Annotated in this window: 48 protein-coding genes; 30 read left to right on the plus strand and 18 right to left on the minus strand. The window is 65.0% G+C overall.

From position 1 onward, the window contains the following. The first annotated feature begins 128 nt into the window (after positions 1 to 128). The 3 genes from QM712_RS02000 to QM712_RS02010 all read left to right on the plus strand — a co-directional run bounded on the left by QM712_RS02000 (position 129) and on the right by QM712_RS02010 (position 2,626). Entirely contained in the window at positions 129 to 494 is a 366-nt protein-coding gene (locus QM712_RS02000) for a response regulator (RefSeq protein ID WP_007600538.1), read from the plus strand. A 75-nt stretch (positions 495 to 569) separates the two neighbouring features. Further along, positions 570 to 1,757 carry a protein-glutamate methylesterase/protein-glutamine glutaminase gene (locus tag QM712_RS02005; RefSeq protein ID WP_415021356.1) on the plus strand — a complete coding sequence of 396 codons (1,188 nt, stop codon included), beginning with the start codon at positions 570 to 572 and terminating at the stop codon, positions 1,755 to 1,757. Next, positions 1,754 to 2,626 carry a CheR family methyltransferase gene (locus tag QM712_RS02010; RefSeq protein WP_415021357.1) on the plus strand — a complete coding sequence of 291 codons (873 nt, stop codon included), beginning with the start codon at positions 1,754 to 1,756 and terminating at the stop codon, positions 2,624 to 2,626. The genes QM712_RS02005 and QM712_RS02010 overlap by 4 nt, the downstream gene beginning before the upstream one ends. A gap of 45 nt (positions 2,627 to 2,671) precedes the next feature. Here QM712_RS02010 and QM712_RS02015 read toward each other — a convergent pair whose 3' ends face one another. The 4 genes from QM712_RS02015 to QM712_RS02030 all read right to left on the minus strand — a co-directional run bounded on the left by QM712_RS02015 (position 2,672) and on the right by QM712_RS02030 (position 4,912). Beyond that, positions 2,672 to 3,832, minus strand: a complete 1,161-nt coding sequence (locus tag QM712_RS02015) for a glutathionylspermidine synthase family protein (protein WP_415021358.1) — start codon at positions 3,830 to 3,832, stop codon at positions 2,672 to 2,674. 3 nt (positions 3,833 to 3,835) lie between these two features. Further along, on the minus strand, positions 3,836 to 4,051 hold the full coding sequence (locus QM712_RS02020) for a hypothetical protein (protein ID WP_415021359.1): 216 nt from the start codon (positions 4,049 to 4,051) through the stop codon (positions 3,836 to 3,838). Between the two features lie 65 nt (positions 4,052 to 4,116). Beyond that, positions 4,117 to 4,506, minus strand: coding sequence for a hypothetical protein (locus QM712_RS02025; RefSeq protein WP_415021360.1), 390 nt, complete (start codon positions 4,504 to 4,506; stop codon positions 4,117 to 4,119). A gap of 1 nt (position 4,507) precedes the next feature. Continuing rightward, complete coding sequence (locus QM712_RS02030) at positions 4,508 to 4,912, minus strand: DUF350 domain-containing protein (protein ID WP_415021361.1); 405 nt, start codon at positions 4,910 to 4,912, stop codon at positions 4,508 to 4,510. Positions 4,913 to 5,197: 285 nt separating this feature from the next. Here QM712_RS02030 and QM712_RS02035 point away from each other — a divergent pair, with 285 nt between their 5' ends. Together QM712_RS02035 and QM712_RS02040 are read left to right on the plus strand one after the other, a co-directional pair. Further along, positions 5,198 to 7,015 carry a CHAT domain-containing tetratricopeptide repeat protein gene (locus QM712_RS02035; protein ID WP_415021362.1) on the plus strand — a complete coding sequence of 606 codons (1,818 nt, stop codon included), beginning with the start codon at positions 5,198 to 5,200 and terminating at the stop codon, positions 7,013 to 7,015. 75 nt (positions 7,016 to 7,090) lie between these two features. Then, positions 7,091 to 8,674 carry a hypothetical protein gene (locus tag QM712_RS02040; RefSeq protein WP_415021363.1) on the plus strand — a complete coding sequence of 528 codons (1,584 nt, stop codon included), beginning with the start codon at positions 7,091 to 7,093 and terminating at the stop codon, positions 8,672 to 8,674. Between the two features lie 106 nt (positions 8,675 to 8,780). Here the strand turns inward: QM712_RS02040 and ctrA are convergent, their stop codons facing one another. Beyond that, positions 8,781 to 9,482 carry a response regulator transcription factor CtrA gene (ctrA, locus tag QM712_RS02045; RefSeq protein WP_016848562.1) on the minus strand — a complete coding sequence of 234 codons (702 nt, stop codon included), beginning with the start codon at positions 9,480 to 9,482 and terminating at the stop codon, positions 8,781 to 8,783. 401 nt (positions 9,483 to 9,883) lie between these two features. Here ctrA and fliI point away from each other — a divergent pair, with 401 nt between their 5' ends. The 5 genes from fliI to QM712_RS02070 all read left to right on the plus strand — a co-directional run bounded on the left by fliI (position 9,884) and on the right by QM712_RS02070 (position 14,846). Then, entirely contained in the window at positions 9,884 to 11,209 is a 1,326-nt protein-coding gene (gene fliI, locus QM712_RS02050) for a flagellar protein export ATPase FliI (protein ID WP_415021364.1), read from the plus strand. A 120-nt stretch (positions 11,210 to 11,329) separates the two neighbouring features. Then, positions 11,330 to 11,749, plus strand: coding sequence for a flagellar export protein FliJ (gene fliJ, locus QM712_RS02055; protein WP_415021365.1), 420 nt, complete (start codon positions 11,330 to 11,332; stop codon positions 11,747 to 11,749). Between the two features lie 220 nt (positions 11,750 to 11,969). Further along, positions 11,970 to 12,515 (plus strand): sigma-70 family RNA polymerase sigma factor, encoded by a 546-nt coding sequence (locus QM712_RS02060; RefSeq protein ID WP_415021366.1) that lies wholly within the window; start codon positions 11,970 to 11,972, stop codon positions 12,513 to 12,515. A 36-nt stretch (positions 12,516 to 12,551) separates the two neighbouring features. Beyond that, a complete protein-coding gene (locus QM712_RS02065; RefSeq protein WP_415021367.1) occupies positions 12,552 to 13,694 on the plus strand; it encodes an anti-sigma factor domain-containing protein in 1,143 nt (380 codons plus the stop codon). A 192-nt stretch (positions 13,695 to 13,886) separates the two neighbouring features. Then, positions 13,887 to 14,846: an AraC family transcriptional regulator gene (locus QM712_RS02070; RefSeq protein ID WP_415021368.1), complete on the plus strand. Its 960-nt coding sequence runs from the start codon at positions 13,887 to 13,889 to the stop codon at positions 14,844 to 14,846. Positions 14,847 to 15,117: 271 nt separating this feature from the next. Here QM712_RS02070 and QM712_RS02075 read toward each other — a convergent pair whose 3' ends face one another. Both QM712_RS02075 and flhA read right to left on the minus strand, forming a co-directional pair. Further along, the gene (locus QM712_RS02075) at positions 15,118 to 15,318 is read right to left on the minus strand and encodes a hypothetical protein (RefSeq protein WP_415021369.1); all 201 of its coding nucleotides are present in this window, start codon (positions 15,316 to 15,318) and stop codon (positions 15,118 to 15,120) included. Positions 15,319 to 15,612: 294 nt separating this feature from the next. After that, positions 15,613 to 17,754: a flagellar biosynthesis protein FlhA gene (gene flhA, locus QM712_RS02080; protein ID WP_415021370.1), complete on the minus strand. Its 2,142-nt coding sequence runs from the start codon at positions 17,752 to 17,754 to the stop codon at positions 15,613 to 15,615. Between the two features lie 408 nt (positions 17,755 to 18,162). On the opposite strand from flhA, the gene QM712_RS02085 reads away from it, so the two are divergent. From QM712_RS02085 to QM712_RS02125, 9 genes are read left to right on the plus strand one after another with little or no spacing between them, the layout of a single operon-like run. Then, positions 18,163 to 18,987, plus strand: coding sequence for a GntR family transcriptional regulator (locus QM712_RS02085; RefSeq protein WP_415021371.1), 825 nt, complete (start codon positions 18,163 to 18,165; stop codon positions 18,985 to 18,987). 51 nt (positions 18,988 to 19,038) lie between these two features. Further along, a complete protein-coding gene (locus QM712_RS02090; RefSeq protein WP_415021372.1) occupies positions 19,039 to 20,208 on the plus strand; it encodes an ABC transporter substrate-binding protein in 1,170 nt (389 codons plus the stop codon). Between the two features lie 23 nt (positions 20,209 to 20,231). Then, positions 20,232 to 21,185 (plus strand): hypothetical protein, encoded by a 954-nt coding sequence (locus QM712_RS02095; RefSeq protein WP_415021373.1) that lies wholly within the window; start codon positions 20,232 to 20,234, stop codon positions 21,183 to 21,185. A 1-nt stretch (position 21,186) separates the two neighbouring features. After that, positions 21,187 to 22,122, plus strand: coding sequence for a hypothetical protein (locus QM712_RS02100; protein WP_415021374.1), 936 nt, complete (start codon positions 21,187 to 21,189; stop codon positions 22,120 to 22,122). Between the two features lie 5 nt (positions 22,123 to 22,127). Next, on the plus strand, positions 22,128 to 23,003 hold the full coding sequence (locus QM712_RS02105) for a branched-chain amino acid ABC transporter permease (protein ID WP_415021375.1): 876 nt from the start codon (positions 22,128 to 22,130) through the stop codon (positions 23,001 to 23,003). A gap of 10 nt (positions 23,004 to 23,013) precedes the next feature. Then, positions 23,014 to 24,048 (plus strand): branched-chain amino acid ABC transporter permease, encoded by a 1,035-nt coding sequence (locus QM712_RS02110; RefSeq protein WP_415021376.1) that lies wholly within the window; start codon positions 23,014 to 23,016, stop codon positions 24,046 to 24,048. Further along, a complete protein-coding gene (locus QM712_RS02115) occupies positions 24,045 to 24,818 on the plus strand; it encodes an ABC transporter ATP-binding protein (RefSeq protein ID WP_415021377.1) in 774 nt (257 codons plus the stop codon). Before QM712_RS02110 ends, QM712_RS02115 begins: the two co-directional genes overlap by 4 nt. Continuing rightward, positions 24,811 to 25,524 carry an ABC transporter ATP-binding protein gene (locus QM712_RS02120; protein WP_415021378.1) on the plus strand — a complete coding sequence of 238 codons (714 nt, stop codon included), beginning with the start codon at positions 24,811 to 24,813 and terminating at the stop codon, positions 25,522 to 25,524. Before QM712_RS02115 ends, QM712_RS02120 begins: the two co-directional genes overlap by 8 nt. Positions 25,525 to 25,526: 2 nt before the next feature. Then, on the plus strand, positions 25,527 to 26,381 hold the full coding sequence (locus QM712_RS02125; protein ID WP_415021379.1) for an alpha/beta hydrolase: 855 nt from the start codon (positions 25,527 to 25,529) through the stop codon (positions 26,379 to 26,381). Between the two features lie 29 nt (positions 26,382 to 26,410). Here QM712_RS02125 and QM712_RS02130 read toward each other — a convergent pair whose 3' ends face one another. Further along, entirely contained in the window at positions 26,411 to 27,046 is a 636-nt protein-coding gene (locus QM712_RS02130) for a TetR/AcrR family transcriptional regulator (RefSeq protein ID WP_415021687.1), read from the minus strand. A 237-nt stretch (positions 27,047 to 27,283) separates the two neighbouring features. On the opposite strand from QM712_RS02130, the gene QM712_RS02135 reads away from it, so the two are divergent. Genes QM712_RS02135 through QM712_RS02145 form a run of 3 tightly spaced genes read left to right on the plus strand, consistent with a single transcriptional unit; the run spans position 27,284 to position 31,087 of the window. Continuing rightward, complete coding sequence (locus QM712_RS02135; RefSeq protein WP_415021380.1) at positions 27,284 to 27,781, plus strand: (2Fe-2S)-binding protein; 498 nt, start codon at positions 27,284 to 27,286, stop codon at positions 27,779 to 27,781. Further along, on the plus strand, positions 27,778 to 28,833 hold the full coding sequence (locus QM712_RS02140; protein ID WP_415021381.1) for an FAD binding domain-containing protein: 1,056 nt from the start codon (positions 27,778 to 27,780) through the stop codon (positions 28,831 to 28,833). The genes QM712_RS02135 and QM712_RS02140 overlap by 4 nt, the downstream gene beginning before the upstream one ends. Further along, positions 28,826 to 31,087, plus strand: a complete 2,262-nt coding sequence (locus QM712_RS02145) for a xanthine dehydrogenase family protein molybdopterin-binding subunit (RefSeq protein WP_415021382.1) — start codon at positions 28,826 to 28,828, stop codon at positions 31,085 to 31,087. The genes QM712_RS02140 and QM712_RS02145 overlap by 8 nt, the downstream gene beginning before the upstream one ends. A 62-nt stretch (positions 31,088 to 31,149) precedes the next feature. On the opposite strand, the gene QM712_RS02150 is transcribed toward QM712_RS02145, so the two are convergent. Then, on the minus strand, positions 31,150 to 31,698 hold the full coding sequence (locus QM712_RS02150) for a cupin domain-containing protein (RefSeq protein ID WP_415021383.1): 549 nt from the start codon (positions 31,696 to 31,698) through the stop codon (positions 31,150 to 31,152). 147 nt (positions 31,699 to 31,845) lie between these two features. Here QM712_RS02150 and QM712_RS02155 point away from each other — a divergent pair, with 147 nt between their 5' ends. Further along, positions 31,846 to 33,174 carry an aspartate aminotransferase family protein gene (locus QM712_RS02155; protein ID WP_415021384.1) on the plus strand — a complete coding sequence of 443 codons (1,329 nt, stop codon included), beginning with the start codon at positions 31,846 to 31,848 and terminating at the stop codon, positions 33,172 to 33,174. Between the two features lie 166 nt (positions 33,175 to 33,340). Here QM712_RS02155 and QM712_RS02160 read toward each other — a convergent pair whose 3' ends face one another. Next, on the minus strand, positions 33,341 to 34,936 hold the full coding sequence (locus tag QM712_RS02160) for a gamma-glutamyltransferase family protein (RefSeq protein ID WP_415021688.1): 1,596 nt from the start codon (positions 34,934 to 34,936) through the stop codon (positions 33,341 to 33,343). A 101-nt stretch (positions 34,937 to 35,037) separates the two neighbouring features. Between QM712_RS02160 and QM712_RS02165 the strand changes: the two genes are divergently transcribed. Further along, a complete protein-coding gene (locus tag QM712_RS02165) occupies positions 35,038 to 35,811 on the plus strand; it encodes an enoyl-CoA hydratase-related protein (RefSeq protein ID WP_415021385.1) in 774 nt (257 codons plus the stop codon). A gap of 81 nt (positions 35,812 to 35,892) precedes the next feature. Here the strand turns inward: QM712_RS02165 and QM712_RS02170 are convergent, their stop codons facing one another. Beyond that, on the minus strand, positions 35,893 to 36,069 hold the full coding sequence (locus QM712_RS02170; RefSeq protein WP_415021386.1) for a hypothetical protein: 177 nt from the start codon (positions 36,067 to 36,069) through the stop codon (positions 35,893 to 35,895). Between the two features lie 7 nt (positions 36,070 to 36,076). After that, positions 36,077 to 36,310 (minus strand): DUF6894 family protein, encoded by a 234-nt coding sequence (locus QM712_RS02175; protein WP_415021387.1) that lies wholly within the window; start codon positions 36,308 to 36,310, stop codon positions 36,077 to 36,079. Positions 36,311 to 36,451: 141 nt separating this feature from the next. Here QM712_RS02175 and QM712_RS02180 point away from each other — a divergent pair, with 141 nt between their 5' ends. The 3 genes from QM712_RS02180 (at position 36,452) to QM712_RS02190 (ending at position 40,651) form a co-directional block, all read left to right on the plus strand. Next, complete coding sequence (locus QM712_RS02180; RefSeq protein ID WP_415021388.1) at positions 36,452 to 38,593, plus strand: PQQ-dependent sugar dehydrogenase; 2,142 nt, start codon at positions 36,452 to 36,454, stop codon at positions 38,591 to 38,593. Then, positions 38,550 to 39,491: an SMP-30/gluconolactonase/LRE family protein gene (locus tag QM712_RS02185; RefSeq protein WP_415021389.1), complete on the plus strand. Its 942-nt coding sequence runs from the start codon at positions 38,550 to 38,552 to the stop codon at positions 39,489 to 39,491. The genes QM712_RS02180 and QM712_RS02185 overlap by 44 nt, the downstream gene beginning before the upstream one ends. A gap of 134 nt (positions 39,492 to 39,625) precedes the next feature. Next, entirely contained in the window at positions 39,626 to 40,651 is a 1,026-nt protein-coding gene (locus tag QM712_RS02190) for a histone deacetylase family protein (RefSeq protein WP_415021390.1), read from the plus strand. Between the two features lie 22 nt (positions 40,652 to 40,673). On the opposite strand, the gene QM712_RS02195 is transcribed toward QM712_RS02190, so the two are convergent. The 4 genes from QM712_RS02195 to QM712_RS02210 all read right to left on the minus strand — a co-directional run bounded on the left by QM712_RS02195 (position 40,674) and on the right by QM712_RS02210 (position 49,307). After that, the gene (locus QM712_RS02195; protein ID WP_415021391.1) at positions 40,674 to 41,654 is read right to left on the minus strand and encodes an LLM class flavin-dependent oxidoreductase; all 981 of its coding nucleotides are present in this window, start codon (positions 41,652 to 41,654) and stop codon (positions 40,674 to 40,676) included. Continuing rightward, complete coding sequence (locus QM712_RS02200; RefSeq protein ID WP_415021392.1) at positions 41,651 to 42,382, minus strand: 4'-phosphopantetheinyl transferase family protein; 732 nt, start codon at positions 42,380 to 42,382, stop codon at positions 41,651 to 41,653. Before QM712_RS02200 ends, QM712_RS02195 begins: the two co-directional genes overlap by 4 nt. 217 nt (positions 42,383 to 42,599) lie before the next feature. After that, positions 42,600 to 42,767: a hypothetical protein gene (locus tag QM712_RS02205; RefSeq protein ID WP_415021393.1), complete on the minus strand. Its 168-nt coding sequence runs from the start codon at positions 42,765 to 42,767 to the stop codon at positions 42,600 to 42,602. A gap of 144 nt (positions 42,768 to 42,911) precedes the next feature. Then, on the minus strand, positions 42,912 to 49,307 hold the full coding sequence (locus QM712_RS02210; RefSeq protein WP_415021394.1) for an amino acid adenylation domain-containing protein: 6,396 nt from the start codon (positions 49,305 to 49,307) through the stop codon (positions 42,912 to 42,914). A gap of 184 nt (positions 49,308 to 49,491) precedes the next feature. Here QM712_RS02210 and QM712_RS02215 point away from each other — a divergent pair, with 184 nt between their 5' ends. From QM712_RS02215 to QM712_RS02225, 3 genes are all read left to right on the plus strand, one after another. Further along, positions 49,492 to 52,956: an ATP-binding protein gene (locus QM712_RS02215; RefSeq protein WP_415021395.1), complete on the plus strand. Its 3,465-nt coding sequence runs from the start codon at positions 49,492 to 49,494 to the stop codon at positions 52,954 to 52,956. Continuing rightward, positions 52,953 to 53,747: a protein-L-isoaspartate O-methyltransferase family protein gene (locus tag QM712_RS02220; protein ID WP_415021396.1), complete on the plus strand. Its 795-nt coding sequence runs from the start codon at positions 52,953 to 52,955 to the stop codon at positions 53,745 to 53,747. Before QM712_RS02215 ends, QM712_RS02220 begins: the two co-directional genes overlap by 4 nt. 94 nt (positions 53,748 to 53,841) lie before the next feature. Further along, positions 53,842 to 54,789 (plus strand): DUF6492 family protein, encoded by a 948-nt coding sequence (locus tag QM712_RS02225; RefSeq protein ID WP_415021397.1) that lies wholly within the window; start codon positions 53,842 to 53,844, stop codon positions 54,787 to 54,789. A gap of 6 nt (positions 54,790 to 54,795) precedes the next feature. Here the strand turns inward: QM712_RS02225 and QM712_RS02230 are convergent, their stop codons facing one another. Together QM712_RS02230 and QM712_RS02235 are read right to left on the minus strand one after the other, a co-directional pair. Continuing rightward, complete coding sequence (locus tag QM712_RS02230; protein ID WP_415021398.1) at positions 54,796 to 55,863, minus strand: endo-1,4-beta-xylanase; 1,068 nt, start codon at positions 55,861 to 55,863, stop codon at positions 54,796 to 54,798. Positions 55,864 to 55,959: 96 nt separating this feature from the next. Continuing rightward, positions 55,960 to 57,060 carry a glycosyltransferase family 1 protein gene (locus QM712_RS02235; RefSeq protein WP_415021399.1) on the minus strand — a complete coding sequence of 367 codons (1,101 nt, stop codon included), beginning with the start codon at positions 57,058 to 57,060 and terminating at the stop codon, positions 55,960 to 55,962. Positions 57,061 to 57,180: the final 120 nt, after the last annotated feature.

The raw sequence follows: 57,180 nt of genomic DNA on the forward strand, positions 1-57,180 counted from the left end.
TGGTCGTCCTCGACGTCGATCGCGTCCTCGAACTCGCACCCGAGATGATGGCGGCTTGATACGGCGTGTCGCCGACGGACTTGCAATTGGAAGTGTCCCAGTAAAGGGGACAGGAAGCAGAGGTTCACATGCGAACTTGTCTCGTCGTTGATGATTCCAGCGTCATCCGCAAGGTTGCGCGCCGGATCCTGGAGGGCCTCGACTTCCAGATCCTCGAAGCCGAGGACGGGGAGAAGGCGCTGGAAGCCTGCAAGCGCGGGTTGCCCGACGCAGTGCTGCTCGACTGGAACATGCCGGTCATGGATGGCTACGAGTTTCTCGGCCATCTGCGCCGCATGCCCGGCGGCGACCAGCCCAAGGTCGTGTTCTGCACCACCGAGAACGACGTCGCGCACATTGCGCGCGCGCTGCATGCCGGCGCTAACGAGTACATCATGAAGCCCTTCGACAAGGACATCGTGACGGCGAAATTCCAGGAAGTCGGCTTGATCTGAGCGGGCGACCGGAGGCTGAACGGATCCTTCGGCGTTTGTATTCTACTGAACCGTTCCAGTCTGAGTTGGTGAGTAATGAGTGTTGCGTTCGCAGGTAATTCGACCACGGGCCCGTCGCGGGAAGCGGGACCTCTGCGCGTCATGGTCGTCGATGACTCCGTCGTCATTCGCGGCCTGATCTCGCGCTGGATCGGTGCCGAGCACGACATGGAGGTCGCCGCCTCGCTGCGCACCGGGCTCGAAGCGGTCAACCAGCTCGAACGCATCAATCCCGACGTCGCCGTGCTCGACATCGAAATGCCCGAGCTGGACGGCATCTCGGCGCTGCCGCAACTGCTGGCGAAGAAGCGCGATCTCGTCGTCATCATGGCCTCGACGCTGACCCGGCGCAACGCGGAGATCAGCTTCAAGGCGCTGTCGCTCGGCGCCGCCGACTACATCCCGAAGCCGGAATCGACGCGCGAAGCCTCGGCCGCCGACATCTTCCACCACGACCTGATCCAGAAGATCCGTCATCTCGGCGCGCGGCTCCGCCGCAGAGCCGCCGTCGCAAGCCCGCCGCTTGTGCCGGCGTCTCCGGCGCCGCTCGTGCGCGAAGCCGCGCGGGCTGCTGCGCCGGCGCCGGCCGTGCATGCCGCACCGTCGCTGTCCCTGACCACCCGTCCGTTCTCGCTGCAGGTCCCCAAGGTTCTGCTGATCGGCTCCTCGACCGGCGGTCCGCAGGCACTGATGACGCTGGTGGCGGATCTCGGGCCGGTGATCGATCGCTTCCCGGTGCTGATCACCCAGCACATGCCGCCGACCTTCACCACCATTCTCGCCGAGCATCTGGCGCGTGCGAGCCGGCGGCCGTCAAGTGAAGCGACCGACGGCGAGCCGGTGAAGCCGGGCCGCATCTATCTGGCGCCGGGTGGCAAGCACATGCGCGTCGCGCGCAATGGCATGGACACTGTGATCGCGCTCGACGACGGCCCCGCCGTCAATTTCTGCAAGCCGGCGGTCGATCCGCTCTTCACCTCCGCCATCGACATCTGGCATGGCAACATCCTCTCCGTGATCCTGACGGGCATGGGCTCGGACGGCATGCGCGGCGGCAAGGACATCGTCGCCGCCGGCGGCAGCGTAATCGCGCAGGACGAAGCCACGAGCGTGGTCTGGGGCATGCCTGGCGCCGCCGCGAATGCCGGCATCTGCGCGGCGATCCTGCCGCTCAACCAGATCGCTGCGAAGGTCAACCGCCTGTTCGCGGGAGATCGCGCGTGACGCCCACGGACTACGAATATCTGCGCAAATTCCTGAAGGAGCGCTCGGGTCTCGATCTCTCCGCCGACAAGCAATATCTGGTCGAAAGCCGGCTGCTGCCGCTCGCCCGCAGGACGAGCCTGTCCGGCATTCCGGATCTCGTGCAGAAGATCCGGAACGGGAATGGCCGCCTCGCGACCGACGTTGTCGAGGCGATGACCACTAACGAGACCTTCTTCTACCGCGACAAGATCCCGTTCGATCATCTGCGTGATACGATCCTGCCGGGCCTGATCCAGGCACGCGCGGCACGCAAGTCGCTGCGCATCTGGTCCGCGGCGTCCTCGACCGGGCAGGAGCCCTATTCGATCGCGATGTGCATCAAGGAGATGGGTGCGGCCTTCGCCGGCTGGCGCATCGAGATCGTCGCCACGGACCTGTCGCAGGAGGTGCTGGAGAAATCGAAGGCGGGTGTCTACAGCCAGTTCGAGGTGCAGCGCGGCCTGCCGATCCAGCATCTGGTCCGATACTTCACGCAATCAGGCGAGATCTGGCAGCTCAATGCCGACATCCGCTCCATGGTGCAGTTCCGCCAGCTCAACCTGCTGCAGGATTTCTCGCATCTCGGCACGTTCGACGTGATCTTCTGCCGCAACGTGCTGATCTATTTCGACCAGGACACCAAGGCCGTGATCTTCGAGCGGATGGCGAGAAGCCTGGAGGCCGACGGCACGCTGCTGCTCGGTGCGGCAGAATCCGTGGTCGGCATCACCGACGCCTTCCGTCCCATGACCGACCGCCGCGGTCTCTACCAGCTCAATACCGCGCGGTCCGGCCGGCCGATGGGCGGGCTGATGCCGCAGCCGCTGAAGATCGTCGCCGCGCGGTGAGCGCGCTTCTTCTCGCACCAGAGAGATGAAGCAAAGCAGACTTTCTCACACGATCGCATGCGGCAGAAACCGCGAGCCGTTGCCGGTGATCGGGCTCTCGTCTTCGCGGATCGACAGTCCGCAGGGCTCGTGGTTCACCAGCCAGCTTCCCACCACGGGATAGAATCCTGAAAAGTTCGGCAATGGCGACAGCGCCTGCCGCACGAATCCCTCGGCACCGTAAGGACCTTCCTGCGTGTCGAGCGGCACGCCGCCCGAGACCAGGGTGACGTTGGCGCCCTCACGCGACAGCAGCGGCTTGCGCACATAGGAGCTGCCGAGTTCGGCCGAACGGGGATCATCCTCGAAGAAGGCCGGCAGCAGATTGGGGTGATTGGGAAACATCTCCCACAGCAGCGGCAGGATGCCCTTGTTGGAGAGAACGGCCTTCCAGGGCGGCTCGATCCAGCGGGTCGGCGCCTCGGCCAGCTTGGCGCCGAAGGCGTCGTGGAACATCCATTCCCAGGGGTACAGTTTGAACGCAAGCGCGATGTCGCGGTCGTCGAGGTCGACGAACCCGCCGGCCTCGTCGCGCCAGCCGATCTCTTCGATATCGAGCAGCGAGGTCGCAAGTCCGGCCTGCCGCGCCGTGTCTTCGAGATAGGCGAGCGTGCCGGCATCTTCCTCGTTGCCGGTGGTGCCGGTCAGATGCAGATGGCTGCCCGCAGCGATCATCTTCCAGGCTTCGATCAGCCGTTCGTGGATCGAGTTGAACTGATCGGCGCGCGCGGGGATGATGCGCCTTTCGATCGCCTGTTCGAGCCACGTCCATTGAAACACCGCGGCCTCGAAGATCGAGGTCGGCGTATCCGCATTGTATTCGAGCAGCTTGGCCGGCGTCCTGCCGTCGAACGTGAGGTCGAGCCGGCCGTACAGGCTGCGATCGTCGCGCTCCCAACTCGCGGCGATCAGATCCCAGAACGCGTCCGGAATCCTCAGCCGCCGCAACTGGCGTTCGTCGCCGATCACGCGGCCGGCAAGCTCGAGGCACATCGCGTCGATCTCGCCGGTCGGTGCCTCGATCCCGCGCTCGATCTCGTCGAGCGTGAAGGCATAATAGGCCCGTTCGTCCCAATAGCGTTCGCCGTCGATCGTGTGGAAATCGAAGCCGCACTGTTCGGCGGTCTGCCGCCAGTCCTCGCGTTCGGGGCAGGAGATGCGCTGCATTGCTCAGCCGCCGCCGTGACCATGGCCGCTGCGGCCGTGCATGTCATGCAGCGTGCCGCCGAAGCCGCCATAGGCCGGGCGGCAACCGGGCCTGCCGTCGATGCCGGGAGCGGCCTCGAGGCCGCCGCAGGGCCGTTCGCGCTTCACGAACCCCAGCGAGACCGCGCTGACCGCGGCGCTTCCCATCAGGGTGAGCACTACCCGTCGCGAGCGTTTCATGTCGTTTCCTCCTGTGGCCTACCTAAGCAGACCGATGCGCGGCATTGAATTCAAAATGTCGCGTTTCAGCCGCCGCTCGAGAAGGCATGGGCAAAGGCGCCAAAGCCGCCGCGCATGATGCCGCCCGAGCCGGACTCTGATGAGGAGCCGGACGAGGAATGGCTGCCGGAGTCGCTGCTGAAGAAGCTCGATCGCGACGACCAGTGCGAGCCTCCGCCCGACGAACTGCGGCCGCTGCTGCAGGCGGTGTTCGCCTGTGCCGGCGTCGTTGCGCCGGCCGGAGGCGGATCGCAATTCTGTCGCGGCATGAGCGCGTAGGCAGTGGTTCCGACCGCGATGGTGCCCATCACCAGGAGCGCGACATGGCCGGAACGCTTCACCGGCTCTTGCGGCGGTGGCGGCATCGGGAGCGGCCGGCGCTTGCCGAAGTCCTTGGTGGGAGGCTTCTCCGCCATGTCAGTAGATCATGCAGGCGGCATTCAGCAGCCCGGCGGCGAGCGAGGACAGGCCGAGCCAGATCGCCGGCGCAAGTTCGCCGGCGGCGATCCGCGCCGACAAATTGGGCACCGGGACCTTGACGAGATAGAACACGACGACCTGGACGATCAGCGCGATCGCGGCCCAGATCAGGCAGTCCAGCACGCTGGCGGCATGCGCGATCGCGCTGACCAGCGGCGCCACGAAGCCGAGCAGGCTGAGCCCGAGGGCAATCGCCGCCGCAGGATCGTTGTCGCGGATGAGCTGGAACTCGTTGTGCGGGGTGATGCGGGTGTAGACGAACAGATACGCCACGATGGCGATCAGCCCGGTGCAGAAATAGACCAGGAAAGCGGGAAGGCCGGCGAGGGATTGCAGAATCATGAGGGGGTCCGACGGTTGCCACGACAATTCTGGCACGATCGCTTGGTCGCCGCACCGGCCGGATCAGTTCGATCCCCAACCACGAAAGCGCCGGCGGGCCGCGGGCATAGAGGACAAATAATCGGGCAATGTGAGACATGCCTCACAAATGCGCCTAGAGGTTGCGTGTGATAGTCGCGGTGCGCCCCTACCCGTTGTCAAGGCGCGCGTGGCCCGTCGCAGCGGACCCGTCGAATTTGAGGGAATTTTCGTTCAAATCAGATTTCCGGTTGAGTGAGGCTCAAAATGCCTGTTGCCGAATACGAAGATTTCGAGCTCGAGATCGGCTCAGATCTGCCGGTAGGCGGCGGTCCGCAGCAATATTACGGCCGTGTCGTCAGGTCGCCGGCCGGCGAGGCGCCGAAGAGTCAGGTGAAGTTCTGGTTCTCCGCGCCCGGCGAACTGGCCAAACTGCGGGGCGAGTTGGAAAGCGCCGTTCTCGAGATCGACGAGAAGAACCGCCAGGGGCCGACCACGCGGGGCGAGCAGGTGTTGCGGGATTTCGGGCGCGGCGTGTTCCGCAGCGTCTTCACCGAGGTCCCATCGATCCAGCGGATCTACGAGCGCAGCAAGGGCGCGGCACAGGACCTCAGGATCAAGCTGCGTATCGAGGCGGCCGAGCTTGCCGGGCTGCCCTGGGAATATCTCTACGACGAAGACGACATGCCCGGCTTCGTCAGTCTGACGCGCCCCATCGTGCGGTATCTCGAGACGGCCGGCAGCGTCGGCCGGATGGGCGTCAAGGGGCCGCTGCGGATCCTCGGCATGATTGCAGATCCCTCCACCAGCGAGTGGCCGAAGCTGAACGTCGTCAAGGAGCGTGACCGCATCAACAGGGGCATCGATGCGCTCCAGCACGAAGGCAAGGTCGATTTCCAGTGGGTCCCCGGCGGCACCGGCAAGGACCTGATGAAGAAGCTTCTCGAAGGAGAATGGCACATCTTCCATTTCATCGGCCATGGCGGGGTCGAGGAAGCCTCGCCCGGCGCCGGTGCCAGCGGCTTCGTCGTCATGGTCGACGAGGACGGCAAGCCGGTGAAGAAGTTCGCCTCCGATCTCGCGATGATGCTGACGGGCGCGCGCCGGAGCCTTCGTCTGATCGTGCTCAATTGCTGCGAGAGCGCCAGGATCAATGTCGGCGACCGGTTCGGCAATCCGGCGATCGGGCTGATGAAGACGGGGTGGCTGCCCGCCGTGGTGGCGATGCAGTTCCCCATCACCGACAATGCCGCGATCTCGATGTCGGAAGGATTCTATGCCGCGCTGGCCGGCAACCGTCCCATCGACGATGCCGTGACGCTGGCGCGAAAATTCATCCAGGAGAAATCGCGGGTGGAATGGGGCATTCCCGTTCTCTACATGCGGTCGACCGACGGACGGATATTCGACGTCGAAACGCCGCAGTTGCCGGCGAATCCGCCGGACGACACGCGCCCCTCGAAGGAGGCGCTGCGGCAGCGGCGCGACGAATTCCTGCGGATGCTTGACTTCCCGCCCGCCACGATCGAGGCGCTGGAGGAACTGACCCGAAAGGGACAGGAACTGCATGGCCTGCTTGCAGACGACAACGAGCTCTCGGTCCGTCTCGCGAAGGTCTATTTCGACCTCGGGACGCTCCAGCACAAGCAGAAGCAGATTCCGAAGGCCGCGGCCAGCTTCGCCTACATGCTGAAGCTCGACCCGACGAGGCCGGAATATTCGGTGCGCCGCGCCAATTTCAACGTGACCATCGGACTCTACGAGAATGCGCTGACCGATATCGCAGAGGCGATCAGGCTCAAGCCGGACAACCCCGAATTCTACTGGATCAAGGGCATCGTCAGCATGACGGCGGCCGGCACCGACGACAAGCGCGGCTATCTGGAGGAGGCCATCAAGGCTTTCAGCACGGCCGTCGCGACGAAGCCGGACGAACTGAAATATCTGGTGTCGCGCGCCAACGCCTATGCGCAGATCAAGGACATGGCGAAGGCGCAGAACGACATGGACAGCGCGATCGCGATCGCGCCCGACAACATCGACCTGCTGATCCAGAAGGCCAAGCTGGTCGCCCAGGCCGCGTAAGTCTCACAAGGACGACCGGATGCCGTGGCGTCGGGTGCGTCTCCCATCAGCGAACCCTAGCGATAGGAGTTCACCGTGTCGCTCGCCAATGTCGTCGACCCCCTGAATGCGATCTTCGAGTCCTTCGGCGGGCCGCTTCTCGTGGTTCTGTTCTACTGGTTCAGGTTTCACACGCTCAAGGGCACGCGTTCGTTCACGACGAGGCCGTTGTTCGCGTTCGGCGTCGCCGTCTTCATCGCGCCGTTCCTGGTCGTGTACGCCGTCCTTCCCGAACGACTGTCGCCGATTGCCGCGATCTGGCTGTTGATGTTCGCGTGGCTCATTCCGGTCCTCCCGGCGGCGTGGCGAAGGTTTTGCCAGGAGCTGGCGGGTATCCCCGTCAGCGCATATGCGCTGCGCGACGCGCTCGCCGCATCGCCCTTCCAGGTCCATCCGGACGACATGCCGAGCCTTCAACGCAAGCTCTCCCGGATCGGCTACCAGATCGACGATTTCCGTGCCGTGCAATCGACCGCCATACAGTCGCGCTTCCTGAAGATTTCCGCCCTCATGCTCCATCTCGAACGCTGGACCGCCGACGGCGAGGCCTTCATGGAGCGCAATGCCGATCTCTGCGCGGAGCTTCTCGCAAGTTACGACGCCATGTGTTTCCGGACCGTCCGCGTGCTCAGGAGCAGTGCCGAGATCTACGGCGCGATCATGGAGGACAGCCAGGTCGAGCCCAACGACTGGCAGGCGCTCGATTCGCTGTCGACCCGCCACAGCGCGGTCAGCCAGTTGCAACTGGCGGCCCAGACCGCAGCCGGATGCATGCTGGAGGATCTGCGCAAGGACATGGATTCCCTGCTCAACAACCTTCTCCTCGTCGCCGTGCGCGCCGCCCTTGCCGGCGAATGGACTCTCGCCCGCAGCAAGCGAAGGCTGGGAGCGATCGGCTTCGCTCTCGATCCGACGTCGCCGGGCATCCTGAAGTTCGTGGGAATCGTGGCGGCCTTCACGTTCGGCTGGTCCCTGCTGTGGTTGCTCGGATCGGGGAAGATCGTTCACATTCCCGGCGATCAATCCGTCGGTGTGCTGCGGACGTTGCTGGTGACGCCGCTCTATTTCATCGTGAACTTCTGGCTGGTCTATTATTTCAAGCGGCACTACGCGTTCGCGAACGAGACCATCTTCGGCCGGCTCCCGGTGGGATTCATCCTCTCGGTCGGCCTCTGCAGCGCGCTCATCTTCCTTCCGATCCAGGCGGCATTCGACTTCTATCAGTTTCCGCGAAGGCCCTATGTCGACGTGGTCTTGCACGGGCTGCCGCTGCTGATCTTTCCCTGGGGCATCGGCGCGATGACGGCCCTGCTGGTGCAGGATTCGACCTGGGGCAGGCGGTCGAGGCAGACGCGGCAGATGAGGGACGGACTAGCCTTCGGTGGCGGCATGACGGTGATGTTGTGGGTGCTGCTTGCCATCCAGCAGGTGATCCACATGCCGGTGATGGAGATCGTCGACCTCGTTTCCGGATGGGCGTTCTTCGCGTCCTTCGTGCTACCGACCTTCGCGCTCGGGTTCATCATCGGCTACGCGATGATCGGACGGTTGCGCGAGGCGGCCGCGCGGTGCGCGGTCAGAAGCCCGGTCCTGGTCAGCCCGTCGCTCGCCAGCGCCTGAGCGGGCAGGGCATGAGCGGCCTGACGTAGCCCCAAAAACAAAACCCCGCCGTTGACGGCGGGGTTTGGTCGAGGGCGAGCCCTCGGGCTCGCCAAACGGAAGCTGATCAGGCGGGGATGCGCTCGTCGGCCTCGTGCGGCTCGCGCAGCACGTAGCCACGGCCCCACACGGTCTCGATGAAGTTGCGGCCCTCGGAGGCGTTGGCGAGCTTCTTGCGGAGCTTGCAGATGAAGACGTCGATGATCTTCAACTCCGGCTCGTCCATGCCGCCGTAGAGATGGTTGAGGAACATTTCCTTGGTGAGCGTCGTGCCCTTGCGCAGGCTCAGCAGCTCCAGCATCTGATATTCCTTGCCGGTCAGATGCACGCGCTGGCCGCCGACTTCCACCGTCTTGGTGTCGAGGTTGACGACGAGGTCACCGGTCTGGATGACCGATTGGGCATGGCCCTTGGAGCGGCGCACGATCGCGTGGATGCGGGCCACCAGCTCATCTTTGTGGAAGGGCTTGGTCATGTAGTCGTCGGCGCCGACGCCGAGACCCTTGACCTTGTCCTCGATGCCGGCGAGGCCGGAGAGGATCAGGATCGGTGTCTTGATCTTGGAGACCCGGAGCTGCTTGAGCACGTCGTAGCCGGACATGTCGGGCAGATTGAGGTCGAGGAGAATAATGTCGTAATCGTATAACTTACCGAGATCGACGCCCTCTTCCCCCAGGTCGGTCGTGTAGACGTTGAAGCTCTCAGACTTCAGCATCAGCTCGATCGACTGCGCGACGGCGCTGTCATCTTCAATCAGCAAAACGCGCATGCCAGTTCCCCATAGTCGCCGCTCCTGGGCGTCAGGTCGGCCGCATTCGCGGCACTCAACAAAACGCCTTTGAACAACTGATTCGGATCCTGACGACAGATGGTTAACAAAATCTGATTCTGGAACGCAAGTCCCACCGGTGCAATTTTTGTCGAATCGCCCTAAGGTCTTGCGCGTGAAGCAGCTTTCGTTATCCGGCTCCGTTCAAGTTCCACTTTAAGAGGCGGCGCTAACCGACTCCCGCGACTCAGCCTTCTTCTGAAGGGGAGTCACGCTCAGTCACAAAGACAGTGACGCAATGATTAATGATGCGGGTAAACACGAAGTTAAGCGCCGTTCAGAAATATGGCGAAACTTAAGGTTTTCGCCATGAAGGCTGGGATCGTGAGGGTGCGCCAGTCATGAAGGCTCTTGCCGAACAGATCGGCGACATCGACGGCGTCAACATATATGGCCGCGTGGTCGGTGTCCGCGGGCTCATGGTCGAAGTGGCCGGACCGATTCATGCGATGTCGGTGGGCGCTCGGCTCGTGATCGAGACCGGTGCGAACCGTTCGATTCCCTGCGAGGTGATCGGCTTCTCCGGCAACAATGCGGTCGTCATGCCGTTCGCGGGACTCGATGGCGTGCGCCGCGGCTGCAAGGCCGTGATCGCCAATGCCGCCAACCAGGTGCGGCCGTCGCAGGCCTGGCTCGGCCGCGTCGTCAATGCCCTGGGCGAGCCGATCGACGGCAAGGGTCCGTTGGCGCAGGGCGCCTCGCCGATGCCGTTCCGCAATGCGCCGCCGCCGGCACATTCGCGCAAGCGCGTCGGCGAGCCGCTCGATCTCGGCGTGCGCGCGATGAACACCTTCCTCACCTGCTGCCGCGGCCAGCGCATGGGCATTTTCGCAGGCTCCGGCGTCGGCAAATCGGTGCTGCTGTCGATGCTCGCGCGCAACGTCGATGCCGATGTCAGCGTCATCGGGTTGATCGGCGAACGCGGCCGCGAGGTGCAGGAATTCCTGCAGGACGATCTCGGCGAGGAGGGATTGGCGCGCTCCGTGGTGGTAGTCGCAACCTCCGACGAGCCCGCCCTGATGCGGCGCCAGGCCGCGTATCTGACGCTCGCTGTCGCCGAATATTTTCGCGACGAAGACAAGGGCGTCCTCTGTTTGATGGACTCGGTGACGCGCTTCGCCATGGCGCAGCGCGAGATCGGCCTGTCCGCCGGCGAGCCGCCGACCGCCAAGGGCTACACGCCGACCGTCTTCACCGAGCTGCCGAAACTCTTGGAGCGGGCCGGCCCGGGCCTTGGTGAGGGCGCCATCACCGCGATCTTCACCGTGCTGGTCGACGGCGACGATCACAACGAGCCGATCGCCGATGCCGTCCGCGGCATCCTCGACGGCCACATCGTGATGCAGCGATCGATCGCCGAGCGTGGCCGCTATCCTGCCATCAACATCCTGAAATCGGTCTCCCGCACCATGCCGAAATCGGCCGATCCGCAGTTCTGGCCAACCATCCAGCGGGCGCGTCAGGTGATGGCGACCTATGCCGACATGGAGGAGTTGATCCGTCTCGGCGCCTACCGGGCCGGTTCCAGCCCCGAGGTCGACGAGGCGATCCGGCTCCACGAGCCCCTGGAAGCCTTCCTACGGCAGCGCAAGGACGAAAGTGCATCGCTTGCGGACGGCTACCGCCAGTTGGCGCATATCCTCGGCAATTTGGAAACGGAACGCTAACTTTGTCAGGTCATCATCCGACCCCACAGAGTAGAGAAGCCGATCGGGGCCTAGTGGGGCCCGTGGGGAGATCGGTGTTGTCCCACGTGCAGCCAGGGGACTTCTGGGGAGTACGAGTCGATGAAGTCACGTGATACGCTCATCCGCCTGAAGAAATTTCAGGTCGACGAGAAGCGCCGCAGGGTCACCCAGATCGAGACCATGATCGCCGACTTCCAGCGGATGTCGGTCGATCTCGAGCGCGAGATCCAGACCGAGCAGGAACGCGCCGGGATCAACGATCCCTCGCACTTTGCCTACCCGACCTATGCCAAGGCGGCGATCCAGCGCCGCGAGAATCTGACCCGCTCGGCCGACGAACTGAGGGGCCAGCTCGAGGAAGCCAAGGCCGCGCTCGCCGAGGCCTTCGAGGAGCTCAAGAAGGTCGAACTGCTGGATGAACGCGATCAGGCGCGCGAACGGGCCGAGGAAAACGCCCGCGAGCAGGCCGATCTCGACAGCATCGGCCTGATGCGCGCCCGCATGGGCGCCATCGCCTAGGGCGCAGTCCGCGCCAGACCGCCGAGAATTTTGCGAACCCGGGCCGCGAGGCCCGGGTTTTCGCATTTGCTGTGCACAGTGTGACCCCGCGCCCCTTGGTGACGGGCTTTGCCACGCGCTATGGTGGCGAGGATGAACATCGTGCCAGCGACGGCGGTGTCACCTCTCCGTTGCGAGAGATGATGGGACAGGCGACACGGCCGCGCGTCGAGGGGGCTGAATGCTGACGCCAGCAGAGCTGGTCGGGCTGATCGAGGCAGTGGCGGCGGGCGATCAGGGCGCGTTCGAGCGTCTCTACGTGGCCACGCGCGCGAAACTCTATGGCGTCGTGCTCCGTATCTTGCGTCGGCAGGATCTCGCAGAGGAGGTCATTCAGGAGACCTACGTCAAGGTCTGGCGCAGCGCTGGCCAGTTCAATCCCGCTCTGTCGTCGCCGATCACGTGGATGGTGTCGATCGCGCGCAACCGCGCCATCGACATCGTGCGCAGGAAGACGGAAGCCTCTCTGGAGGACGAGCCGCAGGCGATGGAAGTCGCCGCGGACAGCCCCGATCCTCTCGCGCGCAGGGAGATGACCGAGGAGTTGAAGCGGCTTCTGGAATGCATCGGCCGGCTGGAGCCGGATCGTCAGCGGCTCGTGCTTCTCGCCTATTACAACGGCTGGAGCCGCGAGCAACTGGCGGAGAAATTCGCAGCGCCCGTCAACACGGTGAAGACGTGGCTGCGGCGCAGCATGCTGGATATCCGGCAATGTCTCGGACTGTGAGGGCCGGATCATGAGGATGGCTTTGGACTGTAACTGATGGCCTACACTGAGGACCATATCGCGCTCGCCGCGGAATATGCGCTCGGCACGCTTGATGCCGAAGAGCGCGCACAGGCCGAGACCATGATGGCGGTGGACGAGGAGTTCGCCGCGATCGTGCGGGCCTGGGGATTCCGGCTCGGCGTCCTCAACCAGATGGTCGGCTCGGTCGAACCGCGGCCGATCGTTTGGGAAAACATCAGGTCGGAGATCGCGCGCACCATCGTCAGCGAGGATACGGCGGCGCTGCCCGAGGTCTCCGTGCTACCAACTCCGTCTGTGTCCGAGCTCTCTCCACCGGAAATTCCTGCGCACGAACCCGCACCGCAGGAAACGCAGCCATCGGAGCAAGTTCGTTCTGAGCCGGTGCAGTCCGAGTCGATCCAGCCTGGACCGCAGCAGCCTGAGGCAGCGCAGCCGGAGGCCGTGCAGGGCACGCCGGAGCAGGCAGCACCCCGGCAGCTCGAGCCCGACGCCATTCCGGACCTCGCACCGCAATTCATTCCGCAGGTTCACGCGCCGGACCTTCAGGTCACGCGCGCGCCTCAGGCACCGGTCATCGACACCGGCAACGTGATCCGTCTGGAGGGCCGCGTGAAGCGCTGGCGGGGCATCGCATCCGCCGCCGGCGCGCTCGCGGCCGCGTTGCTCGTGACGTTGTCGCTCCAGATCTTCCAGCCCGATGCGCTGCCCGGCGCATTGCGCCCCGCACCGCGCGTCCAGACGGTCGAGGTGAAGACGCAGGCGGCGCCGCTTGCCGCGGCCGCACAATACGTGGCGTTGCTGCAGGGGCAGGGCGGTGGCCCCGCCTTCATCCTCACCATCGATGGTGCGACGCGGAATTTCACCGTGCGCAAAGTCGGTGCGGCGCCGCAGCCCGGCAAGAGCTTCGAACTCTGGCTGATTTCCGACAAGCTGCCGCGCCCGCGCTCTCTCGGCGTGATCGGCGCGAACGATTTCACCGCGCGTCCGCTGCTCGCTTCCTACGATGCCGATGTCGTCAACGGCGCGACCTATGCCGTCACCGTCGAGCAGGCCGGCGGCTCACCAGATGGCCAGCCGACCTCGGCGCCGGTGTTTTCCGGCAAGCTGATTGAAACCGTGCCGCCGTCTCAGTCGCAGGTTCCGGCGAAGAAGTAGCCATTGCGCCTCACTCGCTGCGCCGCCTGCGAAGCGCGGAACTCTGTCGCCACGGTCTGCATTCTGGTCGCATTTCGACAAGTCTGGCCAAATTTGCCCTTGATTTGAACCTCTTGGCGATTTGCCGCGTCAAATGGCCGGACTTTGAAAGTCGGCGCCGCACGTTGCGGTGCCACGGAGGGCAGACATCAGATGGATGCAGCGAAGACGCCGGGCATCTTCATTCACCAATATGCGGGGCTCCCGCACGGTCCGGCATTCGAGCATTGGCGTGACAGGGCCTGCGGACCCTGTGGCCTCGATATCGGGCCGAGCCATGGCGACAGCATAGACTGCCGGCTCCAGATCAGCGTGGTCGGCAATATCGCGCTCGCCGTTCCCGAGGGTGCCTCGGCGCAATATTCGCGCACGCAGAGCGGCCTTGCCGACGGCAACGACGACCTGATGCTGATAGCGGCGCATGCGGGTCTCGTTCGCGTCAGGCAGAACGGTCACAGCATCGAGCTTGCCCCGTCGCAGATGATGCTGGCCGACATGAGCGTCACCGGCACCGTGGGCCACAGCGACGAGGACCGTTTCACCACCATTCGCATGCCCCGCCGCGCGCTGCTCGAGATTCATCCGCGCGCTGAGGACAAGCTGTCGCAGGTGCTCTCCGACGGCGCGGTCGCCGAGACGATCTTCCGCTATCACGCGCTTGCCGCCAACCAGGCGCCGCATCTGGACGCCCTCGGCCAGCGCCTGACCGCGCAGCACATGGTCGATCTCGTCGGCCTCCTGCTCGGCACCGATGCGGAGCATGCGAGTCTGGCGCGTGGCCGTGGACATGCGGCAGCCCGGCTCGACATCATGCGCGCCGATGTCATGGCCGCGCTCGGGCGCAATGATCTCTGCCTTGCCGAAATCGCCACGCGTTCGGGCCTGAGCCCGCGTCAGGCGCAGCGGCTGTTCGAGCAGGCCGGTACGACGTTCACGGAATTCGTCCTGGAACAACGCCTGCTGCTGGCGCGAAAGCTGCTCGGCGATCCTCGCGCCAAGGCGCGCAAGATCAGCGACATCGCGCATTCGTCCGGGTTCTCGGATCTGTCCTACTTCAACCGCGCCTTCCGCAAGCGCTTCGGTGCGACGCCGTCGGAACTGCGCGAGGCGTGAACCGCACGAGTGGCGTCTTCATCGCGAGAGCAGCGAAGCAACCAGGATCTGTCCTACCGCGAAGGCTTGGATTGCTTTGCTGTGCTCGCAACGACGCTGCAATCATTCCGGCGCGTCGCACCCGATTGCATACCCCAGACATGAGAAAGCGCCCGTGGGGGGCGGGCGCTTTCTGTAGTCGACTTGGGGTTGGGGTCGTCTACATATCCACGTGGCGACTTTGGGGGGCTGGTAAAGAGCCGCGTGAATTCCTGAAACTCGTCAAAACTCCTTAGCGAACGAGCGATGCGTTCGAGCTGGTGATAACAACCGGCTTGCCGGCCTTGATGACGCGAGCCGTCTGGGTCAGGCCGTCGTCGGACACCGAACGTGCCGTGATGCCGAGACCCGCCACCGCGATCCCTGCAACCAGGGCCACGACCACGATCTTGAGGTGGGTCGAGCGATCTGCGCTGTAGATCGAGTGGTTCATGGAAGGCTCCTGCCGCCATCTACCGAAAGTAGTCGCCACCCCGTTCGGGCAGGTTCATGCTTCCGATGCCCAACAACCTAGTATTGGGAGGATTCGTTCCCAAGGGGCTATCACAAGAGCGTGAAAGAACTTGAACGGCCGCGATCAAAGGCGGCCGGGAATCGTTCAATTATATAACTATTTCAAATATGTAATGTGCCTATGGATTGGGTTTCGGAGTGTCTGGCAGGGAAGGGCTCGAAGTTCAAAAACCATTTGCATGTGGCTGAAAAACACACGGCTTCTTAAGGCAAATCAGATGCTTCCGACCGTTTTCAACCTCGCCCTGGGGTGGATTTCCGCCTGCGACAGGACGGTCGTCTGAGCGCGGAACCGTTCGACCAGGGAGCGGACGAAGGGACGAATTGCCGCAGAAGTCACCAGCACCGGGGCCTCTCCTTCCCGGGCGGCCCGCTCGAAGGCGTCGCGCACGGCGGTCATGAACTCCGACAGTTTCGAGGGTTGCATCGCGAGGCTGCGCTCCTCGCCCTGGCCGATAATGGATTCGGCGAAGGCCTGTTCCCACCGGGCCGACAGAGCGATCAGAGGCAGATAGCCGTTGTAGGAGGTGTTCTGCGCACAGATCTGCCGCGCCAGCCGGGCACGCACGTGTTCGACCATGGTGGTTGGGTTGCGCGAGAAGGCCAGCGAGTCCGCGATGCCTTCGAGGATCGTCGAGAGGTCGCGGATCGAGATACGTTCGGCGAGCAGCAATTGCAGCACGCGCTGGATGCCGGAGACCGTGACCTGCGCGGGCACGATGTCCTTGACCAGTTCGCTCTGCTCCTTCGGCAATTCCTTGAGCAGCTTCTGCACTTCGCCATAGGAGAGCAGGTCCGACATGTTGGCCTTGAGCAGCTCGGTGAGATGGGTCGAGAGCACGGTCGCGGCGTCGACGACGGTGTAGCCCTTGAGCGAGGCCTCTTCCTTGAGGCTGGCATCGACCCAGGTCGCGGGCAGGCCGAAGGTGGGCTCGGTGGTGTGGATGCCGGGCACCTGAACCTGGCTGCCGCCGGGGTCCATGACCATGAACTGGTTCGGCCAGATCTTGCCGGTGCCGGCGTCGACCTCCTTGATCTTGATGATGTAGGTGTTGGCCTCGAGCTGGACGTTGTCGAGGATGCGGACCGCCGGCATCACGAAGCCCATCTCGATCGCGAGCGAGCGACGGAGCGCCTTGATCTGCTCGGTCAGGCGGTCGGTACCGTCGGGGCCGTTGACGAGCGGGAGAAGCGCATAGCCGAGCTCGATCTTGAGGTCGTCGATCTTGAGCGCCGCCGAGATCGGCTCCTCGGCAGCCGCGGCTCCCGGCGCGCCGGGCGTTCCCGGTGCGGGAGCGGCCTTGGCGGCTTCCTCGGCCTTGACGGCCACGCGCTTGTGGTTGCGCGCCTGCCAGGCGAGCGCGCCGGCGCCGGCGCCGAGCGCGAGGAAAGGGATGGTCGGGATGCCCGGCAGCACCGCCAGAACCAGCATGACGGCGGAGGACATCGCCAGCGCCTGCGGATAGCCGGAAAACTGCTTCATCAGCGCCTTGTCGGCCGCGCCCGAGACGCCGGCCTTGGAGACGAGCAGGCCGGCCGCGGTCGAGACGATCAGTGCCGGCACCTGAGTGACGAGGCCGTCGCCGACGGTCAGGAGCGTGTAGCTGCGGCCGGCATCGGCAAACGACAGTCCCTGCTGCGCGACGCCGATGATCATGCCGCCGACGATGTTGATGAAGACGATGAGGAGGCCGGCGATGGCGTCACCGCGAACGAACTTCGAGGCACCGTCCATGGCGCCGAAGAAGCCGCTCTCGTCCTCCAGAGCCTTGCGCCGTTCCTTGGCGACCTTCTCGTCGATCAGGCCGGCCGAAAGATCGGCGTCGATCGCCATCTGCTTGCCGGGCATGGCGTCGAGGTGGAAGCGCGCGGCGACCTCGGCGATACGGCCCGAACCCTTGGTGATGACGACGAAGTTGACGATGATCAGGATGGCGAAGACGATGATGCCGATGACGAAATTGCCGCCCATCACGAAGCTGCCGAACGCCTCGATGACGTGACCGGCCGCATCCGTGCCCTCGTGCCCATGCGACAGGATCAGGCGGGTCGAGGCCATGTTCAGCGACAGCCTCAGCATGGTCGAGATCAGCAGGATGGTCGGGAAGGCGGAGAATTCCAGCGGGGCCTGAATGAACAGCGATGTCATCAGGATCAGGATCGACAGCGTGATCGAGATCGCCAGGAACAGGTCCAGCACGATCGCGGGCAGCGGCAGGATCAGCACCACCAGGATGGTGAGAACGCCGAGTGCCAGCGCGATGTCGCCGCGCTTGAGAATGTTGGCGATCTCGGCGAGTGAGGGGATGCTGGGCTTTGCGCCGCCTACGCCTTGTCCCGCGGTGACGTCGACCATCGTTGCTGCCTCCCCGCGTGACCGCCGTCCGCGCGCCCCAAACGTCTGCGCGGCGGCCGATGGGCCGCCGTTCCGAAAGTGAGGCACCGCACTGGCGTCCACGGGATCTCCCGTTCTACGCGGCCGACGACACTCGACTTCACCCGGCAATTTTTGCCCGGTGTATGGTTAGCAAAGGGTTAACGGAGGGTGCGGCAGGAGGTCGGACCGGAGTGTTTCGGTCCCGAAAAAACCTGACGTCGAAGGGCGATGCGCCCCAGCGTCGCCGACCTCACCCGCATCGTGGCCGGTCTTGTCTGTCACAAAGTGCCGCAGGATCGATCAGATGTTGGCGAAAATTTCCGCTTGCGTGATTGTATGCTTAGGCAGACAATCATCCAATCTGAAGCCGACGATGCGGTTGGTGTGATGCAGGACGTGAGTGACAACGTGCTGGTTCCGGAAGCGGATTGGGCCAATCCGCCGCTCGATCGCACTTCGCCGCTTCCGCTCTATGCTCAGATAAAACAACGGCTTATCGGCTCGATCCTGCGCTGGCAGCACCCGGATCGCCGCTTCTTCTCGGACGAGCAATTGTGCGAGATGTTCTGCGTCAGCCGGGACACCGTGCGCCAGGCGCTCTCCGAACTCGTGCGTGAAGGCATGCTGACCCGGAGCCGGGGGCTCGGCACCTTCGTTGCCGTCCGCAAGCTCGAAGAGCGGTTTGGCCCGGGCATGGATTTCATGCGGCAGTGGGAAGCCGCCGGCACGCCGATCCAGCCGACGCTTCTGGTGTTCGAGCGATGCAACGCCGATGAGCAGATCGCCGCCGCGCTCGAAGTCGAGGTCGGTACGCGGGTTCTGTTCATCAAGCGCACCCGCGCCGCCGCGCGCGTGCCAGTCGCCATCGACTATCGCTACTTCCCGGCTGACCTCGTCGCCGACTGGGACGAGAGTGCGGCTCTCGCCTCACCGCTGCATCTGCTGTGGCGGCGCGTCGAGCTGCGCGCCGGCGATTTCGGCATCGAGGCGGGCATCGCCGGTCCCGAGGAAGTCGAATACCTGCATCTGACGGCTGGTGCGCCGGTGCTGACTCGGACGCTGCGCTATCGCGACGCGAGCGGCCGTCTCGTGCTGGCCGGCCATACCGTCCATCGCGGCGATCTCGTGCGCTACTCGCTCAGCGTGCCGCTGTCGCGCGACGGCAGGGCGCCGGCCGGCGAGATCGACAAGAGCGGCGTGCATGACGATTGAACGAGGGGCAACGGTACGCCGTGAGGCGTCCTTTTTGAGGGGAGGGATATCGTGAACTTTGATCGGCGCAATTTCCTGCAACTGATGGGCGGCACGGCGTTGGCCGCAACGGGCGCGCGAACCGGCTGGGCGGCGGACGAGCCGCTTCGCGTCGGCTCGATCCTCTCGGTCACCGGCCCCGCCGCGTTTCTCGGCGAGGACATGAAGGCGGGCCTTCAGCTCGCCGTCGACGAGATCAATGCCGCCGGCGGGATCGGCGGCCGCAAGATCGCCTGGACCTTCTATGATGCGGAAAGCCAGACCCAGAAAGCGATCTCCGCGACGCGGCGGCTCATCAGCCAGGACAAGGTCCAGCTCATTCTCAGCGGCGGCAACATGAGCGGCATCGCGCTCGCGATGGCGCCGATGGCGGAATCCGCCAGCATTCCCTTCATCTCCAGCGAGGGCGCGCTCGCCATCGTCACGCCGGTCGCCGAGCGCAAATTCGTCTTCAAGAGCACGGTCGACGACGAGGACGTGCTCGAACGCATCGCCGATTACTTCGCCAAGAAGAACATCAAGAAAGTGGCGCTGATCGCGGACACCAGCGGCTTCGGCCAGGGCGCGGTCTCGCAGATGAAGAAGGTCGGGCCCCGCCGCAACCTCGACGTCTCCTATGAGTCGTTCGATCCGGCCGACACCGACATGATGCCGCAGCTTACGCGTATTCGCGACAGCGGGGCGGAAGCGATCATCTGCTGGACCGTCACGCCGGCCGGCGTGGTGTTCCTCAAGCAGGCGCAGCAACTCGGCCTCGACAGCCGCACCCTGGTCCACAGCTACGGCTTCGTGTCGTCGCATTACATGACGCTGGCCGGCGATGCGGCCAAATCGGTGCTGCTCGCGAGCCTGAAATTCCCCGTGGGCGACCAGCTCCCCGACAGCGATCCGCTCAAGGCCGGCATTCTGCGCCTGTTCCGCTCCTATCAGGAGCGCTTCAATCGCGCGGCCAGCCTCTATGCGGCCGAGTCCTACGATGCCGCGATGCTGGCGAAGGAAGCGCTGAGCAAGGTCGGCGGCGACATTTCCAAGCTCCCGCAGGGCATGGAGCAGGTCAAGAATTTCGCGGGCATGAGCGGCGTCTTCAACTTCTCGCCGGAACGCCACTCGGGCCTGTCGAAGAAGGACATCGTGCTGATCAACTGGCGCGACGGCCGTTTCAATCTCGCCGATTACGAGTGATCCCGAACAGGAAGGAGAATGCCATGGCGCTCTCGCATGATATGTCGGAAGAGCAGACTTTCGAACTGGTGCAGTCCCTGCTTGATGCACCCGAAAGCCGTTTCCCGCTGACCTTCAATTCGGACCTGCCGCGGATTCGCGAGCTGTTTCACGCCGCGACGCGGAACCAGTGGGATCCGAAGACGGACGTGGACTGGGATCAGCTCAAGCCCGAAAGCTACACGGAAGAGCAGCGCTATGCCGCGCGGCTCTACTGGAGCCGCCGCGCCTGGAGTGAATACGGCGCGATCTCCGAGAGCCCGTCGCTGCAGCTTCGCTTCGGCCTGGAAAACCGTCCCTCTGACATGCAGCTCTTCTTCACCATCCGGTCGCAGGAGGAGGCGCGTCACGCCGAGGTCTGCCACACCATGGCGGAGAAGCTCGGCGGCTACATCGAAAAGCCGGTGCAGCAATTGTTCGAAGGATCGGTGTCGACCCATGGCGTGCGCCGCGCGACGCTGAATGCGGAGGTGCCGCTCGAAGGCATCATCGCGGCGCTGGTCTGCACTGCCGAGGAAATTGCCTTCGACGTGTTCAAGCATCTGGACGATGTCACGCGTGATCCGGTCGCCAGGCAGGTCGTTCGCTTCATCATGCGCGACGAATCGCGCCATTGCGCCTTCGGCTGGTATTTCCTGGAGGCGATCTGCGAGACGCTCACGCCGGATCAGAAGAAGATGATCGAGAACTCGGTCATCACCATGATGGAGAAGGTCGAGCTCAACGGGTATCACTCGAGCTGGCTGGCGCCGGAGAACCCGGCTTCGCGCGCCGAAGTGGAAGCCGATCGCATCACCTACGAAGCAGGCTTGGGTTCGACGGTGGAAGAGGCCGAGAAGCCGGTCTTCGTCGCCACGGTGCAGCGCATCCGTGAGCAGATGAAGCCGCTCGGAATCAATCTGCCGCCCTTCCATCACGACAAGCTCGGGACGATCTGACGTGCAGAGGGTCATGCATCAGGTCAAGCCGACCTTGCCGCCGTCGCGGCTGCTGGTCGAGCGGCGCTTTCCGCTCGAGATGAACGTCACGCTCCCGGAGATCCGGGAGCTTTACGACACCGGCAAGGCGGGGCGCTGGAATCCGCTCCGCGACGTCGACTGGAAGTCGCTCGACACCTCGCAATATGACGAGCCGGCGCGGCAGGCGGCACGACGCACCTGGAGCCGCCGGCTCTGGGTCGAAGCGACCGGCCTCACCGAGACGCCCGCGCTCCTGATGCGCTTTTGCATGGAAGTCGGCCGCGAGATCGACCCGAAATTCTACCTCACGGTCCGCAACACGGAAGAGGCCTGGCATGTCGAGTGTTTCGACAGGCTGGCCGAGGCGTTCGGCGGCCGGATTGCGGCACCGGCCGACCCGGCCTATGAGGCGACGTTCAACCGCAATCTGCACCGCCGGGCGATGGACGCGGGACAGAATCTCGACAGCTACGTGGCGTCTTTCGCCGCGTTCGAGGACGGTCTCGAGCTCGAACTGTGCCGCACCTGGCGCAGCCATTCCACCAATTCCGCCGTCATCGCCGTGCTCGATCGCGTGATCGTCGACAAGGAGCGCCACGCGGCGTTCGGCTGGCTCTACCTTGCCTCGCGCGCAACGGATTGGAGCGCGAAGGATCGTGCGCTGATCGCGGACGAATTGGCCGCCCATGTTCGGGAGACCGAGTTGAAGGGCTATCATTGCCCCTGGCTCGCGCCGGAGCACGCCGCGGCCGAGGCCGAAGCCGATGCGCTGACGGCATCCTCGGGGCTCGGCGGCGCGCCGCGCGCCGCGGAGGAGGACACGCTCGTGAACTACACCGCGAATGCGCGGGCGAAGCTCGCGGAACTGGGAGTTACGTTGCCGCTGTTCGAATCCAACCGCATGCGGGCTTTCTGAACACCATGACGACCGCCATCCTTCAACTGCTCGTCGCCGGTATCGGCACCGGCAGCATTTACGCCCTGATCGCACTCGGCTTCAACGTCGTGTTCAAGAGCACGGGCGCGATGAATTTCGCGCAAGGCGAATGGGTGGTGATGGGCGGCATGATCTCGGCGCTGCTGTTCGCGGCGACGAGCAATATCGCGCTCGCCTGCATCCTGGCGGTGGCGATCGCGATTCTCGTCGGTATCGTGTCGGAGCGGCTGGTGATCTGGCCTTTGCGCCGGCCCAACACCTTGCTCATCACGCTCGTCAGCATCGGGCTTGCGATCTGCACACGCAGCCTCATCATGCTCGTGCTCGGCAAGAAGCCGGTCGGCTATCCCGGTTTCTCGCAGGTCTCGACGCTGGTCGTGGGCGGCGTCACCGTGCAGACCCAGACGTTGTGGATCATCGGCCTGACGGTCGCTTTCCTGATCGCGATGCACCTGTTCTTCGAGCGCAGCATGCTGGGCAAGGCATTGCGCGCGGCCGCCGCCGATCGCGATGCGGCGGCGATCGTCGGGGTGCGTGTCGAAACCACGGTCATGCTTTCCTTCGCGATCGCGGCCCTCGCCGGCGCTCTGGCGGGCGCCATCATCACGCCCTTGACGCTCTCCTCCTACGATCAGGGCGCGATGTTCGGCTTCAAGGGCTTCAGCGCGGCGATGCTCGGTGGCGTCGGCAGTCTGCCCGGCGCAGTCGTCGGCGGCATCGCTCTCGGCCTGCTCGAGGCCTTCGGCAGCTTCTACATCTCCTCCGACTTCAAGGATGCGATCGCCTTCACGGTGCTGCTGCTCATCCTGTTCGTGCGCCCCTCGGGGCTGCTCGGGCGCGCCGACGTGGTCAAGGTCTGAGCCGATGGTGATGGCGCGCGTAAAACCCGCATCGCTGCCGCCGTCTCCGGTCGAGGCGGCCTCGTGTCCGGAGGCGCGCTCGCCCCGCAGCGTCGCCTTGCGCCTGTCGGATCATCGCCTGCTGCTGATCGTCTGGCTCGTGCTGCTTGTTGTGCCGGTCGTTGCGCCCAACGCCTATTTCGTCTCGCTCGCCAACATGATGTTGATCAACCTCATCCTGATTGCGAGCCTCAACCTGTTGATGGGCTATGGCGGCCAGATCTCGCTCGGTCACGCCGGCTTCTACGGACTCGGCGCTTATGTCAGCGGTGTGCTCGGCGTGAAATTAGGGCTGAGCGCCTGGATCGGCCTGCCTGCAGCGGCGCTGCTCACCGGGCTCGCCGCGCTGATCATCGGCATTCCGGCACTGCGCCTGCGCGGGCTCTATCTGTCGATGGCGACGCTCGGATGGAACGCCATTCTGGTGGTGCTGTTCAACCGGCTGATCGACGTGACCGGCGGCCCGAACGGACTTCTCGGGGTGCGTCCCTTCGCATTCGGAGGCTTCGCGCTCGACAGTGACGTGCGGCAGTTTCCGCTGGTCTGGCTGGTCTCGCTGCTGGTGATGGTTGCGATCCTCAACCTGCTGGGTTCGCGGATCGGCCGTGCCCTGCGCGCTGTCGCGACCAACGAGCTCGGGGCCGATGCCGTCGGCATCGACAGCTTCCGTACGAAGCTTCTGGTCTTCGTGCTCTCCGCCGGCATGGCCGGAATTGCCGGTAGCCTCTATGTCCACGTCAATCAGTTTGCCTCGCCCGAGACGTTCAGCGTCTCCAACTCCATCCTGCTGGTGGTGATGGTCGCGATCGGAGGCAGCGGCCTGTTCTGGGGGCCCGTTTTCGGTGCGCTGATCTACACAGCCGTTCCTCAACTCCTGCTCGAGTATGAGGATGCCGAGTTGATGCTGTTCGGTCTCGCAATGCTGGTCGTGCTGATCGCATCGCCGTCCGGTATCGCGGGATTGCCGGTGGTGTTCCGCCGCTGGCTGTCGAGGAGGCGGTCATGACGCCGCCTCTGCTGCGCACGGACACGCTGAACTGCTATTTCCACGGCCTGCGCGCCGTCGCCGATCTCAGCTTCGAGGTCAGGCCGGGCGAGATCAAGGCGGTGATCGGGCCGAACGGGGCGGGCAAGAGCACGCTGTTCAACATGATTGCCGGCGTGACCCGTCCCACCTCGGGCCAGATATTCTTCGACGGCGTTCGCATCGACGGGATGCCGACCTTTCGCCGCGCCAGGCTCGGTATCGCCCGCACCTTCCAGAATCTCCAGATCTTCCGCGACATGACCGTGCTCGAGAACGTCATGACCGGGTGCCACATGCAGGGACGCGCGGGCGTCATCGGCGCGCTGCTGCACGGCCCGTCGCTGCGTGCGGAGAACCGGGCGATGGCGGACAAGGCGATGGAGCTGCTGGCGCGCTTCGAACTCGACGGCAAGGCGGACGTCCTCGCCGGCGATCTCGGCTTCGGCCAGATGAAGGTGCTGGAGCTCGCGCGCGCGCTTGCGAGCGAGCCGCGGTTGCTCCTGCTCGACGAGCCGGCCGCCGGCCTGCCGCAGGCGGAAGCCGAGCACATCGGCAACATCATCTCTGCGCTCAATCGCGACGGCATGACGGTGCTGCTGGTCGAGCACAACATGCGCATGGTGATGTCGCTCTCGCACGACATCCTCGTGCTCAACAACGGCATGCGGATCGCCGAAGGCGATGCCGACAGCGTTCGCCGCCATCCGGACGTGCTGGCTGCCTATCTCGGGGAGGGCGAGCATGCTTGAGGTCGAAGGGTTGTCGGCGGGCTATGGCCACGTCTCCGTGCTGCACGATATTTCGTTGCGCGTGGAGGCCGGGCAGTCGGTCTGCCTGATCGGGGCCAACGGCGCCGGCAAGACCACGCTGCTGCGCTGTCTCGCCGGGCTGCTGCGGCCGAGCAGCGGTCGCATCCGTGTCGAAGGCAACGACATCGCGGGGCGGTCGGCGTCGGCCCGGCTCGATTTCGGCGTGACGCTGGTCCCGGAGGGGCGCCGTGTCTTCGCGCCGATGAGTGTCCGCGAGAATCTCGAAATGGGCGCCTTCCGCCGCCTCTGGCCGCGGCGTGACCGCAAGGTCGAAGCCGACATGGACGCCGTGTTCGACATGTTCCCGCGGCTGCGCGAGCGGCAGAGTCAGCCGGCCGGGCTGCTTTCCGGCGGTGAACAGCAGATGCTGGCGATCGGGCGCGCGCTGATGTCGCGGCCGCGGCTGCTGCTGCTCGACGAGCCCTCCATGGGACTGGCGCCGCGCGTCGTGCAGGACATCTTCGCCATCATCCGGAAACTCAACCAGCAGGGCATCTCGATTCTACTCGCCGAGCAGAACGCCAACATGGCGCTGCAGAGCGCCGCCCGGGGCTACGTCATCGCGGAAGGCGAGATCGTGCGCGAGGCGGAAACCGCAACGCTTGCGCGCGATCCGATCGTGCGCACCGCCTATCTCGGACTCTGATCATGCATTCTGAAAGCGAAACTCTGCGAGCCATCGATGCCGGGCTCGAAGCGCAATACGCGCTCCGCGCCCGCCATCCCGAGCGGGACGACATCTATCGCGATCATCTCAAGCGCAGCGCTGCGCTGCGCGAGGCGGGCGATTGCCGGCTTGACATCCGCTATGGCGCGGGGCCGCGCTGCCTGCTGGACGTCTTCCCCGCGGGCGAAGGCGCGCCGGTGTTCTTCTTCGTTCACGGCGGCTATTGGCGTGCGCTGGACAAGTCCTACGTCTCTTTCATCGCCGAGCACTATCGCAATGCCGGCATGACGGTGGTGATGCCGACCTACGATCTGGTGCCGGCCGTACGCGTCGCCGGCATCGTGGAACAGATCCGGCTCGCCCTGGCGTGGACGCTGGCCCACCTCCGGCCCGCGCGCGTGGTCGTCGGCGGTCACTCCGCCGGCGGCCAACTCGCGGCGATGCTCGCGCTGGATCAGGCGGTGAGAGGCCAGGGGCGGATCGTCGGCCTGGTCGGGGTCAGTGGTGCCTTCGACCTGCGTCCGTTGCTCAAGACCTCCATCAACCGTGACCTGACATTGTCGCCGGATGAGGCCGACGAGCTCAGCCCCTTGCTGCGGCTTCATCGCTTGTCGAAGGGCGCACGCCTCGTGCCGCTACTCGGCGTCGTCGGCGGCGACGAGACCAATGGCTTCAAGCAGTGGACTTCAGGCCTGGTTTCCGATTGGCGCAAGCAGGACGGCGAGGCGGATTATTGCGAAATACCGGCCAGCAATCACTTCACGGTGCTCGACCACATCGCGGATGCCGAAGGGGACGTTTTCCGCGCCGTGACCGCGATGATCGGTCAGCATTGAAGCGGGACTGAAGGCAACAAGGGCGCGCGCTATCGCCTTTTCTTTGCGGCCGCTTTGGCGCCTCGGCTCTTCGTCGCGGTTTTGGTTCCGGGCTGCACGCGCAGACCGTCGACGAAGACGTCGAGCATCCGCAGGACTGATGATTGCCAGCCGGGCTGATCGTGCATGTAGCACATGCCGACGAGGGCCCTGAGCAGGTCCTCCGGGCTGACATCGCCGCGCATCTGTCCGGCCACGACGGCGCGGTCGAGCAGCGAGCCGATCGCCTTGGTCAACCGGTCCATCGAGAACGCCGCGAGTTCCGATGTGCTCTGGATCGTCAGCGCCAGCGCGGCCGACATGCCTTTTTTCGTGGCAACGAATTCGACGTTGGAACGCAGCCAGCGCCGGAGCGCGTCGACCGGATCCTTTGCGCTCCGCAATTGCTCCGCAAGCTCGCCGAGTTGCTCCACCTCGCGCCGGTACACCGCCTCGAACAGGTCCTCGCGTGTGGGGAAATGCCGATAGAGCGTGCCGATTCCGACGCCGGCGCGTTTGGCGACGGCTTCGAGGCTGGCTTCCGGACCACCCGCGCTGAACACGGCCTTCGCCGCTTCGAGCACGCGCTCGCGGTTGCGCACGGCATCGGCGCGAGGCTTCCGGATCTGGTCGAGGTGGTCGCTCATGCCGACAATGTAGATCACGATCTGGTTAGATTGAACCCGTCGTCGTCGCATCGCGTTGTTTGCCAACGGGCTTTTGACCAATTCCAATATTTTTGGGCGGCCCTTGTTAAACGGAGGGTGCCTCCGTATCTTCGCGACAGACGCCGGCTCGGTTCGCCGAGCAGGGTGGACGTGACGGCGGCCACGGCGGTGGCGCGCCGCGCGGTTACTCATGTCCATATCTGATCGGAGCCTTTTATGAATCACTCCATCAGCCTCACCGTGAACGGTGCGCGGCGCGATTTCGTCCTCGACGATCCGCGCGTGACGCTGCTCGATCTCCTGCGTGAGCGCTTCCATCTCACTGGAACCAAAAAGGGGTGCGATCGCGGCCAGTGCGGCGCCTGCACCATTCTCGTCGACGGCAAGCGCATCAATTCATGCCTCGCGCTCGCCATCAGCCATGATGGCGCGGATATCGTCACCATCGAAGGTGTCGCGCGCGGCGACCAGCTTCACCCTGTCCAGGCCGCCTTCATCGCTCATGACGGCTTTCAATGCGGCTTCTGCACGCCGGGCCAGATCATGAGTGCGATCGGCATGATGCGTGAGGCTCAGGCCGGCAACGATCCCGAGCGTATCCGTGAATGCATGAGCGGAAATCTGTGCCGCTGCGGCGCCTATGCGGGCATCGTCGATGCCGTGCTCGAAGCGCAGGCCGGTCTGGCCGAAACCAATCAGAGGCGCTCCGCATGAAACCGTTCGATTACGTCAGGCCGGCCACCGTCGCCGAGGCCGTGGCTGCCGCCGCGCAGCCGGGTGCGACCTATCTCGCCGCCGGCACCAATCTCCTCGACCTGATGAAAGGCGGCATCAGCCGACCGGATCGCCTGGTCGATGTCACGCATCTGGACGGTCTCGATCAGATCGAGCGCCTTGCCGACGGCGGCGTGCGGATCGGCGCTCTGGTCAGCAATGCCGACCTCGCGCACGATGCCGAATTCGCGAGATCTTACCCCGCTGTCGCCGAAGCGCTGCTCTCCGGCGCGTCCGCGCAATTGCGCAATGCCGCCACCGTAGGGGGCAATCTCCTGCAGCGGACGCGTTGCGCCTATTTTTACGACACCGCGAGCCGCTGCAACAAGCGTGAGGCCGGTAGCGGGTGCGACGCCCGCGACGGCGAGAACCGCACCCACGCCGTGCTCGGCTGGAGCGACAGTTGCATCGCCACGCATCCCTCCGACTTCTGCGTGCCGCTGGCCGCGCTTGATGCCGTCGTCGAGATCGAAGGCAAGAGCGGTCGGCGCGAGATCGCTCTCGAGGCGCTGCATCGCCTGCCCGGCACCGCGCCCGAACGAGACACCGCGCTCGAACCCGGCGATCTGATCGTCGCCGTCCGGTTGCCGGCCGCCGCGCGCGGCTTTGCCGCGCATGCGCGTTACCTCAAGGTTCGCGAGCGGACATCCTATGCCTTCGCCGTCGTTTCGGCCGCGGCGGCGTTGAGGATCGAGAACGGCAAGGTTGCGGAGGCACGAATCGCGCTCGGCGGCGTCGCCGCGAAACCCTGGCGCGCCCACGCCGCCGAGGATGTGCTCAAGGGCGTTGCGCCCGCAGCGGATGCCTTTCAGGAAGCCGCATGGCGTGCACTCGGCGAGGCGAAGCCGTCCGGCGAGAACGCCTACAAGATCGAGCTCGCGCGCCGCATCGTCGTGCGCGCGCTGACCCTCGCTGCCGCTGGCACTCCCGCGCGCATGCCCGCGCTGCCGGCGTCCCCCTTTGCCTCGACCGCCGGAGCCATCCATGCCTGAGCTCAACCTCACCAGCGCACCCGCTCATCTGCGCCACGGTTCGAACATCGGCCAGCCGCTGACCCGCCGCGACGGCGTCCTCAAGGTCAAGGGACAGGCGACCTATGCCGCCGACAACCATCCCCCCGGGATGTTGTTTGCGGTGTTGGCGGTTGCCGGCATCGCGCGGGGCCGCGTGACCTCGCTCGATGTCACTGCCGCAAGGCGCCATCCCGGTGTCGTCGATGTCATGACACCGGATCGCAAGCCGCAACTCGCGATCGATCCCGAGATCAAGACCAATCCATTCGTGTTCCGGATGGAGGTGCTGCAGAGCGATGAGGTCCGCTACGCCAACCAGCCGATCGCCGTCGTGATCGCCGAGACGCTGGAGGCCGCCACCGAAGGCGCGGTGCTGCTGGCGCCACGCTACGAGGCGTTGTCCGCCCTTGTCGGCCTCGATGCCGGCGAGAGCTTCGTACCGCCGGTCGTCGGTGTCGGCAATCCCACGGAGAACCACCGTGGCGATGTCGAAGCGGGCCTCGCCGCGGCCGACAAGCAGATCGACTCGATCTACGAGACGCCGCCGCAATACCACAACGCGATGGAGCCGCATGCGATCGTGGCGGCGTGGGACGGAGATAATCTGCAGATCGACATGCCGACTCAGGGTCTCATGCTGTCGCTCGGGCGTGTCGCCGAGCTGTTCGGCATTGCGCCTGACAGGATTCACATCCGCAGCCCGTTCCTCGGCGGCGGTTTCGGATCGAAGGGGTTGATGGCCGGTCCGCCGGTCCTCGGCATCATGGCCGCGAAGCTGGTCGGCAAGCCGGTCAAGCTCGTGCTGCGCCGTGAGCAGATGTACGGTCCGGTCGGCCATCGCGCACCGACACGCCAGCGGCTGCGCATCGGGACCGATGGCGAAGGACGTCTGACCGCGCTCGATCATCATGCCAGGACCGTATCGAGCACGTTCGACGATTTCTACGAACCCGCGGCCGATGCGTCCCACACGCTCTATGCCAGCCCGGCAATCCGGACCACGCACGATGCCGTGCGCGTCAACACCGGAACGCCGCTGTTCATGCGCGCGCCCGGCGAGGCGACGGGCTCCATTGCGCTGGAAAGCGCGATCGACGAGATGGCCTGGGCTTGCGGCATCGATCCGCTCGCCTTTCGCCTGAAGAACTATGCCGAGGTCGAACCGATCACCGGCAAGCCCTTCTCGTCGAAGGCGTTGCGCGCCTGCTACGAGCAGGGCGCGGCACGGTTCGGCTGGTCGAAGCGGTCGCTGCAGCCGAAGCAGATGCGCGACGATGACGGCCTGCTGGTCGGCTGGGGCATGGGCACCGCGACCTTTCCCGCGCTGATGTTCCAGGCCGAGGCGCGGGCCGTGATCCGTCGCGACGGCTCCGGCGCGATGGAGATCGGTGCGCACGACATGGGGCAGGGCGCGTGGACGGCGCTCGCACAGATCGCTGCGGACGAACTCGGCCTCGATATCGACCGCGTCGAGTTCAAGGCGGGGACATCGGACTTGCCTGATGCAGGCATTGCCGGTGGATCGGCACACACCGCGACCGCAGGTGCCGCGATCCACAGCGCCGGCGCCAACGTGATCGCGAAACTCGCCGATCTCGCCACCAGCGACGAGCGATCGCCGCTGTTCGGTGCAGGCAATGCCGGCGTGATCGCGCGCGATGGCAGATTGATCCGCCGCGACGACGAGAACCGCAGCGAAAGCTACGCCGAAATCCTCGCGCGTGCCGGCGTCGCGGAGGTCGAGGCGCGCGGGACCGGCGCGCCGAACCCTGCGGCGATGGAGGAATATGCCATGCATGCCCATGGCGCCGTGTTCGCGGAGGTGAAGGTCGATCCAGATCTGGGCCAGGTCCGCGTCACCCGCATGGTCGGTGCCTTCGCGGCGGGGCGCATCGTCAATCCGCATCTGGTGAAGAGCCAGCTTTTCGGAGGGATGATCTGGGGCATGTCGTTCGCGCTGCACGAGGAAGCGATCACCGACCGCCGCAGCGGCCGGATCATGAATGCCAATCTCGGCGAATACCATATTCCCGTGAATGCCGATGTGCCGCCGCTCGACGTGATCACGGTCGAGGAGCACGATCCGCATGTCAACGCGCTCGGCATCAAGGGCGTCGGGGAGATCGGCATCACCGGAAGCGCGGGAGCTGTCGCCAATGCCGTCTGGCATGCAACCGGCGTTCGCGTCCGGCGTTTTCCGATCCGCATCGAGGAGTTGTTGATGCAGCCCTGACGGGCTCGGACCGGCCCCGGCGTCCGTATCCCGGAGCGTCGGCATCTTTGGGGATCGTCACCTCAGAACGTCGGCGGCGTGCAGGCGGAGATCACCTCGCACGGCTTGCCGCCGACGCAGCGAAAACGATGCGGGCGGCGGCTCTCGAAATAATAGGCGTCGCCGGGATTGAGGATGCGGCGCTCGTCGTCGACGGTGACCTCGAGCTTTCCCGAGATCACCACGCCGCCTTCCTCGCCGTCATGGACCAGCGGCACCCGCCCGGTGTCGCTGCCGGGCTCGTAATGCTCCTTCAGGATCTGGAGGCTGCGGCCGAACAGGTTGTCGCCGATCTGGCGGTAGGAGATCGGCTTCTTGCCGACCTCGGTCAGCTCCTCAGCACGGTAGAAGATCTTGCGCCGCTTCTCCGGCTCCAGCGCGAAGAACTCGGCGAGACCCATCGGGATGCCGTCGAGGATGCGCTTGAGCGCGCCGACGGACGGATTCATCTGGTTGGACTCGATCAGCGAGATCGTCGAATTGGTCACGCCCGACCGCTTGGCGAGTTCCCGCTGCGACAGCTTGTGCCGCGCTCGGATGAATCGCAGCCGTCCGCCGATGTCGACGCTCATGCCCAAATCCCTGTTGCAGGTGTTGAGGATCGCGCAAATATGGACCGGCGCCCCCAGTCAAATCAATGGGTTGCGATCAGAAAGAAAAGGACTTGTTGCGTGACCTGAGCCGTGGCTCTGCTACCCCTGCAGCAAAGGAGCGTGGCCGTGACCCTTCATCAGATTCCGAACACCATCAAGACCGATTCGTTCTGGATGCCCTTCACGGCCAACCGGCAGTTCAAGCAGACGCCGCGGCTCTTCTCCTCCGCCGAGGGCATGCACTACACCACGGTCGACGGGCGCAAGGTCATCGACGGCTCGGCCGGCCTGTGGTGCGTCAACGCCGGCCATGGCCGCAAGCAGATCGCCTCGGCCGTCGAGCGGCAGCTGACGACGCTGGATTTCGCTCCCTCGTTCCAGATGGGTCATCCGCTCGCGTTCGACTTCGCCGAGCGCCTCGCCGAGATCGCGCCGAAGGGTCTCGACCGCATCTTCTTCACCAACTCCGGTTCTGAGTCGGTGGACACCGCACTCAAGATCGCGCTCGCCTATCACCGCGCGACCGGCCAGCCGACCCGTACCCGTCTGATCGGCCGCGAGCGCGGCTACCACGGCGTCGGCTTCGGCGGCATGTCGGTGGGCGGCATGGTCGCCAACCGCCGCGCCTTCGCGACCCATTTGCCGGGCGTCGACCACATCCGCCACACCCACGATCTCGCCCGCAACGCCTTCGCCAAGGACCAGCCGGAGCACGGCGCCGAACTCGCCGACGACCTCGAGCGGCTGGTGGCGTTGCACGGCGCGGAGACCATCGCGGCCGTGATCGTCGAGCCGGTGCCGGGTTCGACCGCGGTGCTGCCGCCGCCGAAGAACTATCTCCAGCGCCTGCGCCAGATCTGCGACAAGCACGGCATTCTCCTGATCTTCGACGAGGTGATCACCGGCTTCGGTCGCCTCGGCACGCCGTTCGCCGCCGACTTCTTCGGCGTCACGCCGGACCTGATGACGACGGCCAAGGGCATCACCAACGGCACCGTGCCGTGCGGCGCCGTGTTCGCAAGCCGCAAGGTGCACGACGGCCTCATGACCGGCCCGGAGAGCCAGATCGAACTGTTCCACGGTTACACCTATTCGGCGCATCCGGTGGCCTGCGCCGCCGGCATCGCGACGCTCGACATCTACAAGGGCGAAGGCCTGCTCACGCGCGGCGCTTCGCTGGCCGAATACTGGCGTGATGCGCTGCATTCGCTCAAGGGTTTGCCGAACGTCGTCGACATCCGCAATTGCGGCCTGATGGGCGCGGTCGAACTGTCGTCGCGTGATGGCACTGTCGGTGCGCGCGGCTATGACGTCATGGTCGATTGCTTCAACACCGGCCTATACCTGCGTTCGAGCGGCGATTCCTTCGCGATGTCGCCGCCTCTCGTCGTCGAGAAGAGCCATATCGACCAGATGGTCTCGATCCTCGGCGACGCCATCAAGCGCGTGGCCTGATCATGGTCCGGGCCTCTCGCCGCGGCGAGAGGCTCTCGTTCCGAAGCAATCCAGATCGCCGCCGTGCCGGCAACACTCTGGATTGTTTCGCTCTGAATGAAGATGTGCGGAAACCTCGTCTTCTTCGCCGCTTGGTCGTGCGGCGCGTCCGCGGCGGGCTGCTGACCTAGCACGGGCCTTCGGCGACCGCATCGGCCCAGGGCTGGAAGATCTCGACTGCGCCGGAATTGGTATCGCCGTCGCGCATCACCACGCTCGGGCAGGCGAATTTCTGCGGCAGGGCCTGCACCTGCGTTTCCTCGTAATCGAAGCGCGCGGCAAGAATCTTGCGTGCGTCTGCCGGCAGGCGGGCATCGCCGATCACGATCTCGCCCTCGCTCGCGTCGATGCGTGGCTGGTGGATGGCGGCATCCAGATCCATGCCGAAATCCATCGCGAATGACACGACCTGTGTCACCGCCGGCAGGATGCGGCGGCCTCCGGATGCGCCGACTGCGAGGCGTTTCCTGTCCCCGGTCTCGGCGATCACGGGCGTGTAATTGGTGAGGCAGCGCTTGCCGGGCGCGAGCGAGTTGGTGGTGCCCGGTGTCGGGTCGAACCACATGATGCCGTTGTTCATGGCAATCCCGGTGTGCGGCGTCACATATTTCGAGCCGAACGATGAGAGCAGCGTCTGCGTCACCGCCGCGATGTTGCCGTGGCGGTCGACCACCGAGAAATGCGTGGTGCAGGCGGGCGCCAGATATTCGGCGCCGAGCGAACGCTTGCCGTCGGCATCGCCCATGTCCTTGAGCCGTTCACGATAGGCCGATTGCAGCGCGGCGGCATATTCGGCGTAGGCAGCCGCGTCCGGCGTGCCTGCCGGTTTCAGGTTCTGCTGCAACAGGCGCAGCGCGTGCGCCATCGTCGGGCCGGCCGTGAGCTCCGGCGTCGCAAAGACCTTGCCGCCGCGATAGGGGATCTCCAGCGGTTCGCGCTGGTGGCTGCGAAACGCGGCGAGATCCTCGACCGACAGCGAGCCGCCGTCGGCCCTGATGTCGGACGCGATGCTCCTCGCGAGATCGCCCTGGTAGAAATCACGCGGACCGGCGGCGGCGAGGTGCGCCAGCGTTGCCTTGAGCGTGTCCTGCGGCAGTCGCGTCCCGGACCTGATGCCCCAAGGCGCGCTCGGGGGCAGGCCGTCTTTCAGGAATGCCGCAGCGCTTGCGGGATAGCGCCGAAGATCGGCGGCCGAACTCGTGATCATCAGCGTGGTCCACCAATCGACCAGCAGGCCCTCGCCGGCGAGAGCGGCTGCCGGCGCGACCAGGTCTTTCCACGGCAGCCTAGCATGGCGGCGATGTGCCTCCTCCATGCCGGCAACGACGCCGGGCACGGCGACCGCGCCGGGGCCGTGGATGTTGCGATCGTCTTTCACCCGCGGCCAGGGAAAGAGATCGGAGGCTGCGCCTTCGCCGCTCAGCGGATAGTCGGAGGCGCGCAGGCTCTGCGGCGCGCACATGCCGTAGTCGATCACCTCGTAGCGATTTTCCCTGGCGCGGTAGAGCACCATCGCGCCGCCGCCACCGATGCCGCTGTTCCAGGGCTCCAGCACGTTCAGTGCGAAGGTCGTCGCGACGATCGCGTCAACGCAGTCGCCACCAGCCGCCAACACCTCCGCTCCCACCTCGGCGGCTCGCCGCGACTGCGCGGCGACGATGCCGCCCTTGGACTGGACGGCGGGTTTGCGGACGGTCTGGGCGAGGCTGAACTGATGGGTCATGATGCTCGGCTTCGTTGCGCTGGCTTCGATGCTTCGCATTGGCGAAGCGCCCGGACAATGGCACATTGAGCCCAACGAGAACATCGAAAGGGAGAAGCAACATGGCTGGTGTGAAGCAGGCGCGGGATGGTGCGGTCGGCATATTGACGCTCGACGAACCGGCGAGCCTGAACGCGATGACGCCGGACCTGCTCGGTGCGCTCGCTGGCGCCGTCGCCGAGATGACGCGAGACGAGACCGTTCGCGCCCTGATCCTGACCGGGGAGGGACGTGGCTTCTGCTCCGGCCAGAACCTGAAGGCATCGGAAGCGCTGGGCGAGGACATCGCCGCCGGCGTGATGCGCTTCTACTGGCCGGTGTTCAAGGCGCTGCGCGAATGCCGCGTGCCCGTCGTCGTCGCGGTCAACGGCGTCGCCGCCGGCGGTGGCTTCAGCCTGGCGATGGCCGGCGACATGATCGTCGCAGCACGGTCGGCAAGCTTCATCCAGGTGTTCAGCCGCATCGCGCTGGTGCCCGATCTCGGCTCGACCTGGCTGCTGCCGCGGCTGATCGGGCGGCAGCGCGCGCTCGAATTGATGCTGCTGAACGAGCCGCTCACCGCCGAGCGTGCCCAGGAGTTCGGCCTAGTACGACAGGTCGTTGACGATGCCAGGTTGATGGAAGAGGCATTGACCCTGGCGCGCCGTCTCGCCGACGGTCCGACGCGTGCCCTGGTCGCGACTCGTGCGCTGATCGAGGAGAGCGAGCACGCGACCTACGAGGCACAGTTCCGCCGCGAGATCGAGCTTCAAGCCGTCATCCGCAAGAGCGCGGACGCCATCGAAGGCCGTAACGCCTTTATCGAGAAGCGCAAGACGAAGTTCATGGGGAGGTGAGGTGGGAAGAGCTTCTCGCCCCCGTCAAACCCGACCGCGATGACCACGGAGATCAGTGAGGGGACGGCGAAGCCGCAACGGCTAGAGCGCGCGGTCGTGGCGGCCGGCACGATGCTTGGCGTGCCATTTCGGTCCAGGCCCGCGCATGTAGTGAAGCTCGGGGCGGTAGGGATTGCCCGCGATCCTCACCAGCCTGTTCCACCTGGTCGCAACGAAGGCGAGGGGTTGGCAGAGCAGGTTCAGCGAGGCGAGCAGCATAGCGGGCTCAATGCGGCTTGCCGAGCATGGCGGTGAAGGGGAGGTCGAAGATCGCTTCGCCGTTGTCGTCGCTGACGTGGATCACCCAGTCGCGCCAGTCTTCGGCGCCAGGCGTGAGGATCATCGATCGCATGATCTGGGCGGCGCGGTCGCGCGCCTCGGTGAGATTGGCAACGGCAGTGCCGGAGCGATCGATCAGGGTGCCATCGGTGTTGGAGCAATGGAAATACACCTGGACCATACGCGCCTCCTTCAGAAACCAACTGGACGGCAAATCGATACCACTCGAAACGGGCGATAAATATTCGGGCCGAGCCCGGTAAGGGAATCTACGGAGATTGGTCGGTGCGATGACCCCTCGCGGTTTGATCACAGGCGGGTGATGGATCGGCTGGACGGCGGCCGGGCGGCATGGAACAAGTTTCGGCCTGACCTCCGGGAGGCTGCCGTGAAACCCTTCACACTCTGGTGCGAACGCCGATGGCGGCGCGTGTTCGCGGTGGCCGTTGGTGGAGCGCTGCTTTGCGTTGCCGGGGCTGCGTTCCCGGAGACGGTTCGCAAGAGCGGCTATGCGATCGGCACCGAGACTTGCGGCAGCGGCGATCTCGCTTTCCCGCGGATCCAGATCGACATGAAGCCGGGCTTTTGCGCCGGCCTCGTCGCCAGCGAACAGGAGGGCATCAAATTTCCGCGCGCGATCATTCAAGTGCCCGGCCGTGAGCTGTTCGTGGTCGCCGACATGGCCGGTTGGGGGCGCGCCGACGGGCGGTTGCTGCTGCTCGATCCACATGCTGCCGACGGCAAGCGTTTCAAGGACCTGCTGACCGGGATCGAATACCCCTTCGGCCTCGTGATCGGTCCGGACAAGAAGCTCTATGCCTCCACGGCCGAGACGATCTTCCGGTTCGATCCGCTCGCCGACAGCCCGCCTGCTACCGTCGAGACCATCATCCGGCATCTGCCCGGCCGGCGGATTACGCTCCCTGATGGCAGCATGCTCGACGAGAGTGCGCATCCGCTGAAGCAGTTCGTGTTCGACAGGAACGGACGGCTGTTCGTGAATGTCGGCTCGCACAGCGACGATTGCGTCACGCCGGCGCCGATCACAAAGCCTTGCGCACCGGCCGAAGGCGCCTCCGCGATGGCGGCGATCTGGCTGTTTGCGCCGCCCGCCGGCGGCGTGTTCCCGGCCCTCAAGCCCAACGATGCCGATCCGCCGCATCAGGTCTACGCGCGCGGCTTGCGCAACTCGATGGCGCTGGCGTTGCATCCGAATTTTCCGGATGCCGGCTACGCTTTCCTGCAGGCCGAGAACGGCCGTGACCTGCCCGACATCTTCAAGCCGAACGAGGAGATCAACGTGATCGAGCCGGGCAGGCATTACGGCTGGCCCTATTGCTACGACCTGTCGACGGCGAGTCCGGAATTCAGGATCGTGCTTCAATCCGGAACATACAAATCGCTCTGCACGGGCAATCCCTCGTACAAGGCGCCGCTATCGCTGCTGCCGCCGCACGGCGCGCCGCTCGCGATGCTCTATTATCACGGCACCAGATTCCCGGAGCTCGAAGGCAAGCTGCTGATCGGCCTGCACGGCTATCGGCCGACCGGCAGCCGTGTCCTCGCCTACGACGTCGACGACCACGGCTTTCCCAGATCGGCCCCTGCGCCGGTGAGTTATCATGTCAGTTGCGCGGCCGAGCCGACCCGCAGTTTCCAGACCGGCACCGGCGAGGTGGCGGCCGCGCCGTTCGAGGAACTGATCGCAGGCTGGCATCGGGTCAACGGGGCGCGGCCGCAAGGCGCCCCTGTCGGCATGACGGTCGCGGACGACGGCGCGATCTGGCTGGTCGAGGACAAGAACCAGACGGTGATCCGCATCGACCGCACCTCGGGCGATCCACCGCAGCCGCTGCCCTGCGACACACGTAGCCAGTCGTTGATCGACCAGCTTGCGGCTTTCGTCGCCTGGGACGCGCAGAACAGCGTCAGGCTCACCACGCTGCGCAAGGGCCTCGTCGAAAAGCATTGCGTCGGCTGCCATTCGGATTTCGGCTTGAGGCCGGGCCAATCGGATGCCGAGAAGGACGGAGCCGTGCTTCGCTTCATGCTGGCGCAGGACGGCTGGATCTATCCGGGCGATCCGGACTCCGGCAAGCTGCGCACGCGGCTGCGCGGGCTTGGCGCGGAGAAGCTGATGCCGCCGGGCGGTGACAATCTGGCGAAGACCGAGCCCGGCTATGTGCGTCTGCTCGATACCGCGGATCTGCTTGTCGCGCGGATGGTGCCGGGCACGCGGATGCGGATCAAATCCGGTCCGCCACAAAGAAAGTTCTTCGGCAAGGCCAGCAAGGAATGCGGCGAAATACCGGCCGGCAAGGTCGTCGTCGTGACACAAAGGAACGCTGTAGACAAACCCGGCTTCAGCCGTTTCTTCCGGCCGGCCGATCCTTACCTGAATGGCGAATGCACGGACGACGATGGCTATTACATCCGGCAGGAACTTCTGGTGCCTGTGCAGTAGCGTCCTTCTCGCCCTCGCCGCGCCACCGGCCGAGGCCGAGACGAAGCTGTTCGAGAGCGCCCAGGTGACGCCTGCCGGTGAATACACGTTCGGCATCGAAGGACCGGCAGCCGATCTCGACGGCAGTCTCTTCGTCGTCAATTTCGGCAAGCCCGGCACCATCGGCAAGCTGCCGGCCGGCGGCGCGGCTTCCGAGCCGTTCACAGCGCTTCCTGAGGGCAGCGTCGGCAACGCGATCCGCTTCGATCGCAACGGAACCATGTTCATCGCCGATTACAAGAAGCACAACATCTTCGCGATTGCGAAAGGCAGCACGCAGCCGACCGTTTGGTTTCACTCCGACGAGATGAACCAGCCCAACGACATCACGATTGCGCGCGACGGCACGATCTATGCGAGTGATCCGAACTGGAAGGGCCGCGAAGGCCATGTCTGGCGCATCGCGAAGGCGGCGGACGGATCGGTGCAGGGGCAGATCATGCCGGCACCGCGGGCGATGGGGACCACCAACGGCATCGATCTCAGCCCGGACGGCAAAACCCTCTATGTCGGCGAATCCAGCAACGGCCAGGTCTGGTCGTATGCGATCAACGGCAGCGCGCTCACCGACGCCAAGCTCCTTAGGGCATTCCAGCCCGATACGATCGACGGCTTGCGCACGGACGTCACCGGACGTCTCTATATCGCGCGCATTCTCAAGGGGACGATCGCGCTGATGAAGCCCAGCGGCGCGGTCGAGCGCGAGATCGCGCTGAAAGCCAAGGAGCCGACCAACCTCGCCTTCGGCGGCAATGACGGCAAGACCGTCTTCGTCACGCAGCGCCAGGGCGGCTTCATCGAGGCATTCCGGACCGATCAGCAGGGCCGCGAGCACTGCCTCCAGCAGGGACGCTGCTAGGCACGTCGCAAGCGGTCTGCTTCCGGCGCGGATCGACGCCGCGAGGAAGGCATTCTTCTTGCTTGCATCCGGCCGCCGCAGGCATCAAGACATCTACAGGACCGTCGAAGAACACGCGACCACGGAGTGTTTGAGTGAAAGCCGTCCATACTGAACTGCATCGCAGCCACGATCCGCAATTCTTTCTGGTTCGCGGCGTCGTCAAGCGCACCACCGAACAGCCCGAGCGTGCCGACCGGCTGCTCAAGGGGCTCAAGGACGGCAAGCATCAACTGGTCGAACCGACCGGGTTCGGCCAGGGGCCGCGCGCCCGCATTCACAGTCCCGAGTATCTGTCGTTCCTGAGCGAAGCCTGGGATGCCTGGACGGCGCTTGGCGATTCCGGCCCGGAAATGATCGGCAATATCCATCCCGTCCGGCATGCTGCGACCTACCCGACCCATATCGTCGGCAAGCTCGGCTGGCACACCGCCGACACCGCGGCGCCGATCGGTCCGGGCACCTGGGCGGCGGTCTGTGCCGCGACCGACGTTGCGGTCACAGCGGCGCAGATGGTGATGGACAGAGAAGACGCGACCTACGCGCTCTGCCGTCCGCCCGGCCATCACGCCTATCGCGACATGGCGGGCGGCTTCTGCTTCCTCAACAACAGCGCGATCGCGGCCGCGCATCTGCGTCTCAAGCATGAGCGCGTCGTGATCCTCGACGTCGATGTCCATCACGGCAACGGCACGCAAGGCATCTTCTATGCGCGGCCGGACGTCTATACGATATCGATTCATGCCGACCCGACCGCGTATTACCCGTTCGTGTGGGGCTATGCGCATGAGCGTGGCGAAGGCCCCGGCCTCGGCGTCAATCTCAACATTCCCCTGGCGCTCGGCACCGGCGACGACGGTTACCTGCAGGCGCTGGACCTCGCCCGCAAGGCGATCGAATCCTTCGCGCCCGGCGCTCTCGTCATCGCGCTCGGCCTCGATGCTTCGGAGCACGATCCGCTCAAGGGGCTGCTCGTCACGACTCCGGGTTTCCGCCGCATCGGCCAAGCCATCGCGCGCATGGGTTTGCCGACCGTCTTCGTGCAGGAGGGGGGGTACCTCTCCGATATCCTCGGCGCCAACCTGACCTCGGTGCTGGCGGGATTCGAGGAAGTGCGCTGATCCCGCGGGGAAGGCGTCCGCGTCAAAACAGCCCGCTGGCTGCGAGCGCCTTGCAGACATGCTGCATCTCGGTTTCGTCCGCGACCATGTCGAGCATGATGGTGGTCAGGCCCTTCACCGCGAAATCCCTCAGCTTCGCGCCGATTTCGGCGTAGCTGCCGACGAGATAGGGGCAATCGGCCTGGAAGGTCAGGAACGGCAACAGCCAGTAGCCATTGTCCTGAAGCTCGCCGCTCTGGCCCTCGTAGAGCTTTCGCTTCCACACGGAGTCGCTGTTCTCCACGGTGAGCGCGAGCAATTCGCGGTCATCGGGATTGTCGCGGAAACGTGCCTTCGCCGCCCGCCGAGCCTCGTCGCTCCGCGCGCGCGCAAAAATCCCAAAGTTCATGCCGGGCGCATTGAGGCCGCGGTCGAGATCGGGCGGCAGCATCTGCATCTTGATGCAGTCTGTCTGCTGCGCGACGTGCTGTGCCGCGTCGGACTGCCCGGCGATCAGAAATTCCGGCATCAGCTTCGCCGGCAGGCGGGGGCGGAGTTGCAGATGGCTGGCGCGATAGAACCGGCCCTCGACATTCACCGGCCGAGGGCTTTCCAGCAATTGGCGCATCAGCGCGACGAATTCGCCGAGCCGGATGTAACGGTCGGCATGGGAGAGATCGTCGCCGAGGCCTTTCAGGTCGCTGACCGCAGTCCCCGTGATCATGTTGAGGTAGACCTTGCGGCCGTGGAACTGCGCCAGGGAGGAGACGAGTTTCGCCGCGGTGAACGGGTGCATGTAGACGGGATTGACGGCGATCAGCGGCGAACTGCGCGACGTCGCGGCCATGATGTGCTGCGCCATCGCCCAGGGTTCGACGAACACGTCGTTGCCTTCGAACAGCAGGATGCCCTCGAAGCCGTTTCGGTCGGCAAACTGTGCGACCCGCATCAACTCGTCGACGTATTTTCCGGGATCGCGGTTGCGCGAGATCGCAGGGAATACGCGAAGCCTCGGCGAGGTCATTCGGCCGTTTCCGGAAGCGGCCACGCATGATGTCTGATCGGAAGGCCGCCGGCCACGCGGGAGCCGTCTGCGATCGCCAGGCGATGCGACGGCGACGGCGAGCACAGCGCGAAGCGCCAGCCGAGAGGATCGTCGGCGATCTGGGGCTTGAAGCTGATCGTGATGGCCTCGTGCGACAAAAGCATCGCAAATCCGTCGGTCGGTAGCTGGAGTCCGAAACCTCTGGCTTTCAGATAGGCCTCCTTCAGCGTCCAATAGTCGAAGAAGCGCTGGATGGCGTCAGGTTCGGGTAGGCCGCGCAACACCTCGATCTCCTCCGGCGCAAAGAAGCGACGTGCGGTGGACAGCGCTGCGACGGGCCGCGTCACGGTCTCGACGTCGATACCGACGGCCTCGTGCCGCGATACGACGCAGGCAACGCAGCCATCGGCGTGGGAGAGGTTGAAATGGAGCGCCCTCGGCGTCGCAGGCGCGGCGATGAAAGGTCGTCCGTAACGGCCGGTCCCGAACGACCAGTCGTTGGGCGCAACATCAGGCGCGGCCTTGGACAGCGCGAGGCGCAGCAGTGCGTGCGCGTAAATATACTGCCATCGATGCTGCTCGAACATGAAACGCCCGGCCCGCGCCTGTTCGTCGGCCGAGAGCAGGCGCCAGCACGTCTCCGCCGCGGCCGGTGTATCGATGGTCTCGATCAGGCCGACAAACAGTTCAATTCCATCGTCTGCCATCAATTGGGGCCTTTGGCGTCAGACAAAGTCGGAAGCTCCGCCCATGGCGCAAGAGTCAACCGAACAAGAAACAACCGGCCGGACCGGACTTGGCGGTCCACCCTGGCGAATTCTTGTCTATCAGGCCAGTCTGCAGGCACAAGCTTGTGCAAGACCCCAACTCGACAGGCGAGCGGCCGCTGTCCGGAAATTCGTTCGGCGTCGCGGCCGACGAGTCTTACTTCTTCTTCTTGGCCTTCTTCGATCCGCCGAGGTACGAGAGGCTGTTGTCGACGTCCTTCAACGCGGCCGAGAGCTTCTTCCTCTCGTCGTTCAACAGTTTCTGAAGCGCCTTGCGGTCCTTGTTGCTCAACGAGGAGCCTTTGGTAAATTTGACGAAACCCATAACACTTCCCCGGTTGAAAATAGTCGTCCAAACCAAAACGCGGGAATAATGTTGCGCGGTACCGCCAAATAATCAAGATGCAACTTGATCACTCACACCCTTTGCGGGTGGACGGATTCCTTCTTCTCGGTGAGCATCGGACGGTCAGGCCGCTCTGCGGCCCGGAAGTCGGCCCAGCGGCATGTCGGGTTGAATCACTGCCGCCTCCAGCAGCACGACGAGATCGTCCATCCATTGACCGACTTGGCCGCTGTCGATCAAATCGCCTTTGTAGTTGCATGAGCCGGTGATGCCGGACGGACGTTCCTTGAGCATCACCGACAGCCAGGTCTGGTCGATCGGCAGCACGGGCTGTCCTTCGCGCGCGACATTCCCGATCGATCGCGCCGATATGTCCGGAAAGTCGAGCGGCTGGCGCAGCGGATTTTGCAGCGTGAAATAGACCTGCAACAGCGAGGCTGGATCGATTCCCTGCTGCTGCAGATGGTCGGCGAGAATGTTGAACGGCAACTCCTGCCGCGCATGCGCGTCGAGTACGCACTGCCGCACCCGCGCCAGAGCCTGTACAAAGGACAACTCCGGCGTGATCCGGGTGCGGACGATCACTGTGTTCTCGAAGGGGCCGATGATCCGATCTGTGTCCGGCTGGCTTCGGTTGGCCATGGCCGTGGCGATCGCGATATCGGTGCGCCCGGTTCGGGCCAGCAGCAGCGCTTTGAGGCCGGTGAGGAGGCACATGAACAGCGTGCTGTTGTGCTGGCGCGCGAAGGCAGCAAGCCGCGCGATCAGTTCACGCTTCAGGTCGACCGGATGATGACCGGTAGAGGCACCCGGACTTGCGTCACCGTCGAAGAGGCGTCCGGCGCCGCGCAAGTTCTCGGTCCAGTCGGCGGCTTGCCGGCGGGCGGCGTCAGTGCCGCACCACCAGCGTTGCCAGCGTGCGACATCCGTGAAGGCCAGCGGCAGTTTGGGCAGTGGTGCTGACGGTTTTCCAGCCAGCGCCGCGTAGCGGTTGGACAATTCCTCGAACAGCACGCCGATCGACCAGCCGTCGGCGATGGCATGATGCAGCGTCAGCAACAGCACATGGTCGTCGCCGTGAAGCCGCAGTAGCCGCGCCCGCAGCAGCGGGGCGCGCCGCGTGTCGATCGGGGTATAGGTCTCCTGCTTGATCAGAAGGTCGATCTTTCTCAGCTCGAGCGCTTTGCGCCGTTTGTTCTCGTGCGGACGCCCGTCGCCAATCGTCTCGACGGTCAGGACCGACCCGAGCGTGCCGGGTTTCGCAATGTGGCTGTCGGGTTGGTCGCGTTCCCAGCCAAAGGAGGTCCTCAAAGCTTCGTGCCGGCGCACGACGTCGTCGAACGCCCGTGCCAGAACGGCCGGATCGAGCGGGCCCTGGAGACGGAAGGCGAAGGGCAGGTTGAACAGGGGCAGGCCGGGCAGGTTCCGCTCGATCTGCATCATCTGCTCTTGCGCGATCGAGAGCGTTGGCATGACGCTATCGGACAGCCGGGGGAGGTTTCCAGGTGGCTTGCGTGGCTTCGTCGCCACGGCCTCGTCGACCCGGCGCGCGAGTTCTTCGATCGTCGGCGCCTCGAAGATGGTCTTGATCGGCAGCGACACGCCGAGTGCGCGGGCGACGCGTGCCATCGCCTGGCCTGCCAGCAGCGAGTGGCCGCCGAGATCGAAGAAATTGTCGGTGACGCCGAGGCGTTCGACGTTCAGGAGGTCCATCCAGATATCGGACAGCACCTTCTCAGTGAAGCGACGCGCCGGCACGGCCGCTTCGGATTCCGGTGTGTCCTGCTGCGCCGGTGTCAGCAGTGCCGACCGGTCGAGCTTGCCATGAGCGTTGAGCGGGACGTTCTCCAGGAACAGAAACGCGGATGGGATCGCGTGGGCCGGCAGCCTTCCTTTCAGGAAGTCGCGGAGCTCGCTGGCGCTGACCTGGTGATCCGCCTTGGCGACGATATGAGCGATCAGCCTGACATCGCCGCTGCCGTCGCGGCGTGGCTCGACGATACCGGCGCTGACGCTTGCGTAATCGGCGACCGCGGTTTCGATCTCCTTGAGCTCGACACGGTAGCCGCGGATCTTGACCTGATGATCGGCGCGGCCGAGGCATTCGATGGTCCGGTCGGCGCGGCGGCGGGCGAGATCGCCGGTCCGGTACAGCCGCGCACCTCCCCGGCGCGAGAATGGATCGGCGAGGAAGCGCAGCTTGCTCTGCGCGCGATCGTTGATGTAGCCGCGACCGACGCCCGCGCCGGCGATGCAGAGCTCGCCGATCACACCGACCGGCTGCGGCTCCAGGTTCGGATCCAGAACGTAGAGCCTTGTGTTCGGGAGCGGGGCGCCAACGGGGACATTTGTCGTCGTCGTCGATGGAACTCGGTCAAAGCGATGCAGGGAGACGTCGTCGGAGCACTCCGACGCGCCATAGGCGTTGATCAGCTGCACCTTCGCACAATGGGCGAACCAGGCGCGGCAGAGATCGACGGGCAGCGGCTCCCCCGTCGAGATCAGCAGCCGCAATTTCGCAAAGGCGCGCCGGATCGGCGCTTCGCCCATGCGTTCGAGGATCACGCGCAACAGCGACGGCACGATCTCGAGAACCGTGATGCCTTCGCGCTCGATCTCCCGTGCGAGCAGGATCGGATCCTGCACGATCGCGGTGCCGCAGACATGGACGCGCGCGCCGACCATGGGCCCGGCCAGGAACTGCCAGACCGAAATGACGAAACTCTGCGGCGCTGTCTGCGCGATCACGTCCCTGGCCGACAGTCGGAGTTCGGAAACGAGTGATGCCAGATGGTTCGACAATCCTCGCTGCTCGATCATCACGCCCTTCGGCGTTCCGGCGGAGCCGGACGTGTAGATGAGATAGGCGAGGCTTGAAGCGGTGCGGCGCACCGCGGGGAACGGCTTGGCCGATTCCTGTGCGATCGCGTCTTCGAGCTCGATCACCTGGATGCGCTCGACCAGTGGCGCGAGCAGAGCTTCGCGCATCGCAATGTGTGCGCGTGCGGTCAGCAGCAGGCGGGCGCAGCTCGATCCGAGAATGGTCGCGAGCCGGGCCGGAGGCTGGTCGGGATCGAGATTGAGGAAGGCGGCACCCACCCGCTGGACAGCGATCATCGCGACAAGCAGATCGGGTCCGCGATCGGCAAGCAACGCGACCACCGTCTCGGCGCCGACGCCCTCGCGCGCGAGCCATCGCCCGATCGCTTCGCTGCGGCGAGCTAGCTCGCGATAGCTCAGGGAAGACCGTCCATCGGACACCGCCACCGCGTTCGGTGTCTTCCTCGCCTGCAGCGCGAAACGTTCGTGCGGATTGCCGCGTGCGGTGAAATTGACCGGAGCGCCATGGCCTTGCGCTAGCAATTTCCGGCGTTCCGTCGCCGTCAGGAGCGGCAGGCGAGAAATGCGCTGCTCCGGATCACGGACAATGGCCTTTAACAGCGTCTGGAACTGAACTGCCATTTCGCTGATCGTCGCTGCGTCGAACAGATCGGTCGCGTATTCGAAGAAGCCGGTGAAGCGGCCGTCGGCCTCGACCAGCTCGAGCGTGATGTCGAAGCGGGCGACCTGCGGATCGACTTCGAGCCGCCGCGTCGACAGGCCGGAGAAGCGCGCAGCTTCGATCGATGCGTTCTGCAGGATGAACATGATGCGGAACAACGGATTGCCGTCGCTCCGGCGCGCGACCTGCAACGCGCGCAGCACCTCCTCGATCGGGAGATCCTGGTTGCGATAGGCATCGAGCGTGACCTGGCGCACCCGCCGCAACATCTCGCTGAAGCTCGGGTCGCCTCCAAAATCGTTGCGCAGAATCAGGGTATTGGCAAACAACCCGATCAGGCGCTCGCTTTCGATCTGGTTGCGGTTCGCGATCAACGAGCCGGTTGCGACGTCTTCATGACCAGTGTGACGGAACAGCAGGCATTGGAAGGCCGCTAACAGCGCCATGAAAGGCGTAACGCCCTGGTTCTGGGCCAGCGCTCTCAGATGGGCCGACAGCGCTTTCGAGAGCTCCAAATAGGAGCGAGCTCCGCGTCCGCTCCAGACCTCGGGTCTCGGCCGGTCGGTCCTTAGCGGCAGCGTGGTGACGCCGTCGAGTTGCGCCCGCCAGTAGTCGAGTTGCTCCTGCGCCGCCGGAGTGCCCGCCCAGCTCTGCTGCCACCGCGCAAAGTCGCGGTATTGAAAGGCAGGCGCGGCCGCGTGACTGTCCTTGCCCGCGGCGGAATAATGGGCGCCGAGCTCTTCCCAGAACAGCCGTTGTGACCAGCCGTCGGTGACAAGGTGGTGCAGGTTGACCACGAGGGCGTGGCTCGATCTGTCGAACGAGAGCAGGGTGATCCTCACGGGCGGCTCGCGCGCGAGATCGAACGGATATTGTGCGAGCTCGAGCGCTTTGCGCCGGATCACCGCGCCTCGTTTGCCCGGCGGACAAGGCCTGAGCTTGACACGCGCGAAGGGCGGAGCGGCAGGCAGCGCATGTTGTACCGGTTCGCCGTTGAGTTCGATGAAGACCGAGCGCAGTACGTCATGGCGCTCGCAGACCGCGACGAGAGCCGCCTGGAGTGCCGCAACGTCGACCGGGCCGCGAAGCATCGCGACTTCGACGACGTTGTAGTTGTAGCGGGTCGGATCGAGGCGTGAGAGCACGTACATGCGCTGCTGCTGGAACGACAGCGGCGCTTCCGTGTCGGTCGTCGTGGCATGCCGCCAAGGCGGGAGCGTCGTCTCGCGATGGGTTGCGGCGGTTTCGATCCGGGCGGCGAGAGCCGCGACCGTGGCGCAATCGAAAATGTCCTCGAACGAGAAATCGACGTTGAAGCGGTCGCGCAGGCGCGAGCGCATCTGCGTCACCGCGAGCGAATCCACCCCCAGCGCAAAGACGTCCTGGTCGGCGCCGATCCGCGGAAGCTCGAGCAGGTTGGCCCAGATCGCGGCGAGCTGGGTTTCCAGCGTGGAGCGCGGCAGCCGCGTCTCGTCATCGTCTTCGGCCGCCGCGATCAGCTCGGCCAGCGCATTGCGCTTGACTTTGCCGCTCGCGCCCTTGGGCAGTGACGTTACGCTGCGGATCAGGCTCGGCACCTTGTAGGCCGCGAGCCGTTTGCGCGCGAACTGGCGCAACTGGTCCGACGTCGCCTCCGAACCCGGCCGCAGCACCACCACGGCGGCGACGTTCTCGCCGAGCTTGGGGTGCGGGACGGCAAAGACTCCGGCCTCCAGCACCGCCGGATGGCTGAGCAGGACCTCTTCCACCTCCAGCGGAGAGATCTTCTGTCCGCCGCGATTGATCACGTCCTTGATGCGGCCGACGATGAACAGATAACCGTCGGCGTCGAGATGGCCGAGATCGCCGGTCCGGAACCAGCCGTTGCGGAACGCGGCCTGCGTTGCCGCCTCGTCGTTGTAGTAGCCGCGGCTCATGTTCGGTCCGCGCAGCATGATCTCGCCATGCTCGCCGCTGGTGAGCGCGCGGCCCGTCTCGTCCATGATGGCGATCTCGGGACCTGCGGCACGGCCGACCGAGCCGATCTTGCGCAGCTCGAACGGATTGGCCGCGATCTGCGAGGCCGCTTCCGTCATGCCGTAGGTTTCGAGCACGGGAACGCCGAACGTCGCCTCCAGACCTTGGAGGATCGCAGGCGCGAGCGAGGCTGAGGCGGAGCGGATCACGCGCAGCGACGAGGATCGGGCACGTTCCGGGTCGGCTTCCGCCGCGGTCAGCAGCGCGCGATGAATGGTCGGCACCGCCGTGTACCACGTCGGTTGCAGCTCGCGCATCCAGCCCAAGAAGGACAAGGCGTCGAAGCCGCCAGTGCAGATCACGCTCGAACCCGCCGCGAGCGCGGTCAGGAGACCTGAGATCAGGCCATGGGCGTGAAACAGCGGCAGCACGTTCAACAGCCGATCGTCGGGAGCGAGCGACAGGACGCGGCCGGCATTGAAGGCGGAGAGGCATACGTTGCGATGCGTCAACGGCACCATCTTCGGCCGCGCCGCCGTGCCTGATGTCAGGAGAATGAACGCATCGTCGTCGCCGCGCGCCGCGCCGCTCGCAGTCGCCGGACCAACCGTCGCGCCGGTGAATGCGCAGCCGCCGAGGTCCTGTTTCGGGCCGGGCACGAAATCGATCACTGCGATGCCAAGCGTCCGTGCGGCGTCGCGGCTCGGCGTGTTCGTGCCGGCCAGGGTGACGAGCGCCTCCAACTGCAGTTCGCTGAAATAGCGTTGCAGTTCATCCGCCGTCAGATCGGGATTGACGGGGACGCAGGCGCAGGCGGTTGCGACCGCGATCAGCGCCAATGCAGTGTCGGCGCCCCGCGGCAGCGCGACGGCAATCCGGTCGGCGGGGCCGATGCCCAGCTCGCGCAGTGCGCGAACCAGATGCTGCGCTCTCGCGGCGAGCTGGCCATAGGCGAGGGCGGGTCTGCCAGGGGCGAGGAGCGCGGGGGCCGCAGGCGTCTTGCGTGCGTAATAGTCAAGAAGGCCACCGATATGCGCAAAGGTATCCGTTTCGGCCGTCATATCGGCCGATCCCTCCGCCGTCCCGGATGCGATGCCCGACAATTCAATTCCTTTTTGACCCGATTGAGCTATTCTTCCAAGAACTTAGGGAACGCGTCCAGTCTGAGGTGAAGTTTGGGCCCCAAAATCTGTGGTTGAGGGGCCTTGAGCCCTTCGACGGAATGATGGTCGGGCGGAAATCACCATGCTGGAGAAAGAGCCGGGCACGGGGACGGAAGGCGGGCTGAAACGCTGGCTCGAAGGCATCGGTCTCGGTCAATACACCGATCTCTTCGCGCGGCACCGCCTCGATCTCGACGTCATGGGCGATCTGACCGAGTCCGATCTGGCCGAGCTCGGGTTGCCGCTTGGCGATCGCAAGCGGCTGCAGCGGGCGAAGACGGCGCTGTTCGAGACCCCGGAGAAGCCGCTCGCGACGGCGCGCTCTCAGGCATGGACGGAAGCCGGTGCCGAACGGCGCCAGCTCACGACGATGTTCTGCGACATGGTCGATTCCACCTCGCTGTCGGTCCAGTTCGATCCGGAAGACGTGCGCGACATGATCGCGAGCTTCCGGGAAACCTGCGTCCGCGTCGTCAAGCATTACGAGGGTTTTGCCGCCCGTTTCGTCGGCGACGGCATTCTGGTCTATTTCGGCTATCCGACCGCACATGAGGACGATGCCGAGCGCGCCGTGCGCGCCGGGCTCGAGATCGTGCGGGTGCTGTCGACCGCGCGCGCCATCGAGCCGCGGGGTGCACTGACCCATTCGCCCGCGGTCCGCATCGGCATTGCCACCGGTCTCGTCGTGGTCGGCGACCTCGTCGGCCAGGGCACCGAGGAACGCGACTCCGCGGTCGGAGAAACCGTCAACCTCGCCGCGCGCCTGCAGGGCCTGGCGCCGCCCAACGGCGTGGTGATCTCTTCCGCGACGCAGTCGCTGCTGAAGGGAAAATTCGACTACCGCAATCTCGGTGTCCATGCGCTGAAGGGCATCTCGGATAAGACGCAGGCCTGGCACGTGGTCCGCGCCTCGCGCGTCGAGACCCGCTTCGCCGCGGCCATGGGCACGCGGCTGACGCCCCTGGTCAATCGGGAGGAAGAGATTTCCCTCCTGATGGGGCGCTGGCAGCAGGCAAAGGAAGGCGACGGCCAGGTCGTGGTCAAGTTCGGCGAGCCCGGCATCGGCAAGTCGCGCATCATCCAGGAAATCTTCGAGCGGATCGCGGGGGAGCGGCACGGGCAGGCCTCGTTCCAGTGCTCGCCCTATTACACATCGACCGCATTCTATCCCTTCATCGAGCAGCTCAAATTCTCGCTGGGCCTCGACCGCGAGGATGCATCGGCGTTGTCGCTCGCGAGCCTGGAGACCGCGATTGCGGCGGCGCATGGCGATATCGAGCAGGTCACCCCGCTGTTCGCCGCGCTCCTGTCGATTCCGACGGGCGATCGCTATCCGCTGCTCGATCTGTCGCCGCAGCAGCAGAAGGATGCAACCGTCTCGGCGCTGGTCAGTCACTTCCTCGGTCTCGCGCGCGAGATGCCGTTCGTGATCGCGTTCGAGGACCTGCACTGGATCGATCCGACCTCGCGCGAGGTCATCGATCTCCTCGTCGACAGGGTGCAGAACCGGCCGATCCTCGTCATCGTTACCGCGCGCTCCGAATTTCAGCCGAGCTGGAATGCGCATTCGCACATCACGACCGTAGTGCTGAGCCGCCTGAGCCGGCAGTTGCGCACGACGATGGTCGAGCGGGTGGCGGGCCGAGAGCTTCCGAAGGAGGTCGTCGAGGAGATCATCGTCAAGACCGACGGCGTGCCGCTGTTCCTGGAGGAGTTGACCAAGACCGTTCTCGAATCCAACCTGCTGACCGAACGCCATGGACGCTACGTTCTGTCGGGCCCGTGGCGGCAGCTGGCGATCCCCGCCACCTTGACGGATTCGCTGATGGCGCGCCTGGACCGGATGGGGCCGTTCAAGCGGATCGCACAGATCGGAGGGACCATCGGCCGCGAATTCTCGTACGAGACGCTCCACGCCGTCGCCAATACGCCGGCCGAACAGATCGAGGCGGCGCTCAATCATCTGGAGGAGGCGGGCCTGATCCTTCGCCGCGGCCATCCCCCCGATGCGCTCTATTCGTTCAAGCATGTGATGATCCAGAACGCCGCGCATGCGAGCCTGTTGCACAGCGAGCGGCGCAAGCTGCATTCGCGGATCGCCCAGGTACTTGCAGAGATGTATCCGGAGAAGACCGAGCGTGAACCGGAGCTGCTCGCACACCATCTGACCGAGTCCGGCCAGAGCGAGGGCGCCGCGAGCTTCTGGCTCAAGGCGGGCAAGCAGGCCGCCAAGAGCGGAGCCAATCTGGAAGCGATCGGTCATCTGCGCCGGGGTCTCGGCGTGGTGCAGGCCAATCCGCGCATGCAGGGCGCCGACGAGATGGAGCTCGAGCTGCGTATTGCACTCGGCAACGCGCTGATCGCCGCCAAGGGCTACGCGGTGCAGGAGGTCGAGGAGAATTACATCCGCGCGCTCGAACTCGGGCACCAGCTCGACGACGAGGAGAAGACCTTTGCGGCCACGCGCGGGCTGTGGGTGTGCCATTTCATCCGCGCCGATCTCACTCGCGCGCACGATCTCAGCGTCGAGCTCTTGAAGTTCGCCAAGCGCGAACGCCTGAACGAGCGGACGCATCCGGCGCAGCAGACCGGCTATCTGATCGAAGCCCATCGCTCGATCGCGATGACCATGCTTTATCGCGGCCGCTTCGCCGCCTCGCAGCATCATCTGCACCGCTGTATCAATCTCTACAGCCCCGATCTGCACGGCGATCTGATGGAGCGGCACGGGACCGATCCCGGCGTGGTCTCGCTGTCCTATCTCGGTTATCTCCTGTGGTTCCTCGGCCGCCCCGACGCGGCGCGCCAGCACAGCGAGCAGGCGATCGCGAACGCCGAGAAGATCCGCCACCCCTTCACGCTCGCCTTCGCGCTGGTGTTCGGCGCCTATCTCTGCCAGCACCTCCGCGACGTCGAAGGGACGCGCGACCACGCCAACCGCGCCATGATCATCGCCACGGAGCACAACTTCCTGCACTGGAAGCAGCAGGCGGCTATCCTGCGCGGCTGGGCGCTGGCGCAGCTCGGCGAAGCCGACGAAGGCCTGAGTCAGATGCGCTTCGGCCTCGACGAGTATGAGGCGATGGATTCCTGGCTCGCCGGTTGCTGGTTCAGGTGCCTGCTTGCGGAAGCCTACGCCAAGGTCGGCTTGCGCGATGCCGCCCTTCGGGCACTCGACGGAGCCCTCGCAACCGCCAGGCGGACCGGAGACCACTCCTATCTCGCCGAAGTGTTCCGCCTGCAGGGCGAGATCACGCTGTCGGACGGCAACCCAGCATCGGTCCAGGAGGCGGAAGACCTGTTCGGCCAGGCGCTGGAGACGGCGCGCAAGCAGGGCGCGCTGTCCTGGGAGCTTCGGACCGCCGTCAGCCTGGCGCGGCTGTCGTACGACGCCGGCAAGCGCGAGCACGCCAGCCTCCTGCTGGTGCCAATCGTGGGCAGGTTCAGCGAAGGCTTCCTCACGCCGGACCTGAAGCAGGCGATGCAGCTGGTCAACGAGCTGGGCGGGGATGCGCCGCTACGTCAAGCGGCCGATCCGGTGAGATGAGCGATCTCGCCGCCGCGCGTGCGCGTTATGCGGAGCTGATCAAAAGGCGCGAGCGAATCTCGTCACCGCGCCTCGTTGCCGCGCTCGCTGCGGTTCCGCGTGAGGATTTTCTGGCGAAAGGTCCCTGGCGCATCAAGAGCGAGGCCGGACGCAGCTATCGGCTGACGCCTGATGCGGATTCAGTTCATCTCTATGACAACGTGCTGGTCGCGATCGACGCCCGGCGCAAGCTCGACACCGGACTTCCGAGCCTGTGGGCGCATCTCATCGACGTGGTCGGCGTCAGGGAGCGGGACCGTGTGGTCCAGATCGGCTGCGGGCTCGGATATTTTTCGGCGGTGCTCTCGCAGATCGTCGGCCCGAAGGGCCGCGTCCTCGCGATCGAATGCGACGCGCGGCTGGCGCGACGGGCGATGGAATATCTCGAGCCCTATCGCAATGTCGAAGTCATCCATGGCGACGGATGCCGGGACGTCGGCGGGCCGGCCGATGTGATCATGGTGCATGCCGGCTTCGCGCATCCGCATCCGCTGTGGCTGCGGTCGCTCCGGCCGCGCGGCCGGCTGCTGGTTCCGCTGACGCAGCGCGACCGCGAGGGTGCCGTCATCAGGATCGTCCGCAAGGGCGCGCGTTTCGAAGCCGAGGCGGTCCAGCAGATCCGGATCTTTCCGGGCCAGGGCCGTGGCATGACCGCACTCGACGATCGCGTCGCGGATTGGTGGGAACGCGCCTCGTCGCTGGCGCCGCTGCGCTTCCGCGGCCTCGCGCGGGGATTGCCGTCGGACGCATGATTGGTTGTTTCGCTTTACCTTGATTCGGAAAGTGAGTTCCCAGCTTCGCCTCGCACGGGTATGGGTGAACCTTGATGGCCATTTGAGCGCGCCTATGCATTCCGTTGCACTGCTGACCGCCAGCTATGCCAAGGATATCGAACGCTTCTCGCTGCTGAGCGAGAGCATCGACACCTGGTTGACGGGATATACGCGGCATTATGTCCTCGTTAACGATGAGGACGTGCCGCTGTTCGAACGGTTCCGGTCCGACAAACGCGTCATCGTTCCCGCCTCTCAATATCTGCCCAAATGGCTGTGGGCGCTGCCGCCGGCGCTTCAGTTCGGCAACCGGCGCGTCTGGCTGTCCCTCCTCTCGTCGCCCGTCCATGGCTGGCACATCCAGCAGATCCTGAAGATCGCCGGCGTGCTCAACGCGCCCGAGCAGCGCGTCTGCATCCTGGACTCGGACAATCTGTTCTTCCGCGAGTTCGACGTCGGGCAGTATGCCGGCGGCGACAAGGCGCCGCTCTTCGTCACGCGGCAGGCCATCAGCGCCGATGCTCCGCTGCACGGATTGTGGCTGCGCACCATCGATCAGCTCCTCGGCGTGAAGGACCGGTCCTTTCCCGCGGACGATTATGTCGGCAACGCGCTGGTCTGGGACAAGGACGCGGTGCGCGCGATGACCGATGCGATCAAGTCGGCGACGGGCGTGAACTGGGTTCTGGCGCTGTGCCGGAAGAAGAAGTTCTCCGAATATTTGCTCTACGGCAATTTCGTCGCCAATTCGCCGAAACATCTGGCGGCGCACGAGGTGACCGAGGACAGCATCGCCGTTTCGCACTGGGACGACACCCGGCTCGATCGCCAGGCGATCGAAGCGATGATGCGCGCGGCGTCTCCCCAACAGGTCGCGCTCTGCATCCAGTCCTATTCGTCGACCTCGATCGACGACATCCGCGACGTGTTCCGCCTGCGCTCACACGAGCGTCGCGCGCCGAGCCTGTCTCCCGAGCAAATCGGAGATGCGTCGGAGTTCGAGGCGCCGAAGACGCGCTGATCGCGCCTAGACGTCCTTCGTGAATTTGCCGATCACGTCCATGAAGGGCTTTGGCTTGAATTCGCCATCCAGCGGCAACGGGCGGTTGGGCTGCTTGTCCTTGCGGGTGAAGGTGCCGTTGATCCAGCTATAGCGGTCCGAGATTCCCCAGGTCAGGATCGAACGCACGGGGCCGCTGGCCGAGACCGCCGTCAGCAGATCATCGACGCGCTTGGCGACGATGGCGTCGCGCTCGGCCGGATTGCCGGTCAGTTTCTGGTCGTCGACATCGAGCTCCGTGATCAGAACGTCGAGCCCCCACGAGCGGAGTTCGGTGACGAATTCCGCGAGCCCGTGGGTGTCGATCTCGAGTTCGGCGTGCAGATGTGATTGCAGTCCCACGGCGTGAAGCGGAACGCCCTGGTCGAGCAGATCCATGATGAGATTGCGATAAGCCGCGCGCTTGGCGATGAAGCTGTCCTTCGCGGACTCGATGTCATATTCGTTGATGGCGAGCTTCACGAACGGGTCCGCCGCGGCCGCGGTCCGGAAGGCCAGCGGAATCCAGCGGTCGCCCAGATTTTGCGACCAGAACGAATCCCGCCTGTCCGTCGGCTTCTTCGGATTGTCGGGGATCGGTTCGTTGACGACATCCCACGACGTCAGCTTGTCCTTGTAGTAGGAGACGACGGTTCCGATGTGATCGACGAAGGCGCGCTCGACGCCCTTGGCGTCCTTGATCTGCTTGGTCCAGTCCGGGATGTCGTGATACCAGGCGAGCGCGTGGCCGCGCATCGTCAGGTCGTTCTGCCGCGCGAAATCGAGGATCGCATCGGCGCGTTCGAACGCGAACGTGTGCGCGTCCGGCCGCAGCATCGGCCATTTCAGCTCCAGCACCGGCACGACCTGGGTGCAATATGTGCTGATGGCTTCGCCGAGCCTCGGATCGGCCTGCAGGTCCCACAGCGTGGCCGCGGCACCGTAACCCGGACGGCGCTGGGCGAGCCTGGACGCAGGGAGAGCGGGGGCAGAAGCGCCCGCCGCGATCGATGCGGCGCTACCGAGAAGAAATTCGCGTCTGTCGAGCTTGATCACGTGGCGGCATTCCTTTCGGAACCAACGCGCCATCGTACCAAGCGCAGCCGCGCGACGCCGGGGTTTCCGGCGGTTGGGTTAAGATTTGCCGGAAGGCTATCGCAGCGGGTGCACCTGGTGCTGCATCGCCGCTTCAGCGAGCCCGTAATAGTGGAGCGCGCCCTTTTCGAGGGTCAGATTGTCCATCACGTATTCGCGAGGCGCGAAGTCACCGGCGCAGGTGCGCGACCAGAACGTGTCCCAACCGGATGCGAAGCCGTCGGCGTCCTTGAACGTCATGCCGCAGCGTGCGTCGAAATAGGGCACCGAGGACACGCCGCCCTCATATCTGACCTTGTGCGGGAAATAGGCGGGGTCCTGCCACGGGCCGCCGCGATCCCAGGCGAACACGGGCACGCCGCTCGATAGCGCCTGCTGGCAGGCAATGCCCTGGCTCTCATGCTCGCACAGGAAGACCATGCTGCGGCAGCGGGCCAGCGCGGCCTTGTAATCGTCTTCCTTGTAGTGGCCGTAGCGGATCACCTCGACCGTGCGGCCGCTGGCCTCGAGGTGCCTGCGGACCGGTTCGATCAACTCCGCCTCGTAGCGGTCATGCTCCCAGCGGACCTTGTCGTAGAGCAGTACATCGACGCTCTTCCGGCTCGCCGGGGTGGGCATCCACACATCGGTTTCGATCCCCACCGGCCAGACCCCGACGTGCGGCCATTCCGTCCGGCACATGTCGGCATACCAGGCGCAGGGCACCAGAATGCCCTTCACGTGCAGGTCCTTCAGTCGCTCGCCTGCCTGCACCGGATGGTCGTACATGGCAACGCCAAGCAGGAGCGGGTTCTCCCATTTGAACCAGTCGAGCACGAAGGGCCGACCGATGATGCAGGCCAGTTCCTCAGGATGCTTGCGGATGTAGCGGTAGTCGTTGACCCGGTAGGGGATGCCGAGCCTGTCGAGGCCGGCGCAGAGATTGAGGAACACGCGGCGCTGGCCGCTGGTCCATGACTTGCCGAGCAGCGCACGCCGCAGCAGCGGCCTGATGTGGCGATCACCGGGAAACCAGCGGTCGTCCCGCTCTTCGAAGAACAGGTTGAGGACCATCCGCTCGCCGCCCTTCGTTCCGGGCGCCGCCGGAACCAGGGAGGCGTCGGCTCCGCCATCAGGAAGAGAGGCCGGGCTCACCCGCCTAAGATCTGCAACGTCCATCTGAGTTACGTCCGCGCATTGGGGGAGTCGGGCGACGTCCTGGAAACATGGTTTCTTTTCGGTGATTGCGCCGCCCCGTTCAAGGCAAGGGCAAATTTAACGCTAACGCGCGAAATGCCT

The sequence above is a fragment of the Bradyrhizobium sp. genome, from assembly GCF_047605465.1.
Lineage (GTDB): Bacteria > Pseudomonadota > Alphaproteobacteria > Rhizobiales > Xanthobacteraceae > Bradyrhizobium.

What these genes read in the sequence shown, in the direction of transcription:
- QM712_RS02000 (WP_007600538.1), top strand. Translation starts at nt 129, where the DNA reads ATGCGAACTTGTCTCGTCGTTGATGATTCCAGCGTCATCCGCAAGGTT.
- QM712_RS02005 (WP_415021356.1), top strand. Translation starts at nt 570, where the DNA reads ATGAGTGTTGCGTTCGCAGGTAATTCGACCACGGGCCCGTCGCGGGAA.
- QM712_RS02015 (WP_415021358.1), bottom strand. Translation starts at nt 3,832, where the DNA reads ATGCAGCGCATCTCCTGCCCCGAACGCGAGGACTGGCGGCAGACCGCC.
- QM712_RS02020 (WP_415021359.1), bottom strand. Translation starts at nt 4,051, where the DNA reads ATGAAACGCTCGCGACGGGTAGTGCTCACCCTGATGGGAAGCGCCGCG.
- QM712_RS02025 (WP_415021360.1), bottom strand. Translation starts at nt 4,506, where the DNA reads ATGGCGGAGAAGCCTCCCACCAAGGACTTCGGCAAGCGCCGGCCGCTC.
- QM712_RS02030 (WP_415021361.1), bottom strand. Translation starts at nt 4,912, where the DNA reads ATGATTCTGCAATCCCTCGCCGGCCTTCCCGCTTTCCTGGTCTATTTC.
- QM712_RS02035 (WP_415021362.1), top strand. Translation starts at nt 5,198, where the DNA reads ATGCCTGTTGCCGAATACGAAGATTTCGAGCTCGAGATCGGCTCAGAT.
- ctrA (WP_016848562.1), bottom strand. Translation starts at nt 9,482, where the DNA reads ATGCGCGTTTTGCTGATTGAAGATGACAGCGCCGTCGCGCAGTCGATC.
- fliI (WP_415021364.1), top strand. Translation starts at nt 9,884, where the DNA reads ATGAAGGCTCTTGCCGAACAGATCGGCGACATCGACGGCGTCAACATA.
- fliJ (WP_415021365.1), top strand. Translation starts at nt 11,330, where the DNA reads ATGAAGTCACGTGATACGCTCATCCGCCTGAAGAAATTTCAGGTCGAC.
- QM712_RS02060 (WP_415021366.1), top strand. Translation starts at nt 11,970, where the DNA reads ATGCTGACGCCAGCAGAGCTGGTCGGGCTGATCGAGGCAGTGGCGGCG.
- QM712_RS02065 (WP_415021367.1), top strand. Translation starts at nt 12,552, where the DNA reads ATGGCCTACACTGAGGACCATATCGCGCTCGCCGCGGAATATGCGCTC.
- QM712_RS02070 (WP_415021368.1), top strand. Translation starts at nt 13,887, where the DNA reads ATGGATGCAGCGAAGACGCCGGGCATCTTCATTCACCAATATGCGGGG.
- QM712_RS02075 (WP_415021369.1), bottom strand. Translation starts at nt 15,318, where the DNA reads ATGAACCACTCGATCTACAGCGCAGATCGCTCGACCCACCTCAAGATC.
- flhA (WP_415021370.1), bottom strand. Translation starts at nt 17,754, where the DNA reads ATGGTCGACGTCACCGCGGGACAAGGCGTAGGCGGCGCAAAGCCCAGC.
- QM712_RS02085 (WP_415021371.1), top strand. Translation starts at nt 18,163, where the DNA reads ATGCAGGACGTGAGTGACAACGTGCTGGTTCCGGAAGCGGATTGGGCC.
- QM712_RS02095 (WP_415021373.1), top strand. Translation starts at nt 20,232, where the DNA reads ATGGCGCTCTCGCATGATATGTCGGAAGAGCAGACTTTCGAACTGGTG.
- QM712_RS02105 (WP_415021375.1), top strand. Translation starts at nt 22,128, where the DNA reads ATGACGACCGCCATCCTTCAACTGCTCGTCGCCGGTATCGGCACCGGC.
- QM712_RS02110 (WP_415021376.1), top strand. Translation starts at nt 23,014, where the DNA reads ATGGCGCGCGTAAAACCCGCATCGCTGCCGCCGTCTCCGGTCGAGGCG.
- QM712_RS02115 (WP_415021377.1), top strand. Translation starts at nt 24,045, where the DNA reads ATGACGCCGCCTCTGCTGCGCACGGACACGCTGAACTGCTATTTCCAC.
- QM712_RS02120 (WP_415021378.1), top strand. Translation starts at nt 24,811, where the DNA reads ATGCTTGAGGTCGAAGGGTTGTCGGCGGGCTATGGCCACGTCTCCGTG.
- QM712_RS02125 (WP_415021379.1), top strand. Translation starts at nt 25,527, where the DNA reads ATGCATTCTGAAAGCGAAACTCTGCGAGCCATCGATGCCGGGCTCGAA.
- QM712_RS02130 (WP_415021687.1), bottom strand. Translation starts at nt 27,046, where the DNA reads ATGAGCGACCACCTCGACCAGATCCGGAAGCCTCGCGCCGATGCCGTG.
- QM712_RS02135 (WP_415021380.1), top strand. Translation starts at nt 27,284, where the DNA reads ATGAATCACTCCATCAGCCTCACCGTGAACGGTGCGCGGCGCGATTTC.
- QM712_RS02140 (WP_415021381.1), top strand. Translation starts at nt 27,778, where the DNA reads ATGAAACCGTTCGATTACGTCAGGCCGGCCACCGTCGCCGAGGCCGTG.
- QM712_RS02145 (WP_415021382.1), top strand. Translation starts at nt 28,826, where the DNA reads ATGCCTGAGCTCAACCTCACCAGCGCACCCGCTCATCTGCGCCACGGT.
- QM712_RS02150 (WP_415021383.1), bottom strand. Translation starts at nt 31,698, where the DNA reads ATGAGCGTCGACATCGGCGGACGGCTGCGATTCATCCGAGCGCGGCAC.
- QM712_RS02160 (WP_415021688.1), bottom strand. Translation starts at nt 34,936, where the DNA reads ATGACCCATCAGTTCAGCCTCGCCCAGACCGTCCGCAAACCCGCCGTC.
- QM712_RS02165 (WP_415021385.1), top strand. Translation starts at nt 35,038, where the DNA reads ATGGCTGGTGTGAAGCAGGCGCGGGATGGTGCGGTCGGCATATTGACG.
- QM712_RS02170 (WP_415021386.1), bottom strand. Translation starts at nt 36,069, where the DNA reads ATGCTGCTCGCCTCGCTGAACCTGCTCTGCCAACCCCTCGCCTTCGTT.
- QM712_RS02175 (WP_415021387.1), bottom strand. Translation starts at nt 36,310, where the DNA reads ATGGTCCAGGTGTATTTCCATTGCTCCAACACCGATGGCACCCTGATC.
- QM712_RS02180 (WP_415021388.1), top strand. Translation starts at nt 36,452, where the DNA reads ATGGATCGGCTGGACGGCGGCCGGGCGGCATGGAACAAGTTTCGGCCT.
- QM712_RS02185 (WP_415021389.1), top strand. Translation starts at nt 38,550, where the DNA reads ATGGCTATTACATCCGGCAGGAACTTCTGGTGCCTGTGCAGTAGCGTC.
- QM712_RS02195 (WP_415021391.1), bottom strand. Translation starts at nt 41,654, where the DNA reads ATGACCTCGCCGAGGCTTCGCGTATTCCCTGCGATCTCGCGCAACCGC.
- QM712_RS02200 (WP_415021392.1), bottom strand. Translation starts at nt 42,382, where the DNA reads ATGGCAGACGATGGAATTGAACTGTTTGTCGGCCTGATCGAGACCATC.
- QM712_RS02205 (WP_415021393.1), bottom strand. Translation starts at nt 42,767, where the DNA reads ATGGGTTTCGTCAAATTTACCAAAGGCTCCTCGTTGAGCAACAAGGAC.
- QM712_RS02210 (WP_415021394.1), bottom strand. Translation starts at nt 49,307, where the DNA reads ATGACGGCCGAAACGGATACCTTTGCGCATATCGGTGGCCTTCTTGAC.
- QM712_RS02215 (WP_415021395.1), top strand. Translation starts at nt 49,492, where the DNA reads ATGCTGGAGAAAGAGCCGGGCACGGGGACGGAAGGCGGGCTGAAACGC.
- QM712_RS02220 (WP_415021396.1), top strand. Translation starts at nt 52,953, where the DNA reads ATGAGCGATCTCGCCGCCGCGCGTGCGCGTTATGCGGAGCTGATCAAA.
- QM712_RS02225 (WP_415021397.1), top strand. Translation starts at nt 53,842, where the DNA reads ATGCATTCCGTTGCACTGCTGACCGCCAGCTATGCCAAGGATATCGAA.
- QM712_RS02235 (WP_415021399.1), bottom strand. Translation starts at nt 57,060, where the DNA reads ATGGACGTTGCAGATCTTAGGCGGGTGAGCCCGGCCTCTCTTCCTGAT.